This window comes from Borreliella yangtzensis, from assembly GCF_014201775.1.
GTDB classification, from domain to species: Bacteria; Spirochaetota; Spirochaetia; order Borreliales; family Borreliaceae; genus Borreliella; species Borreliella yangtzensis.
Genome location: NZ_JACHFG010000001.1, coordinates 57,672 through 115,342, shown reverse-complemented (window position 1 = coordinate 115,342; position 57,671 = coordinate 57,672). Strand labels below are relative to the sequence as shown.

The following is a 57,671-nucleotide window of genomic DNA, read 5'->3' as shown; positions in this document are numbered from 1 at the left end:
ACCAACATTTTCTCCCATTTTTATGAACGGAGGGAATTTGTCCCTATCAAGTCCATATTTTTTTATCTCCAAATCATCCCAAATAAAAGGAATATACTCTATACTGGGAAAACTTGTAAAAAGCTTATCTGTAAGCAAATAAATAAAATACTCAAAACAAGAAACAAAATAGCTTATTTTAGAATATGTTCCTCTTTCAACCGTACTAAGCACATAGGGCAAAAATACAGACTTACTCCTAAAATCGGACTTAATTTTAAGAGAATTCCAATGTAACACTTCTAAAGGGATTAAATTTGAATTTAAAGCAATTAAACATGGTGAAATACCACTAATAGAAATACAATCTATTTTGCTAGCCTGAAAATTGGATACGGCTTTTTTAAAAGCAAAAAGCCAGATATTAAAGTCAAAATTTTCGAAATCGATATCAAAATAATCTGAATAACTAATGTCAATATAACTTAAAACTCCATTTTCAGAACTAACTAATGCTGCCTTTAAAACACTAGTGCCAATATCAATACTAAGGGCATTCATAAATTAACCTTTGGTAATCAATTTTTGAATATCATCCCTTCTATCAAGAATTTTTTGTAAACCAACTTTATTATAAATTGCAAAGATTGCATCCGCAAAAAGATGCGCAACGTTGGCTTCATGATACCAAGGCTTATTTATTAATTCATCATTATGATAAACAGCATTCGTTCCAATTATTTTATAAAAATATCCTTCCTCATAAGCTTTGTCAAAATATTTGATAGCATCTCCATTAAAAAATGGCAAACTAATCCCACATATAATCTTTTTAGCGCCCATGCTTTTAAGCAATTTCATTGCCTTAATAAGAGTACCCCCAGTAGCTAACATATCATCGCTCATAAAAACATTCTTACCTTCAACATCTCCTAAAAGTTTGGTTACAGAAACATTTGAATCAGAAACATCATTTGAAACTCTTGAATAATCCCTTTCCTTATAAAGCAAAGCAAGAGGACTCTTAAGACTTGATGCAAAAAATTTATTCCTACTTACAGCACCTGTATCGGGTGAAACAATAACTAAATTAGAATCTCTAATGTTGTCAATCAAATCCCTAAGAGACCTAAAGATTTCGTAAGAAACATTTAAATTTTCAAAATAAACTTTCCTAAATACATTCTCAATGGCCTTTGAGTGAATGTCTAAAGTTAAAATATGTCTAATTCCCAATTCTTCTAAAAATCTTCCAATAAGACTTGCCGTCAAACATTCTCTTGAATGTTTTTTATCTTGCCTTGAATAAGGATAAGAGGGAATAATAACACTAACAGAATTGGCTTTAGCCTGCATACAAGCATCTATTGTTGTCATTAAATTCATTATATGATCATTAACTGTCATAATTATTTTTTCACTACTATTTATTTCAACTTCGTAAGTATTAGCAACATCTTGAACAATAAAAATATCCTTATTTCTAATTGTTTTTAAAATTTCAGTTTTAAATTCGCCATTAGCGAATTTAACAAATTTCACAGGAATTTCTAAAGGCTCTTTACTTTCAAGAGTAGATAAACTAAAACCTTCTAAAAAAGGAGATAAAACTTTTTCAATCTTAAAAATTTCTTCCTTTAAGGATTTAGAATCTTTACATATACTATTTACAATATCATTTTCAAAATTTACAAATATTCTTTCAAGCTCTTTTATTATTTTACTGGCAAGAACTCTACCCCCAGGACAAGCAATAATTCCTATTGATTTTTTTTTAAGTAAATTCACCTAACTCCTCGTTTTTTAAGAATATCTTAACAATCTTAATTTGATAATTAACATAACTCATATGCACAAAACAACTAAAAATTTTTAAAACAAGGTCATTAAAATATTTTAGCTTTATTAATAAAAAGAAAAATCAAAAATATTACGTAAACTATACAATCCCAAATTCAAATCCTATTCCAAACTTAAAATCAGAAAATTTAACATTTTGAATATTCCAAACATAGTAGCCTTCAAGAATTAAAAAAGAGAATGAAAGTCTAGCTCCAATATCCCAGCCCATTGTTCCCAATTCTGCTAAAACAGAATCTCCAGCAGAAGTAGCTATATTGATCTTAGGCCCGGTGAAAAATGCTAAAGTTAAAACAAAAAAATCTAATTTTGTATAAAATCTTGGTGTTATTGCCATAATAAACGAGAAATTTTCATTTGCAGTTCCATCTGAACGCTTTATCACTTTAAGAAGATTCATATCAAACAAAAGCTCAAGTCCAACAGAAACAAAATCATCAAATTTAGCACCAAATTGAGCATAAGTTCCATATTTTATTCCAGCTTTAGCAATATTAGCCAAATCGGAAAAATTTCGGACTATATCTTCTTTTTCTATTGGGGACACATTTGAAGGCAAATTTTGCTTAAGCTTCGCATTAATCTCTAAAGCCTCATTATAAAAACTTGAAAAGGGACTAACAGGAAAAGCAACTCCACCACCAAAATTGAATTCAAAATGAGTATCTGTAAAACCATTAACCACAAAAATCCCAAATAAACACAAAATTAAAAATTTAAGCCTAATCATATACAAAATCTCCTACAAAAATTTATGAAAAATAAAACAGGGTTTATTATTGCACACCTTATTATATAATAATTTTCATAAAGTAAAGAAGTAAAAAGTAAACAAAAAATTAAAAAATTAATTCTTAACAACAGAAGAAACTATTTCTTCTGCACCACTTGGTATAGGATGATTTAGCTCTTTGTATTTTAAAATATATTTTTTTGCATTTTTTTTATCGTTCTTTAAATGATAAATGTAAAAAATATTAAATAAAGCCTCTTTATTTGCAGGCGCAAATTCTAGAGTTTTTAAATAAAAAATCAAAGCATTATCTAAATCATTTTTCTTAAAAAGTAAATATCCCTTCAAATTAATTAACAAAATATTTTCTGGATCCTCTTTTATAATGGAATTAAGTTTTAACTCAGCTTCTACATATTTTTTCAAATTAATGTAAGCTAAAATAAAATTGTAACTTGAATCATCACCAGAATTAATATTAAATTTAATAGATTTTTCATATAGCAAAACAGAAGTCTCATCATTACCAAGCTCTTCATTTAATTTTGCAAGCTTATAATATTCATCCGATATATTTTGATACTCTTTAAAGATAGAACTGCAAGACAAAATAAAAACAATAATAAACAACAATTTATACATAAAAATTTACTTGAATCCTTGATATTATTCAAATCATTCAAAGCAGCAAAACAGCGCTAAATCTAATAATAAAATATATAAACTTTAACACTATTAAATTTTAAAATTAAACAAAACATATTGATGATAATAGAATAAAACTTATAACTCCAAAAGCTAACCATAAATAAGCCCTCCTGTTTAAAAACAAAAGGGCTTTTATACTATTATCTAAAAAACAAATTAAAGCTTTTCTTGATCATACTTGTTAAATATATTTTCCGTTAAATATTTACCAACTGATCTTTTATCCTCAATAAGTTTAGATATTACACTAAAATGTCTCGGTTCAATCTTAAAATATTTATAAGCCCTTCCATCCTTAAAAAATACAGAAAGCTCAGACACAGAAGAATCATAACCTACTTGTGATATTTTGCTTAATTCATTAGATATTGTTAAAGTTTCCAACTCAAATTCCTCCAAAATAATTATCTTAGGAGTATAATAATAAAGTAAGAGTTAATTCACTAAATAAAAAATTTTAATCAATAAAATCAAAATCTACTAAATGATATATTCCCTAATATAAGGATATACATTAATACAATTTTAATCAAGCAAACCGCAAACATGTTCTTAAATAATTGAAACTTTAAAATGTTTAATAACATAAAATGATATAAGATAGATTTTTAAAAAAAAATTTTGTAAAATTACTAAGATAGTTAATCTTTTACGCACATATCATCAGGAGGGATAATGTCTAATGGACTACAATAAATTACGAAACATCGGTATTAGCGCTCACATCGATTCAGGAAAAACTACTCTTACAGAACGAATTCTTTTTTATTGCAATAAAATTCATGCAATTCATGAAGTAAAGGGCAAAGATGGAGTTGGCGCAACAATGGATTCAATGGAACTTGAAAGAGAAAGAGGAATCACAATAGCGTCAGCTGCAACTCACGTTGAATGGAAAGATTTTCCAATAAATATTATTGATACACCGGGCCATGTAGATTTTACAATTGAAGTTGAAAGATCTCTTAGGGTGCTTGACGGAGCAATATTAGTTCTTGATTCTGTTGCAGGAGTTCAATCCCAATCAATAACCGTTGATCGTCAACTTAAAAGATACAGCGTACCTCGCCTTGCATTTGTAAATAAATGCGATAAAACTGGAGCAAATCCCTACAATGTAAAAGATCAACTAAGATCAAAACTTGACTTAAATTCCGTTTTAATGCAAATCCCAATTGGATTAGAAGACAAACATATTGGAGTTGTAGATCTTGTATTAATGAAAGCTTACTATTTTGAAGGAAAAGATGGAACAGAAATAATAGAAAAAGAAATACCCTCAGATCTCTTAGAAGAATCAAAAAATAAACGAGAAACAATGCTTGATGCTCTTGCCGACTTTAACGATGAACTTATGGAATTGCACATGGAAGGAAAAGATATCCCCATTGAAATAATATACAATGCAATTAGAACGGGAACATTGGCTTTAAAATTATGCCCTGTATTTATGGGATCTGCCTATAAAAACAAGGGGGTACAATTGCTCTTAGATGCTGTAACCAGATTTTTACCGTCCCCCCATGATATAAAAAACACCGCTCTTGACCTTAACAATAATGAAAAAGAAGTCGATCTTAAAATTAACAACGATCTACCAACTGTTGCTCTTGCATTTAAACTTGAAGACGGGCAATACGGTCAACTAACCTATGTCAGAATCTATCAAGGGACTTTAAAAAAAGGACAAGAACTTATCAATTCACGAACTTCCAAAAAATTCAAAGTCGGAAGACTTATCAGAATGCATGCTAATAATACAGAAGATATTGAATTTGGAGGAAGTGGTGACATTGTTGCTTTATTTGGAATAGAATGTGCATCAGGAGATACATTTTGTGATCCATCAATCAGCTATTCAATGACATCAATGTTTATTCCAGATCCAGTAATTTCTCTTTCTGTAAAACCAAAAGACAAAAAATCTGCTGACAATATGGCTAAAGCCCTTGGAAGATTTACAAAAGAAGATCCAACATTTAAAACTTATGTTGACATTGAATCAAATGAAACAATAATTCAAGGCATGGGAGAACTACACTTAGAGGTTTACATTGAAAGAATGAAAAGAGAATTCAAAGCAGAAGTTGAAACCGGAATGCCACAAGTAGCCTATAGAGAAACAATTACAGGAAAAGCTGAATTCAACTATACTCATAAAAAGCAATCTGGGGGAGCTGGTCAGTTTGGACGAGTTGCCGGGTTTATGGAACCCCTTAATAAAGAAGGAGAAACATACGAATTTGTTAATCTGATAAAAGGAGGAGTAATCCCAACAGAATATATCCCATCATGTGACAAAGGATTCCAAAAGGCAATGGAAAAAGGGACATTAATTGGTTTTCCGATAGTTGATATAAAAATCACAATCAATGATGGTCAATATCACATTGTTGACTCATCTGATATTGCGTTCCAATTAGCAGCAATTGGTGCTTTTAGAGAGGCTTACGCAAAAGCAAAGCCCACGATCCTTGAACCAATAATGAAAGTTACCCTTGAAGGGCCTACTGAATTCCAGGGAAATATGTTTGGACTTTTAAACCAAAGAAGAGGAATAATAACAGGTTCACTAGAAGATGGAAGTTTTTCAAAAGTTGAAGCTGAGGTGCCTTTAAGCGAAATGTTTGGATTTTCAACAGTCCTTAGATCCTCTACCCAAGGAAAAGCAGAATTCTCAATGGAATTCTTAAAGTATGGAAAAGTTCCAAGTGCTATATTTGATGACCTTCGAAAGAAATTTAACGATCAAAACAAATCTTAATAATAAACATTAATAATAAGGAGGCTTTATTATGATCGATTTATTACAAGAAAAACAAGAGATATTAATAAAAAACAAGTTTTTAGCCAAAGTTTTTGGGCTTATGTCAATTGGACTTTTAATTTCAGCAATATTTGCATATGCAACCTCAGAAAATCAAACAATCAAAGCAATAATATTCTCAAATCCAATGTCATTTATGGCCATAATACTTATACAATTTGGACTTGTATATGCAATAAGCGGCGCTCTTAATAAAATATCAAGCAATACCGCAACAGCTCTTTTTTTACTCTACTCAGCACTAACAGGAGTAACATTGTCTTCCATATTTATGATTTATACACAAGGATCAATAGTATTCACATTTGGAATTACTGCTGGAACATTTCTTGGAATGTCTATTTACGGATACACCACAACAACAGATCTAACAAAAATGGGAAGCTATATGATAATGGGATTGTGGGGAATCATTATCGCATCTCTTGTTAATATGTTTTTTAGAAGTTCAGGCCTTAATTTCCTTATATCTATTTTGGGCGTAATCATATTCACAGGACTTACAGCTTATGATGTTCAAAATATTGCTAAAATGGATAAAATGCTTCAAGACGATACTGAAGTAAAAAATAGAATGGCAGTTGTAGCGTCACTTAAACTTTATTTAGATTTTATAAATTTATTCTTATATCTTTTAAGATTTTTGGGCCAAAGAAGAAACGATTAAAATAATAATAATAATAAATTTTTATAAAAATTCAATCAAAAATGAATGCTTTAACTTATAAGCATTCATTTTTAGGGGTTTTAATGAGCATAGATAGCTTAGAATTCGAAGAAAATAGCACTCAAAATGTAATAAAAAAAAATTTTGAATTTGAAGGTTATATTGAAAGTAATAAGCCAATAATAATAGAAGGAAAGCTTAAAGGCTTAATAAATTCATCAAACTCAATCTATCTAAGGGAAAAAGCTAATGTTGAAGCTGAAATAAAATGCCAACATTTACTAAATCATGGAAAAATAAGAGGAAATATTGAAGCTTTAGAAACAATTAAAATATACAAAACCGGCAAATTAATAGGAAACATTAAAACCAAAGAACTTTTTATTGATTCTGGAGCAATATTTAAAGGGAATTGCGAAATGGAGGATTTTGAAGAATGAAATTTTTTTTTCTATTACAAATAACTTTAATTCTGCTATCCAATTTAAGCTTATTATTCGGACAATCACAACCTAAAGAAAAAGAAGACTCTTTCCTTCTTTATAAAGAAGGAAAGTTTAAAGAAGCTATTTTAAACACGCTAGAAGAAATTCGGCTAAATCCTAACAACTTAGATGCTAGAACAATCTTGATATGGTGCTTAATAGCTATAGGAGAATACAAAAGAGCAGAAAAAGAAGCGGTTATAGGTCTTGGAATTAAAAAATATGACATAAGAATTATTCAAGCGCTAGGAGAAGCTTATTTTTTCCAAAAAAACTATGAAAACGCATTAAAATACTTTCAAGAATATATTAGTCTTGATTCTAAAGGAGCAAGAATAATAAAAGTTTATAATTTGATTGCGGATTCTTTTTATGAACTAAAAAGATATAATGAAGCAGATTTTGCATACGAAAATGCATTGCGATTTGCTCCTAATAACCAAAACCTATTAATAAAATTAGCAAGATCAAGAATACATGCAAAAAATAAAATATTAGCAAAAGAGGCACTAATTAAACTTCTTACAATCTATCCCAATAATTCAGAAGCAAAAAATTTACTAGAAGAATTAAAAAAAAGCAACAATACGCCTTGACATTCAATTTATAAAAAATTATTCTTATTGTTAGTAAATTAATAAACCGGGCTGCTAGCTCAAGTGGTAGAGCATCGGACTCTTAATCCGCTGGTTACAGGTTCAAGTCCTGTGCAGCTCAAATTGTTAAGTGCCTTTTTGGTATAAATTGTCAATTTTATGCCAATTTAACTTGACATTATTGGAAATTAAATATATCATTACTTTTAATGGTCATAAAATGACTTTTGGGCTCATAGCTCAGGTGGTAGAGCAGCGCCCTTTTAAGGCGTTTGTCGTAGGTTCGAGTCCTACTGAGCTCACTTTTGTCCTCTTCGTCTATCGGTTAGGACTCCAGGTTTTCATCCTGGCAAGAGGGGTTCGATTCCCCTAGAGGATGTCTCATTAAAGAAAAATTATATTCAACACTCTTGCTTTTAAAGTTTATTAGAAAACAAGAGTGCTGTTTCAAATGGAATAAACTATTCGGGTATTAATAATATTTCCGCCCTTTCGTCAAGATTAATTTTCTTAAAAAATTTATTTATAAAATCTTTACTTAAATTTGTCTCTACAAATTTAACGCCAAAATTATTCTTGAATACACCATACCAAGATACTGATGCCAATATATTTGAAATCCAATAACCATTCTTCTCTGAATTTATTTTTGTATTTTTAATATAATTTTTCTTAACATAAGAAAAATCTTTATCATTAAAATCTATCTTTTGCCTTTCAATCATATAGCTATTAATAGAATTTAAAACATTATCCAGCTCCTTAGGCTCAGTAGTAAAAAATATAGACAAAATGCCATCAGAATCTGTATTTTTTCTTAAATTAGAATCAAAAGAGGCCTGAATTGCATAAACACTAGACATTTTTTCTCTAATATTTTTTATAAGACCATCTGTTAAAAGATCTGCTAAAGCATTTAAATTTAATGAAGCCTCTACTGAATAATTAAATTTAAAAGGATAAACTACATACGCAAAGCTAGTTGAATTTTTTCCTTTTTTTACAACTATTTTATTAAAAGTTTTACTGTAAGAATAATCTAAATCTTTGTACTCGCTTATTTTTTTAAAATCAAGATTACCTAAATATTTCTTTGAATAAGCTTTTATTGTCTGAATATCTGAGTCTCCAACAAAGACAAACTTAAAATTATTTGCATAAGTAAACCTTTTCTTATAAAAAGATAAAATATTTTCTTTTGTAAAATATTTTAAATCACTATCTTTTGTATCTTTAAATCTAGGATCATTATTGTTTAAAAATTTACTAATAGCTTTTTTAAAATGATAATTAGAACTATTTTCATTACTTTTTATTAATGCTTTTATATTATTAATAGTATTTTGCAAAAAAACATCATCTATTTTGGGTTCCTTAAAAGTAAAATATATAAGCTCAAAAAGAGTTTCAAGATCTTTTTTATCCGAACTTCCGGTAATATATGATTCTTGTGCTCCAACAGCAACCCTTAAAGAAACAGCTTTATCTGATAAATATTTTTCAACCTGTAATGCAGAATAATCACCATACCCTGAACCAGATACAACTCCAGGAGCAAAAGATAAAATAGGAATAAGTCTTAAATCCTCATTTAGTAAGCCGCCCCAAGAAGTGGCACTAAAATCAATTACACCCTTTTTTTGATCATTATATTTAAAATAAACTTCAACCCCATTTTCAAGAACAAATGATGAAATTTTATTTTCAAACTCATTTTCTTTAATAATATTTTTATTATCTAAAGACTTCTTAAAAAATTTACCTTCAATTGAAGAATTTTCATAAAGCTTAAATTCTCTTTTTAAAGCTATTTTTTGAAGATTATCAATATCTTCAAAAGCCAAAGTAGGATGTACTTTCCCATAGTAAGAATAAAAAATTGCACAATTTTTCACATCGAACTCTTTTTCTACAAGGTTATTTATTGTCTTTAAATCAAGTTTTTCCAAATGTTGAACAGAAAGATCGCAATATTCACTCATATCGTATTTATTAGAACCATCAATAGCAATATCTATTAAATCTTGAAAAATAGTCGATGAATTTCTTTTATTCATATTCTTTTTTCTTAATTCTAAAGATTTTAAAAATTGAGATCTAATTTTTTCAAACTCACCCTGGGTAAATCCGAATCTTCTTATTCTCTCAAGCTCATAAAAAAAGTCCTCTATTCCTTCATTTAAATAATCTGAATTAAAGTTTAAGGCAATTGATCTTGCAACAATAGTATTATTGTCTGATTTAAATGAAAAAAAATCGTTATTTGAAACATTTTTAAAATGTTTTACTCCAGCAGTCTTTAATTCAGAAAATCTATTTTCAAAAAGAGATGCTAATAAAGACCTTTTAAGATCATTTAAAACGTCATTTTTGGTCTTAGCAGGGTTAACAATCTCTTTTTTAAAGAACATTAAACCAGGTTCTCCTACTTCCAAATCTTCTAAAAGTAAAAATTTATCTTTAAATTCTATATCTAAACTTATTTTTACCTCTTTAATTTTATCGATTGGATTTTCCCAAGAAATAAATTGTTTCTTTATTTTATCTTCAATTTCTATAGGATTAATATCTCCTACCACAATAACACTTGCAAGTTCTGGCCTATACCACTTTCGATAAAATTTTTTAAAATCTTTCGGCTGAAACGACAAAATCTGCTCTTCAAGTCCAATAGGATCCCTAAATTCATAAATACTTCCACTTGCCAAAAACTTATACATTTTTTCATAAATTCTTCTAGGATAAGTTTCACTAAGCTTTTTTTCCTCAATAATAATATTGCGTTCAAGATCTATTTCTTCTTTCATGAAACTAATTTGAGAAGCCCAGTTTCTCAAAATATTCATAGATTCATCAATTTCATCCTTATTATTACCATCTGACAAATCAAGCCTATAATAAGTGAAATCAAAACTAGTAGCAGCATTAATATCAGCACCAAATTGCATTCCAAATTTTTTAAGAACATCAATAATAGAATTCCCTGGATAATCTTTTGTACCATTAAAAGCCATATGTTCAAGATAATGAGCTATGCCCCTCTCATTATCTTCTTCATTAAGAGAGCCTACATTAAATACAATTCCCATATTAACAGAATTCTTTGGAGTTTGATTTTTATAAATATAATACCTTAGTCCATTAACAAGCTTTCCCTTTACCAAATTTTCATCTAACTTTAACTCATTAGAAACACAAGAAAAAAAAAATAGGAAAATACTTGTAAATTTACAATAATTTCTAATTCTTTGATAATTCATTTTTACTCCTTCTTATTGAATTTATTTTTTTAAAATAAATTTTATTCAATGCTTTTAAAATAGATGAAAATCCAAAATCATTCCAATCTTTTAAACTCTTTAGTTTAGAAACTGGAAATAGTTCATAAAACAAAAATAACAACTCTTCTTTGCTTAATTTTGGAATATCATTTAAGTAAACGTTTTTATTAAAATCTTCAAGATAAACAAAAGGATTTGAGCGCTTATCTAGAAGAAATTTATTTAAATTAGGCTTTAAAATGCTTTTATTATAAATTTCAATAGTAGTATATTCGCTTGGCATGCCATCATAAAAATAGTTATTCAAAAAAGAATCTAAAATAATAAATTTATTATTATTAACACCCACATTTCTTCCGTCTAAAGTCTTTAAAAGCCCATCTTTGCTAATATGAACTAAAGTATTTAAATCCTTAGTAGCTTTAAAGATAAGCCTTGCATTGTTATAAGCCTTAGATTGTCTTAAGTGCTTAATATTACTATCTAATACTAATTCTTTGTCATTTTCTAATAATGAATTTATATTTTTTTCTTTTAACGCCTTATAAGCTAGCTCAATATACTCTAAAGTACAACTATTTGCCAAAGTAAGTTGCTCTCTTTTTAGCAAATTAATAAGAAACATCAATTCTTCCTTTTCAAGACTACAGTAAAAATCAAAATCATTTAAATCAATACCAAAACTAAAAGTAACAACAAATATTAAATAAAAAATTGCAATATTTTTTTTCAACCTAACTTCCCCCCTTTAACTAACTACATCAACCAGCTCTAAAAAAACAGGGCAATGATCACTTCCCATCACTTTATCTAAAATCAAAGATTTTTTAACATTTCTCTTAAAAAATTCATTAACAACAAAATAATCAATTCTCCAACCCATATTTTTCTCCCTAGCTCTTGTTCTATAGTTCCACCAAGTATAATAACCAGGCTCCTTATTAAATATCCTAAATGTATCTACATATCCCTTGTTTAAAAAACTATCTAGCCAAGTCGTTTCTTCAATATAATATCCGGGAGAATCTCTACTAGAATCAGGACTTATAAGGTCAATCTCAGTATGAGCAATATTAAAATCACCACAAATTACTACATTTTTTCCGCCATTTACAAGAGAATCTATCAGATTCTCAACATAAGATAAAAAATCAAGTTTATAAACAAGCCTTCTTCTTAAAGCTTGAGAATTAGGAAAATAACCATTAATCAATACAAAATCATCATAGTAGGCTATTATACCTCTACCTTCATTGTCAAAAATTTCTTTTCCAAGAAAATTTACAGCAACAGGCTCAACTTTAGAGTAAATACAAACACCACTATAACCTTTAATCTTTGACTTTGAAAAATAAGAATAATAATTTTCAAGAATTAAATCCCTTGGCAACTGTTCTCTTAAAGCCTTAGTTTCTTGAATACATAAAATATCTGGGGCATATTCTTTTACAAACTCAAGAAAACCTTTCTTTAAAACAGCCCTAATTCCATTTACATTCCATGAAATTAATTTCATAAATCCTCACTAAACTTAAATCAAATATAAATCTTTAATCCATCATAAGCTAAATAGATATTGTCTTTTTCTAAATACTCAAATTCTTCATGCATTATATCGTGTGCAATATGTGTAAAGTAAGAAATCTTGGGATTGATTTTTTTAACCTCACAAACAGCCTCTGAAAAATTTAGATGAGCGGGATGAGATTTAATCCTCATAGCATCTATTATAAGTAGATCTAAATTTTTTAAATAATCATAGGAAGCTTCAGGAATAAATTTAACATCAGTAAGATACGCTAAATTGCCTACCCTATAACCTAAACTAATTATCTCTCCATGAATCAAAGGAATTGGTATTATCTTTAAACCTTTAAAAAAAATGGGCTCAAAATCTCTAATCACATTAGGAATAACGTCTGCCTTTCCACTTACAGAAGGTTTGGATGAAAAATTATGCGAAAAAGCATTCATTATATGAACCATAGTAGTATCTCTAGCATAAATGTTTAAAGGAGTATTTCGTGTATAAAACTTAATATCATCAAAACCCATAATATGATCATAATGTTCATGGGTATAAAGCACTAAATCAAGCTTATCTATTTTTTCTCTTAAAAGTTGTTGCCTAATATCAGGACCTGTATCTATCAACAATTTGATGCCAGAAGATAAACTAAGAAAAAAAGAACTTCTCAATCTTTTATTTTTGCTAAAATTTGAAGCACAGACTCTACAGCTACAATTTAACATAGGAACACCACTTGAAGCCCCAGTTCCTAAAAAGGTTCCGACCATATGTTACTACCTTTCGCCTGTAAACATAATTTATTTTAGCACAACATTTTATATTAAACAAAACTAAACTCTTTTAATCAAACCTTCCCTACCCCCCTTTGAAATTTGAAATTAAATTAACACTATTTAATAAGCAATTCTGTAAACTATTTTGGAAAAAGCACTTTTATGCTTATAATTATTTAAGGAAAAATTATTTTTATGGATACGCAAATTTATGAACTCATTTTCTTAACCAGTTTTAGCATATTTTTAATAGTAAATCTATTTAATTTTAAAAAAGAATTTACTTATGAAGACTATTTCATAATATTACCAGGTACATTTTTTGTAATAACTTTATACCTTACAGAAATCAAACCATTAATGTTATACATTGGCAGTATATTCTTAATCTTTATGATAATCACCTTCTTTAAAAACATCAAAACAATAGTAAATAGAAGAAGGCGTAGTAGTAACAGCAACCTTGCAAAAAAATCTAAAGGAATATTTTTTCCAATTTTACTAAAAACAACACTTGTAATACCTGCTATTTTAACTGTTATTATTGCAACCATTTTTTCATACTTAGCACTGTTTGTAAATTATCCCAAAGATGAAAACAATAGCTACCAAATTGGATTCATAAGAATTAAAGATCACAAAAATGATTTAAACTTATCGATTTGGTATCCTATAAGCTCAACATTGGGTTTAAAAAAACAAAACCCATTTCTTTTGTATGAATTTAATCCTTTTTTCATAAACGAAATGAATTATTTACCAAAGAAGGATAATGTATATAAACAAGCTTTTATTAGCGATAACCAAAAACTATATGATTCTATTTTACTTATACTTCCTTATTATTCTCACGATTCAATGTTTAAATCCCTAATCAGCAAGCTTGTTAAAAAAGGAAAAATTGTTTATTTATATTCACCAAAATATAAACATATGAAAAGCTACGATTTTATTAAAAATAGCCATAAAAGTATATTTAGCTATGTAATCAACAAAAGCATTAGCTATTTAATTGAACCTGCTAATATCTTTAATGAAAAAGCTGATATCGCATCTACCGAAAATGATATTCAAAACATTATTGAACTCGCAAAATCAAGTCAAAATTTAAAATTTTTAAATTCAAAAATGAACCTGAATAAACTAACATTAATTACACTGGGAAATCAAGCAAATATTGCTAATTTTATCCTTGAAAAAAACACAAATATAACAAAATATATTAATATAGGGGGCAAACCACAAAAAATAAGAAACTTAAAAAACTTACAATTAATTTTCAAAGAAAACGAACAGGAACTTCCTACAAAAGCTACCAATATAAATTCTATAAAGCCAATAGGCATAAGTAATATTGCAGAAATTTCTGATCTTATTTTTAGCAGAAACTATTTAAAAAGTTTTAATTTCTTGAAAAACAAAAAATCAATGCTATCAAAATTCAATTATATAGTTACTGAAATTAACAAATTTATTGAAGAGGGGAATTAATGGTAATAAAAAAATTTTTGCTATTTGTAATGATCAATATCTTTTTAATAAATAAAGCTCATAGTAATGAAGAGATAATCGAAATAAGCATTGAAGTAGAAAAAGAAAAATATATTCCCTTTTTAATAAGTAGAGGAAAAACTCAACTTGAAGACCTTGTAAAATATACTCTAGAAATAAATCCAGACCTTGACAAAAACTATGTAAATACCATTGCTAAAACTTACATAGATGAATCTTTGATTGAAGGAATTAATTACGACATTGCGTATGCTCAAATGCTACTAGAAACAGGAGCTCTAAAATTTAATGGAATAGTTTCAAAAGAGCAACACAATTTTTCAGGAATAGGTGCTACTAACAATCTTACAAAAGGAAATTCTTTTTCTAATATTACAGAAGGAATTAAAGCTCATATTCAACACTTGAAAGCTTATGCATCAAAACAAAATATCAACTCAAATGTGGTTGATCCCAGATTTTACCTTGTTAAAAGAGGATCTGCCCCAACAATATATGATTTGACTGGGAAATGGGCAAAAGACAAATTTTACGATAAAAAACTTAAAAAAATATTATTAGAACTACTAAAATATAACAATGCAAATAAAAGCTAAAAACTCACTATATGATTTTCTAGAAGAAATATATTTAAAATACAATAAAAAAAAATTTATACATCCTGATCCTTTAGAGTTTTTATACAGGTACAAAAAAAAAGAAGACATTGAACTTGTGGGTCTAATTAGTTCTTCATTGTCACTTGGAAGGGTAGAAAAAATTTTAGAAGCCATAGAAAGGATACTCAAACCACTTGGCAAATCTCCTTCTGAGAACCTTAAGCTAGTAAATAAAAAAGACTTAAAAGAAATCTTTAAAGGATTTGTTTATAGATTTTTTAAAGAAGAAGACATTGCAAGCCTACTATATACCCTAAAAATAATAAAAGAACAGCATCATACAATTGAAAATCTTCTTTACAGTATTTATTATAAAAATCAAAATTTTATACTTAGTATAGATGAATTAATAAAGCATATGGAAAAAATAAATGGAAAAGAATTTGGAATGCTCCTTCCCAAACCTTCAAAGGGAAGTCCTTGTAAAAGACTTTTTTTATTTTTAAGATGGATGATACGCAAAGATGAAGTCGATTTAGGCATTTGGAACAAATTTAATCCTAATAACCTTATAGTACCAATGGACACCCATATGACAAGCATTGCCTCAAAACTATTTAAAATAAAAGAAATAAAAAACATAAATCTTAAAAAAGCAATAAAAATTACGGACTATTTTTCAAAAGAAAATAACGAGGATCCTGTAAAATACGATTTCTCTTTAACCCGATTTGGAATAAATAGAGATTTTAACAAAGAAAAATTACTAAAAAATATTGATAAACTATAAAATTTTATTTACAAAAGATTTAAAATAATAAATACTTAAAACCATTAAAACAAAACCACCAATTTTTCATAAAATAAAAAGGAGAATCTATGAACAATCTTAAAGAAAAAATAAATACTTATAGCAAAATAATTTTAGGGTCTTGGCAATTTGGAGGGGGATATTTTAAACAGGTTAAAAAAGAAACGGCCAAAAAAATATTAAAAAAAGCATATGATCACGGAATTAGAAATATTGATACTGCAAAAGCTTATGGAAATGGAATTTCAGAAAAAATAATTGGTGAAATAATAGCAGAAAATCCAACAATAAGAGAAAATATTTTAATTGCAAGTAAATGCTACCCAATGGAAATTTCAGAATATACAAAGAACTTTAATGAAAGTCTTAAAAATTTAAAAACTGATTATATAGATATTTACTATATACACTGGCCTAAAACCGATTTTGATCTAAGACCAATCGCATCATTTCTTGAAGAAATGAGAGCAAAAGAAAAAATAAAATACGTAGGTGTAAGTAATTTTGAAATATCGCACATGGAAAGCGTAAAAAAAGTTTGCAAAATTGATGTAAACCAAATAGGATACAACCCCTTATTTAGAAATAAAGAAAAAGATGTAATCCCTTACTGTGAAGACAATAATATTGCAACCATATCATATTCAACAATTGCTCAAGGACTTTTATCTAAAGCTAATATAAAAGACAAAAATAAATTTAATGATAATATAACAAAAAAATTGATACTTTTTAAAAAAGAAATTTGGCCTTATACTTTAAAAACAATAAATGAACTTGCAAAGATAGCAAAGAAAAACAACTTAACAATTTTAGAATTAACATATTCATGGCTCAAAAAAACAAAATTAAATGGATTTATAGTGGGCTTCAGCAAGGAAAGTTATGTAGAATCAAACTTAAATTCATTTAAAGCAGAAATTAATGAAGAAGCATACAAAGAGACTACATCAATCTTAGATAATTTTAATCATCAAACACAAAATTTTCCAAACTTATTTAACAAAAAGATTTAAAACTTTATAAAAATAAATATTTCAATTAATACACTTAAAGACAATAGAATTTCCTAAAATTCTAATACCTTCTACGGTTAAATGGATATTAAAAATAAAACTTATATCAATTAATGGCAGAAGTAGGCTTGCATTGCCTCCAGTAATTATCAAATTAAATTCTTTTTTATAAATCTTTTTAATATCATGATAAACACCTTCTATTAAATACTTATATTGATAAAACAAACCACTATTTACGCTCCCAGACGTAGTTCTCTCTAAAAGATTACTTGGGGTGCTTATGGGAAATTTCCTCAAAAGATATGCTTTATCTAATAAAGAATTTAAATTTATCAAAGGACCCGAATTAATAAGACCGCCAAGTATTCCATCATGCCTACTAACAGCAAAAATAGTACAAGCCGTACCAAGATCTACTACTAAAGCATTCTCTAATGAATAATTTTCAATGGCTGCGATAAGATTAGCAAAAACATCTGAACCTAACAAAAATTTACCACTTTTGTAAGGATTAAATGTTAATTTATAATCCAAATCAAAACTAATAAACAGGGGCTTTACCTTAAAAAAAGAAAAAATGACATTTCCAAATATTCCATTAAGAACAGGGACAACGCTGCTTATAAAAACTTGATTTACATTAAAATCAAGTTTTTCTTCAAAAAACCTATAAGCCTCATCATACCCTAACATAAGATTTGTCTTCATTTTAATAAATAAATTAACTTTATTGTTTTTAAATAAGGCAAAAGCAATACTAGTATTTCCAATATCAATTACCAACTCTGCTAATATAGGATCATTCATAAATATTTATTCTTTTTGGAATTTTGTCAAATCTTAATAAAAGATTAAGGATCTTCTTTTTCTTAGGTGTTGCTTTAATAACCAAAATTTTACTCAAAGGATAATACTTCCAACCATCAGAATATATGTAAAACTTATAATCTGTAAACCAATCAATTTCTCTAAATCTTACTAAAGTTGGATTTAAAATATTTCCAAAAAATATATAATTTGAATAATTAATCTCCTGATCAAAATTAATTATAACTTTAGCGTCAGTAATTTCACTGTCTAAAACCTTAGACGCAGCATATATCCATCTTATAGACCCATGGTCAGAAATAAAGATAAATTGGGGAATATATTTATTATCAATAATATCAGAATAATAATTTTCATAAGGAATTTCTTTAACATAATCACTAATTAAAGAATAATAAATAATATTATTTGAAAGCTTTAATATTAAATTATCTTTTAAATAAGATGCTATTCTTTTAAGAATCCCAGAAATCTTTAATGTATACTCAATAACATCAGATGAATTAATACTATTATTTAAAATATAAACTTTTCCTTTATCTGTGACACCAAATATTGTGAATACAAATCTATAAAGTTCCTTTTTAAAACTTGAATAAACAGAATCATCATTGCTAATCTTAAGAAATGTAAGATAATTAAAAAGAATATTGTAAGTTTGATTAAAATCAAACTTAGAACTTAATATTTTTTTAGGATCTCTGAGAATCCTTAACGCATCATTCAATTTGGAAATGTTTTCTGATAAAAAAATTTTTTCTAAAAGACGAGGATCCTCCTTTAAATAAACCACAAGTCTATCTTTCTCAAGAGAGTCAATAAAAGTTTTATTTCTTGATAAATAAGAAAAAAATTTATCAATTTGATCTGAATTAGCATAATAATTTAAACTTAAATAAGTCAGTTTATGTTCATTTTTAACCAATAAAGAATCTAATTTTAAAAATATTGATTCGTGCTCTCCTCTAACTAAAGATTCTGCTAAAAAACAAACCATTAGATTTTCATCAAAGCCATAAGCTCCGTATTTAAACCACCCTCCCTTTGAAACATTAAAATTAACAGGATTATTCCAAGAATCATAAGCACTTTGTCTAAAATTATTTAAAGTGTCATTAAAAATTTTACTATCCACTTCTTTAATTTTTGAATGCATAACAGAATGATCCAATATATTGCTATGATTGCCCTCTATAATGAAATTTGGAACATTTTTCTTTGAAGAATCGATATAAATAACATTACCAATTCTAAATGTTGATTGAGGAGAAATTAAAATATCTTTTTTTCTTATTTTTACATTTTCTCCTAAAAAAACTTTATATTCCAAATTTTCTCCTTGTCTTATTGAAATAGTGGGCTTATCTAATAAAACTGTATAATGATCTTCAACCTCGTAGCTTAACAAAAAGCTTTTTGAAAGATTTGATTCAATACTAAAATTATTTTCTGAGTCAAATAAAAATCCTAAAAAAATATTATTCTCGAAATAAACATAAATACCCATGTCTTGCACTTTATAAGAAATGGGCAAAAGATTTAACCCGGTTTCTAAAACAATAAGTGGGTTAAGCTTGGACAAAAGTATCCTAAGTCCTCTAACATTAATAACAATATCATTTAAAATATATTCACTATTTTCAACCTTGTTATTTACTTCTAATTTTACATCTTTTAAAAAAAATATATTTACATTCAAATTCCTAAATTGCAAAAAGATAACAACAAATAATATTAAAACACCAAGTAATAAATTAAAAACTCCTACCCTTAAAAACCCCTTCATATGATGATTCTAATCGTAAAAAATTAAAATATCAATATTGATTGCATAAAAACAAAAAAAATAATAAACTGTATAAGTTAGCTAGTTGTGTAGGAGCAAAGTATATGAAAATTCCTAAAAATTATATTCCAGGAACAAATCCTTATAAGTCTCTACCTAAAAAACCCGTTATTGAAAACAAGAAAAAAATTACCAAAAAACAAGAACTAATTAATTCAGAAATTATGAAATCACAAGAGCGTATTTTAAAATTATATATGAGACGCCTGCAAAAAAAAGATCAAATAACTCTTCAAAATTTTATTCTAGAAGGACATAAGGTTGGTTCTAAAATTTTCAACAATTTGCCCAAAATATTAAAGGAAATAATAGCTATAATGAATATAGAATCTTTAAAAGTGCTAAAAAAATATACAAAAAATCCAATTAAAATGCTTTACATAAAATTTTCAAGCTGGACCTTAAATAAGCTAATCAAAACACTAGGCATTGAATCTAATAACAATAAAACTGCAAAACATAAATAACCATTTTCAAATTCTTTTTAAAGATCTTACTTATTAAATTTTTTATTCGCGGTTTTTCTTACAACATCTATTGTTGATTTGTTATCAGAATAAATAAAAAAATCTTTCAAGGACCATCTCTTATGATTATTAGACTCTAAAATGTACATTGAATCTAGGATATCTAATGTCATCTTATTGCCACAATAAAATTCGCCAACCATACCCAATTTATCCCCAATAGCTAAACACGCCGCAATATCCCAAAGTCCCACAAAAGAAAAATAGGCCTTATAAGAACCTGTAAAAAGCTTAGCAAAAGAATAAACACAAGAGCCATTAATATGGATATGAGAGGAAACATTGAGATTAAACGACCTTATAATAGACTTTGAAACTGCAAGCAAACTGTGGGTGTTATAACATTCAGAATTAGTAAAAATAAACTTATTAAAATCTTTTTTTAAAGGATAACTACCAATGTTTTTTTTAGCATAAAATACACTATCTTTAAAAGTAATAAAAAACTCTCCGCTTAAAGGGAGAGAAATAGCTCCTTCAATAATTTTTCCACCATTAGCATACGCTAGTGATATTCCATATGAAGGAAGACCTGCTGCAAAAGAAGAAGTTCCATCAATCGGATCAATAATAAAAGTACACTTTGACATTAACGCATCTTTGATATACTCTTCTCCATAAGTATATATTGTCTCTTCTCCAAGAATAAAACTGCCAGGCTTTTTGATTTCTTTAGATAAAAATTGCTCAATCTGTTTATCAACCTGAGTCACAATAGATCCATCAGATTTAAAACTTAAACTTAACTTATCACAACCACTTAATGCAAGCTTAGTTGACTCATTTAATAAAAATATAATTTTTTCGAAATCCCAATCCATTTTTATCTCGATTCTTTTATTAAGAATAAATTCCAAAATTGAAAAAAATCATATCTAAAAGCATAACTTTTGCAAAATTCGCTATTTTTTAATAAATCATCTATAAAACAAAATGTTATAAATTAGAATCTTTTTCTACTAAAGATAGTATAAAAATCATAAATATCTATCCCCTAAAATTTTTTTATTCTCAATCTTATAGACTCAATTAAATAGCAAAAACTGAGAAAATCTATTAAACACAAACTCTTTTTCTCAGCCATATATATCTTACAATTTCAAAAGTAATATCTTTTGATTCAAGTCTAAAATCCCATCAAAATTAAAACCAATGGAATGAAGTAGGGGCTTAAAGAAAATTTCATTTTTCTAGCTTTCATATTCAAAATCCCACACAATAATGTAATACGCATATCACTTTTAAACTCAATAAATAACTATTGAAATAATTTAATACTTCAAAAAGGATTGTATTATTACCAACTGCCATAACATAAAAATTAAAAAATTAATTAATAATTTAAATATATCAAGCAAAAATCTACTCCTATACTACAATCAAATATATATACTAAATAGATTTCAAATTAATAACTTATTATTATATTGCTCTTAAGATACTTTGTGTTCTAAAATAACAGCTTTAAATAACTTTGTTATTAACCTTTAACTTGCTTCTTTTTAATAAAATTTTTAATCTTAAAATCTAATATTTAAGAATATAGACTCTTTAAAAACTAATCAAATTTCTCTTAAACGAGACCCTAACAATACTCATTGTCCTCTATTTTTAATACAACAATAATAAATATCTTTTCTAAAAGAAAATTCTTTTTAAAAAACTTGAGCAAACTCAAAGCTAAATTAATTTCACTTTTAACAACTCAAACTAAAACAATTAGATCCATAAAAACATTTTAAAGACCTTTCAAACACATTAAATAATATTAAATCTCAAATTTTTCCCTTAAAAAATACTATTAATAAAATTTAAACAATTAAAACCTACTATAACTATAATTTCAAACCCTATTATTTAAAATAGGAATCGAAAGTTCAAAACCAAAGGTCTTTTTAGAAACTTTAACTATAGGAGCTCCTTGTCTTCTTTTGTATTCATTTTTAAAATAAAGATTTAAAACTTTATCAACTGTACCTTTTTCAAAATGAAGATAAATTGAATCTACGGATTCATTGTCAATCAAATATCTATTTAAAATATCATCAAGAACTTCATATTTTGGAAGATAATCACTATCTTTTTGGTCAAACTTTAACTCAGCTGAAGGCTCCTTTAAAATAATATTAATGGGAATAATACATTCACCGAACTTTGCATTAATATATTTTGCAAGATTATAAACTTCCGTCTTAAAAAGATCTCCAATCAAAGCTAATCCCCCACAAGTATCCCCATATAGGGTACAATAACCAACTGCGATTTCACTTTTATTGCCAGTATTTAAAAGCAAAGAATTTTGAGAATTACTATAAGACATTAATAAAAGTCCCCTTAATCGAGCTTGTAAATTTTCTCCAGTAACGCCTTTAACATCAAAATAACCTTCAAAAAATTTACTACTTACCTCAAACAAATCTTTTATTGGCATTTCAAGCAACTTAAAACCTAATTTTTTAGAAAGCTCTTTAGCATCAGAAATAGAATCTACTGATGAAAATTTACTAGGCATAGAAATTCCAACCACATTCTCAGCGCCCAAAGCAAAACATGCAAGACACGCAACAAGTGCAGAATCAATACCCCCAGATAACCCCAAATGCACTTTAGAAAATCCCGCAAAATAAATATATTCTCTTAAAACAAGAGATATTGCTAAAATAATTTTTTCAAAAAGTCCATTACATGTATCAAATTTTAAATCTTGAAATGAATCATTAGATATAAAATCAAATTCAAATCCTTTAGCTTGTTTTATCTTTCCAAAACTATTAATAAAAAAACTACATCCATCATAAACTGCAGAATCTTCAACTCCATAAAAATTCGAATAAACAACATCCAAATTATTCTCAACAGCAATTCTTTCAAAGAATTTTAACCTAAGATTATTTTTTTCCCTAGTGAAATAAGACTTGGATGGTACTATTAAATACCGAACCTTCTTTAAATTTTCGCCAAATTGGGGACTTAATTCTCCAAATAACAAATCATCCTCAAAATTTAATACAGCAAATACATTATTCTTATAAATAAAAAACTCGGGTAAATTGTATTTTGATACAGTTAAAATAACTTCATGATTGCTGATGACAGAAATAATATCTACAAATTTATCACTCTCATAAACACTATGACCAAAAACAACTAAAATACTATCATTAACCTGTTTTTTCATAAATTCAATAAATTTACATATATTTTGAGAATATTTAAAACTCTCAAACAACTCAGCATGCTTAGTATTGCCTAAAAACATAGAAGGAAAGACTAAAACGTCTGTACCTTTTAGTAAAGCCTCATCATAATTAATTTTAAAATCAACAATACATTTATCAAAATCTAAAACTCTGTATTTCGTTTGAGCAATGCTTATTTTCATAGGTAAATAATAAGCAATAACACATTAAATTACAATAAAAAAATTTAATAGCTTCGCAAAACCAATACCTATCCATATTTCAACAACATTCTAAAATAATAAGTATTTATAAATGCACTAAAAACACACAAAATCAAAAAATACTCTGATAAATAAAAAAATTAAAATTTTTTATTTTGACAAAAAAATACACACGAACATTTTTGCCAAATAACAATATGTATCAATACAACACTATTGCTGAAAGCTTAAGAAAAATATATAGCTTGCAAATGATCAAAATGAATCAATTTCAGTAAATTTTAAGAAAGAAAAAAATTTGTAAAATCTTTTTTTTAAAGATAAAATGCTTTATCAAAGGAGGAAAAATGGAAAAAAAAGAAACTAAAACCGAAACCGAAAAACCTAACAAACAAGATAACAAAAATACAAAATCTCAAAAAAAAGAAAACTTAAATCTGGTAAATTCTGATAAAAAAATTACCGAGCTTGAAAATGAAATCTCCAATCTTAAAGATTTGTATTTAAGAAAACAAGCAGAATTTGAAAACTTCAGAAAAAGATTAGAAAAAGAAAAAGATAATTTTGTTAAATTTGCAAATGAAACCATAATGAAAGATGTCGTTAATTTTCTTGATAACCTAGAACTAGCTATTAACTCTTCAAAAAAATCTAAAGATTTTGACAACCTATTAACAGGAATAAGTATGATTGAAAATGAAATACTATCAATCTTTGATAAAAAATATAATTTAAAAAAATTTGGGGAAAATGGTGAAAATTTTGACCCAAGTCGTCATGAAGCAATAAGTATTGAAGAGCAAGAAGGTATTAAAAATCCAGAAATAGTAGAAGTATACCAAAAAGGTTATTGCTACAACGATAGAATATTAAGAACAGCAAAAGTTAAAGTTGCTCAAAGTAAAAATTAATTAGAAAAAAGGAGGTTTATAATATGGGCAAAATAATAGGTATTGATCTAGGAACAACAAACTCATGCGTAGCTATAATGGAGCATGGAAAACCAGTTGTAATACAAAATTCAGAAGGAGGTAGAACTACCCCATCTATTGTTGCATACACAAATAAAGGCGAAAGACTTGTGGGACAAGTCGCAAAAAACCAAATGGTTACAAACCCTGAAAACACAATTTATTCTATTAAAAGATTTATGGGAAGAAGATTTGAAGAGGTTGCAAGTGAAATAAAAATGGTTCCTTACAAAATAGAAAAAGGACAAAATGGCGACGCTCGAGTAAACATTTCCAATATAAAAAAGCAAATGTCACCGCCTGAAATCTCAGCAGCAACTCTTACAAAAATGAAAGAAACAGCAGAAGCTTACTTGGGTGAAAAAGTTACAGAAGCTGTAATTACAGTTCCTGCTTACTTTAACGACGCTCAAAGACAGGCTACAAAAGATGCTGGTAAAATAGCGGGGCTTGAAGTAAAAAGAATTGTTAACGAACCAACTGCCGCTGCTCTTGCTTATGGAATTGAAAAAAAACACGAAGAAATTGTTGCTGTTTACGATCTTGGTGGAGGAACATTTGACATTTCAATATTGGAACTTGGAGATGGTGTTTTTGAAGTAAAATCAACCAATGGAGACACACACCTTGGGGGTGATAATTTTGACGATGAGATAATAAAGCATTTAATTTCAGAGTTCAAAAAAGAAAGCGCTATTGATTTGGCAAACGACAAAATGGCTCTCCAAAGACTCAAAGAGGCAGCTGAAAAAGCCAAAATAGAACTTTCAGGTGCACAAGAAGCTTCAATAAATCTTCCATTTATTACAGCAGATGCAAACGGTCCAAAACACTTGCAACATACTCTAACAAGAGCAAAATTTGAACAAATGGTAGACCATTTAGTTCAAAAAACAAAAGAACCATGCCTTAAAGCTATTCAAGATGCTGGACTTAAAGCTTCTGACATCAATGAAGTAATACTTGTAGGCGGATCAACAAGAATTCCTGCTATTCAAAAAATTGTAAAAGATATATTTGGACAAGAACCTAACAAAGGGGTAAATCCAGATGAAGCTGTAGCAATTGGAGCTGCTATTCAGGGTGGTATTTTAACCGGAGAAACTAAAGACATGGTACTCCTTGACGTTACTCCACTCTCACTAGGAATAGAAACGCTAGGCGGTGTGATGACTAAACTTATTGAACGAAACACTACAATTCCTACCAAAAAAAGTCAAGTATTCTCAACAGCTGCTGACAATCAAACCTCTGTTGATATTAAAGTCCTTCAAGGTGAACGTGAAATGGCAGCACAAAATAGAATACTTGGTAATTTCATACTTGATGGAATACCAGCAGCGCCAAGAGGAGTGCCTCAAATTGAAGTTAGCTTTGACATTGACGCTAATGGGATAGTTCACGTGTCTGCAAAAGATATGGGAACAGGAAAAGAACAAAAAATTAGAATTGAATCATCATCAGGACTTTCTGAATCAGAAATAGATCGCATGGTAAAAGATGCAGAAGCTCATGCGGAAGAAGATAAAAAATTAAAAGAAAATATTGAAGCAAAAAATACAGCTAATTCTTTAATTTATCAAACAGAAAAATCATTAAAAGAATATTCTGAAAAAATTTCAAGCGAAGATAAAGAAGCTATTGAAAATAAAATAAAAGAATTAAAAGAAAGTCTTGAAAAAGAAGACATTTCACTTATAAAATCTAGAACAGAAGAACTTCAAAAGGCTTCTTATAAGATAGCTGAAATGATGTATAAAGATTCTTCCCAGCAAAATGCAAGCAGCCAACAAGAAAATAGTACCCAAAGCAATACAAGCGAAGAGGGTAAAGAAGCTGATTACGAAGTTGTTGACGAGGATAAAAAATAGTGAAAAAAGATTATTATGAAATTTTGGGGCTCTCAAAAGGAGCCTCAAAAGATGAAATAAAAAAAGCTTATAGAAAAATAGCAATCAAATATCACCCCGACAGAAATCAAGGAAATGAAGAGGCCGCTTCTATTTTTAAAGAAGCTACTCAAGCTTATGAAATTTTAATAGATGACAATAAGAAAGCCAAATACGATAGATTTGGACATTCCGCTTTTGAAGGGGGAGGATTTGAAGGATTTTCAGGTGGCTTTAGTGGGTTCTCAGACATCTTTGAAGATTTTGGCGATATTTTTGATTCATTTTTCACTGGCAACAAAGGACAAGAAAAAAATAGAAAACATGCAAAAGGTGAAGATGTAGGATATAACATAGAAATATCTCTCGAAGATGCATACTTTGGTTACAAAAATAATATAAATATAACAAGACAAATACTTTGCCATTCTTGTTTCGGGAAAAAATCTGAAAAAGGTTCAAGCCCTTCAATATGCAACATGTGTAACGGCAGCGGAAGAGTAGTACAAGGGGGAGGATTTTTCAGAGTTACAACAACATGTTCTAAATGCTACGGTGAGGGAAAAATAATATCAACCCCTTGTAAATCTTGTAAAGGAAAAGGAAGCCTTACAAAGCAAGAAACTATTCAATTAAACATTCCTTCAGGGATTGATAATAACCAACAAATAAAAATGAAAGGCAAGGGAAATGTTAATCCAAATAACCAAGAATATGGTGATCTTTATGTAAAAATATTGATAAGATCTCATAAAATATTTAAAAGAAATGGTAAAGATCTCTACGCAATGCTTCCAATAAGCTTTACTCAAGCAGCCCTTGGGAAAGAAGTAAGAATAAAAACAATCGCTTCAAAAGATATTAAAATACAAATTCCAAAAGGAATAGAAAATGAAGAACAGATTCTAATTAAAAACGCAGGAATGCCAATTCTTCAAACCGAAAAGTTCGGAAACTTAATATTAATCACTAAAATAAAAACACCTAAAAATTTAAATTCTAATGCTATCAAACTTTTTGAAAGCTTGAGCAAAGAATTAAAAGATGGTGATGAAATAGATTTACTCAAAGTATAATATGTATATAACTCATGCCAATTCAATAATTGAAAGCATAAAAAATAATAAAGGATTTGAACTTTATATATCAAAAAAAAGTTCAAAAACTAAAGAAATTGAAAAACTGGCTAGAGTACAAAATATAAAAATAAGAAGAATAAATACAAATGAACTTAACAAAATTCTTAAAAATAAAGACCACAGGGGATTTGCATTAAAATTAAAACTTGAAAAAAATAAAAATGTAAAAACACAAGCCAAAGACTTTGAAAACTTCCTAGAAACATTAAAAAAAAATGAAAATGCTTTCATTTTACTTTTAGATGAAATAGAAGACCCCCAAAACTTCGGAGCAATCCTTAGAACAGCAGAACAGTTTAGTATAGATCTTGTAATTACTACTCAAAAACGCAGCGCAAAAGACAATTCAACAGTTTTACGAACTAGCTCTGGTGCAAGTCAATATGTAAAAAAATTAACAGTGGCAAACATAAACAACACAATAAATTTTTTAAAAAAAAATGGTTTTTGGATATACACTAGTGATATTAAAGGGCAGGATATAACCAAAATTAAAATAAACGACAGAAAAATTGCACTTATTTTGGGTAATGAAGGAAGGGGTGTACACAAGTTAATAAAAGAAAATTCTGATTTTTTAATAAGGATTCCAACTAGCGGCAAAATAGACTCACTTAATGTTTCTGTGTCCACAGGCATTTTAATCTTTGAAATCAAAAGACAATTAAATCTATTTTAATACAGTATTAAATAAATTATAAATAAAAACTATTTTAAAAAATTTCCCAACTCAACAGACGCAATAAATCCTTCAGCAGCAGCAGTAATGGCTTGAGCATAAAGTTTATTGCTAACATCTCCACATGAAAAAACGCCATCTACACTTGTTTTAACAACATCTTTAGTTACAATAAACCCCTCTTCATCTAAATCTAAAAATCCCTTCAAAAATTCTGTATTTGGTTTATAGCCAACAGCCATAAATACAGCATTCGCTTCTAATTCATAAACAACATCATCTTTTTTATTAAAAATTTTAACCGAAGAAACAGAAGATTTACCATCTACTTCTATGGCTTCTGAATTATACAAAATTTCAACATTAGACAATTTTGCAACACTATCTCTTAACATAGCAATAGCTCTAAGATAATCTTTTCTTACAATAATATAAACCTTATCGGCTAATTTACTTAAATAAATTGATTCTGAAAGGGCAGTATTGCCCCCACCAATTACTGCAACCCTTTTCCCTTTGAAAAGGTGCCCATCGCAAATAGCACAAACCGAAATACCCTTATTCCAAAATAAATCCGAATTTTTAAGAGTTTCAAGTTTTTTGGGTTTTGATCCGGAAGCAATAATAACAGCTTTACTTTTATAAACATAATTTTCTGTATAAAGGTAAAAAATACCATTATCCCTTTTTATATACAAAACAGTTTCAATAAAAGTTTTAGCCCCAAGATTTACTGCTTGCTCTCTCATATTTAACATCAAATCTCTGCCACTTATTCCATTTTTAAAGCCAGGATAATTATAAACTTCTGTGGTTGTAGTAAGCTGTCCCCCAGGTTCAGGGCCCTCCAAAATAGCAACCTTATAATTGCTCATAACAGAATAAATCCCAGCTGTTAATCCAGCCGGTCCAGATCCTATAATTATTACATCTTCAATAAATTCTGCCTCTTTTTGAGATGAATTTTCCTTTTTAGTCAAATTTACATCAATGGTTTCAAATTTTAACATATCTAAACTTCAAGTATCTCTTAAAAATTTTACTACAAATCTTAAAATTACTGAAATTAATATTCAATACCTAAGATTGACTCATAAGTTTATCGATATTAACCTCAAACACAGAGCATGGAATAAAAATGCCAAAATTATTTAAAACATAAGGTGAAATTTCACCAAAACTACCCACATTAAAACCTTTAATCAAAATATCTGCTCCCCTGCCATTAATATAAATAGTGGCTTTTGATTCTCTTAAATTAATCTCAATATTTAAATAATAAAAAAAAGTTGCAACAATTGAATTAATCTCATTAAAAGAAATTTCTTTACCAGACATCAAAAAAGCTAAATTGGTAAAAGTGCTTGTTCCCTCAATAGTATCCAAATTCTTTAAAGCCACCTTACCAACTTCAAAAATTTTATGTGGATAAGGGAAATTAGAACTAATACTTTCTGATTTTAACAAATTAGGAATTATTGATGCTCTAATATATTCATAATTCTCTGTCATTGGATTAGACACTTTTAAAAAATTTAGATCATTAGCATTCATTCTATCAACAAAATCTTTCTTAGAGCCCATATAATTATAAATCATCTCTTGAAATCCCATACCTACCATTAAATTTCTAACATTTCTTGAAAACTCTTCCAAAGAACTAAGCCTTCCCACTGTAAAGGCCTTGGGAAGCTCTGGATGAAAGCTTGCAAGACCTTCCCCTATCATTACATCTTCAATTATATCAACCTCATGAAGAAAGTCGTTTCTATAAAAAGGTGGAATAACATAATTTTTTAAATCTCTAGAATAAGAACTTACTCCCATTTTTTTTAAATTCAGGCAAATACGTTCTAATGTCAAATTGCTTCCAAGCAGTCTATTAACATTTTTTACATTAAACTCTACTTCTTCTTGAAAATAATAAGGACATACTAATTCTTTAAAACCTAAACCAAAAGGCTCTCTAAATACAGTTTTTACAGGCAAAATTTCAAAACCCATATCATAAAAATCACAAGCTACTACAGATAACGCCAATAAAGTTGCTTCAAAATCAATACCTGTAACCTCTACAAATAAATCAGTATCGCCAACCTTTAAAGATCCAATATCGTTAGAATTAATTATTGGGGGATAAGAAACTACATTGTTATTATTATCTAATAATAACGGATATTTATCAAAATTTTTAATAATATGAGAATATTCCAATCCTTTGGGATGCTTTTCATTTATTTCTAAAAGAGAAAGTTCACAATCCATTCCCAAAGGAACAAACTTGTGACTAGGAGATGAAGCAACATAACTTATTGGAAATTCAATAAAATTAGAATTATACAGTCCCATTGCAACTCTTCTTCTTTTTTGTCCATAATTTTGACAAAGTTTTTCTTGAAATTGAATTAGTGTTTCAAGCATTTTATCATCAATAATCAATCCTTTTGCTAAAAATCCAAAAATAAACGGTCTAATTTTAAACATTTTATTATCAACTAAAATTTCACCATAACACTTTTTGAAATCTCCTTTTTTTGAAAAAAAATCATAATAAGGAATTTCTCCAAAAAAATACGTTTTTATTTGACGAGCAAGTCCTATATAAGACCACAAATCTGGTCTATTTGTATCATTAAATTCTATTTTGATTTTTCCCGAACTTTCATCAAATCCATCAAACTCTGCTTTAAATGGTTCAAGTAATTCTGAAATTTCTAAATTTGTAAAATTTTTTCCTATTTTATCTAAAAAAAGATTTTTGTAAATTTCTACCTTTGGCATCTCATCTTTCCTCGCCTTAAAATAACATCACCAATATCATAAGTAAAAAGATCTCTTATATCATTTAAACCCAAGTGCATTAAAGCCATTCTATCTATTCCAATCCCCCAAGCAATAACAGGAAGATCAATGCCCAAAGGCTTTGTAACTTCTGGCCTAAAAATTCCACTTCCTCCAAGTTCAAACCAACCAAGAACAGGATGTTTTACATGCATTTCAATCGACGGCTCAGTAAAGGGAAAATATGCGGGAACATATTTAACTTCTGTAGCACCTGCAAGCTCTTTGGCAAAAATTTCAAGAAGACCCAGCAAAGTTTTAATGTTAGCACTATTTTCAATAACAATACCCTCAGTTTGATAAAAATCAACTCCGTGAGTTGCATCTACTTGATCATACCTAAAACATCTAATAACTCCGAAATATCTGCCTGGGTTTTTGGCATTAATTAATTGTTTTGCAGAAAGAACGGTACCCTGAGTTCTTAAAACTAATCTCTTAGAAAGATCTTCACTAAAACTATACCTCCAACCTCTTGAACCTGTTGTATATCCTGTTTCATGAGCTAGTTTTACATTATAAAAATAAGGTTCGGGTAAAGATTTTTGCATACTAGGATCTGAAATATAATAAACATCCTTAATGTCACGAGAAGGATGAAATTGGGGCATAAAAAGAGCATCGTTGTTGAAAAATTCTGTTTCTACTAAAGGGCCGTCAAACTCCTCAAAACCAAGCCCTACTAATTTGTCTTTAATTTTAGAAATATAATCTAAATAAGAATTAAAGCGCCCAATAAAAGCTTTAGCTGGTGGAATATAAATATTGTAAGCTCTAAATTTTTTATTTTCATATGTTTTATTTTTTAAAATTTCGGGAGTAAGCTTAGTAAGCTCATCTCCTGTCAATTCGCTTTTCATTAGAAAATTTTTCACTTCCAAACCAAAACTAGATAATCTAAACTTTAAATCAAGTCTTTCTATTATTTTAAAAAATACAGAATCTGCTCCTTTTTTCTTAGAAAAATTTGATATCAATAAAAGCTCTTCGGTTGTCAAACTTTCTCTAATAAGATCGCTATTTTTTGCTCTTTCTAATAATACACGTATTTTTTGATAATTAGCCTCTATGCCATTTAAACAATTTATAATAATCTGTTTATTTGAATCAATAGAAAGAATGCCTTCCTTTAATAAATTGCCAAATGCTTTTCTTACCTCTTTAACATCAAGATCAAGCTCTAAAGCTAAATTTGAAGCCAATACTGCCTTTCTAGATACCAGATTTATTATTTTTTCATCAATAAATCCATCTCTTAAAACACTAAGCCCTCTTTCTGTTGCTTTATAAAATACATTTAATTTTCTATAAATTTCCTCAATAATCCTTTTAGAATTTAACCATTCAATTGTTTTATTTGCTTGACCCTCATTAAATCCCAACTTTTCAATAATAATTGAAGCAGAAATATTTTCCCCTTTTTCATTATTCAAAATTACTTTTATCTCAAGAGGATGTAATGTTTTTATTAAATTTAAATCTGACTTCATAAATATAACCCTTAATCACCTTTGTTACTTATACCAAGCTCTAAAATAAGCTCAACTTCCCCAATAGATAATTTAGTAGCTCTAGAAATTTCTTCAGCGCTCCATCCTTGCCTCATTAATTTTATTACAGAATCTCTAACAGTTTCATTATTAAGACCAACATTATCTTGATATTTAGAATCTGTTTTGACCAGAATGCCAAGAGTTTTTATTCTCTCTTCTGCTGCAATATTCAAATTTTCTAACCTTGTCTCAGATTTCACTACCTTCTCTCTCATAGTTAAAGTATTTTTCAACCTATTTTCAATATCTAAGAGTATTTCCTTTAAATTTTGAGCATTAATCAAAGCTTCTTCTGATAACCCTTTGTTTAATAAAAGATTTGAAACAGCATTTTCCATGTCCTTGAGATTGTTCTGGAACTTAGCACTCTCTTTACTTAAAGTATTAAATCTTTTTTCTACCTCATTTATTAAATCAAAGTTTTTATCAACAGACTCTATGGTACTTTTTAATATACTCTCCTTATTGCTAATTCTTTCATAATTATCAAGAATAGTTCTCTGCTCGTCAGCTATCTCTTTTATTTTGGCTTTATAAATTTGCATTTCATCATAAGATTCGATTAAGCTCTTATATCTACCATCAAATGTAGCGTAAAATTCAAAAAATCTATTAAAATCATTCTTAATAGCTTTAATAGATTTCTGTTCCAACTTTAACTCATTAAAAGTTTCAATAATACCTAATGTTTCTTTTTGAATACTATAGAACTCTTTGTTAACATTTTCAAAATTATTTTTATATTCATGAGCAACATCTATCTCGCTTTTTAAAGTTTCCCATAATTTTTCTAACTTGTCCTTAAGAGAGTAAGCCTCTAAAAATATCAAATTATTTTTTTCAAGCTCAGCATCTAACTTTTTAAAATTTTCGACTTGAAAATTTATTTTATTATAACTCTCTTCAAATTTTTCTCTCAAATCAGATTTATATTCAACCAAATTGTCTTTAATGTCACTAACAAATTTATTAAACTTAACATCACAATTCAATATTTTAGATTCAAGTTCTAAAATATTGGTATCAACTTCTTTTAATAACTCTTTATGATTTTTCCTGAATTCAACTTCAAATTTATCAATTTGCTCTTGTAAGTCATTCTTTATAGTTTCAATCTCCAGCGTTGAATGTTTTAAACTTTTTTTAAGCTCATCCTCAAATAAACCAAAATCTGATTTTATAGACTTAGAAAAAGAATTATATTCATTCTCAATTGATGCCTCAATATTAGCCCTGTATAAACTAATTCTTTCGGAAAATTCTAAAATACTTTTATGCATTAATTCAATTTGACCTTCAAAACTTTCTTTATCATTAGAAATTACATCAACCATTTCTTGCCTTACTTTATCAAGATTAGAAGACAAGATAGTAAATTCATGCTCTAATTTTTGATTAAGCTCAAAAATTCTATCTTCAAGATTCTTTTGCTGAGTCAAAAATTTCACTTCTGCTTGGACCAAAATGTCTTCGGTTTTCTTATTAACCCTTTCATCTATATTTTCTACTTTAAAATCAACAAATTTTTCAAGATCTAAAACTTTAAGGTTTAATGACTCACCAATATTTTTAAAATCAAGATGTACTGATTGTTCAATTTTCTTAGCCTCGCTTTGCAAATTGCCAAAAATCTCTTCAGCCTTAATCTCAAAATCATCTTTAAAAGATTTTAAATCAAGTTTAACATTAATAATATCATTCTCAAATGATTTAATCCCAAGTTCAGCAAGATTTATTTTCTTCTCTATTGCACCATAAGATTTTTCTTGCCAATTTTTTACATCATCTTTAATATTTAAAAACCAAGAATCAATAATATTTTGCTTATTATTTACAAAATTAATAAATTCGTCTACTTTCCCAGTAATATTGGTTTCAATTAAAGCTATTTCACTCTCAATATCTTTTTTTTTAGAAGAAAATTCTTTAGTAAAATCTAAATAAAAATTTTCTTTATCATTTTTCATTTTTTGTTCAATATCTAAATGGAAATTTTGGATAAGTTCTGTTTTGTTTTCCAAATTTTTAGACAAATTATATTCTAAGCTTTGAATTTTATCATTATATGAAGCAGCAAAGTTTTCCAAAGAATATTTAAGCTCTTCGCCTCTAATTTTTAAATCTTTAAAAAAATCTTCTTCTAACAGCTTAAGATGAGACGAAACATTGTGATAAGACTCTTCTTTTAATCTAATAACATCCTTCTCAATATTATTTAAATTAGATTCGAGATTTTTAAGATTTTTTAATTGAGATTCAAGTTCTAAAATCATCTCTTTATTTGAATGTTTAAATTCTTCACTTAAAGTTGAAATATAAGAATTTGATCTATCTAAAAACTCATCATGCATATCAACATACTGTTTCTCAAGGCTATCATATTGACTTAAAGCTAAATTATCAATAGCTTTGATTTTGTTGTCAATTTTGCTTTCCAAATTCAATTGCTCTTTATTGCACCTCTCTTCAAGTTCAATGTACTTAAGATTAAAATCATTAGCTATTTTATCAATACATCCATTTATCTTATCATTCAAATTTTTCTCTATGCTATCAAAAGTATTCTCAATCGATTGTAAAGAATCAATTTTTTTATGAATTTCATTTTCATACTTTACAATATCATCATCAATTAAAGTGTTTACCTTTTTTATACAAACCTCAAAATGATTTTTTATATTCTCGTCAACATTTGCCTTAATCTCTACAAATTGAGAATTTATAACACTGTAACAATCTTGAATTTTATCTTGTAATTCTTTTTCAAGGTCTAAAATATCTTTCGATCTTCGCTCTATTATCTCAAAATTATGATCCATTTCAGAAATCTTAATTTGCAAATTTTCATCATTATTTGTAAGTGTTTTATAGATTTCATCTCTAATTTTTGAAATAGCTCCCTCACTTTCAATTAAAAAAGTAGAATATCTCTCTTCAAAATTACTCTCAATAAGTTTAAATCTTTCCTTATAAAGATCATTTAAAAATTCAGACTTAGTCTCAATATTATTTTTAAGATCATTTGTTATCTCTCCAAACCTCTCTTTTGCTTGCATAATATCACTATCAATCATTCTTCTATAATCAATTGCTTCCTCTAATTTAGATTTATAATACTGCTCAATCTCTTTGACAAACTCACTAATTTTTGCTTCTCCATCATCTGTTAAATCTTTAACTTTTAATTCAAATTTTTCAACTTGATATTTTGATACATCAAAAGATTCTTTAAGTTTTTGAAGATTTTCATCCATACCTCTACTAAGACTATCTATTCTATCTGTTAATCTTCTGTTTAGATTTTCAATCTCATTCATTATTTCATTTTCAAGTTTACTAGAAATCTTTTCTGAATACCCTCTATAATTAGATATTACCTCATTATATTTTCCATTAATTTCTTTGTTTATATCATTAAACTTTACACTAAGAGAATCAAGAGTAATGTCTATATTAGCCTGAAAAGAAGCAATATCGGTTCTTTTATCCTGCAAAAGACTATCAACCTCTTTAACAAATTCCTCTGAATTATTTAAAACTACAGCAAACTTTTTTGACAAATTTTCCTCAAGGTCTTTAGTTTCTTTATTAAAATGGTTCATTATATCTTGCAAAAGCTCGTCAGAATATATAGAGCCTTGATTTCTAAACTCATCTATTTTCTCAAGATAATAACTCTCAAGACTTTCTATGGAAAATTTAAGATCTTTAATTTTTGTAGTCACCTCAGAATCTATTAAATCCAGATCCACTTTGCCCGAAGACAATAAATTTTCAATTTTAACAGTTATTTCGTTTAATTTGCCCTGCCAATCACTAAGCTTGCTGTCTATTTCATTATTAATTGAATCTTTACTATTTAAAATATCTTTAGAAATTCTATCTAAAAAATCATCAATTTGCTTTTGATTATCTGATTTTATATTAGAGACAATTTGCAGTTTTGATTCAATAAACTCATTAAGATCAGATTTAAAATTATTCAAAATATCTTCTGATTCGATCTTAAAATCTTTTAATTTATAATCACACTCTTCAATTTTACTTATAACAAAATTATTCTTATCATCAAATTTTTTGTTCAAATCCTCAAGCATAAATACACTTTTATTTTTAATTATTTCGGTTTGCCTATTAATAAATTCTTTAATTTCTAATATAGCCCCATCACTTTGTGAATATGACATATCCTTTAATTCTTTATATTTTTCTATAACCAAGCTCTCAATATCACCTGTTTTTAACAAAACATATTCCATCCTATCATTAACATCTTTTTCTAAATTTTCTATTTTTAAAGTAGCAGACGAAAGTAGCTCTTCACTAGAAATCTTAATATCAAGTAATGATTTATTTAAAGCAATAAGCTCATCTTTCCAACTACCATGCATATCAATAGCTTTTTTCTGAATATGCTCTGAAAGATCATTAAAAACATTCTCACTAAGCTCTATTCCTTTGTCTTTTTGAATCTGAATTAAACTTAAAAATTCCTCATTTGTTTTATTTATTTGAGATTCAATGTTTTTTAAATTAGAATCCATTTCACCATGCCACTTTGAATATTGAAGCTTACTTTCCTCTAGCTGACTAACAAAAATATTTACTTCATCGTAATAACGATCCTTAAACTCTAATATATTTTTCCCAATTTCATCTTTAATGTTATTTAAACTAGTGTTAAAATCTTGCTTTAAAATTTCTTGTTTTTTTTCAAAAAAATTCCAAAAAGATCCAATTTCATTTTCTAATTTTTTATTTAAATCTTGAAATTCTTGATAATTATTAACTGCTTCTTGAGAGAGTACATCAAATTTCTCACCATAAATTAAAGAAAACCCATCCATTTCTGATGTCAATTTATCTGTAAAGCCTTTATATTTAGATTCCATTTGATCTTTAAATTTGGAGCTGCTAGAATCCAAAGATTCAAAAAGATCCTTATACTTGGCATTTATATTATCACTTAAATTTGAATAATTATTATTAAGTCTGCCATCAATTTCTTCAAAATTAAAAATCAAATTATCATTAAGCTTAACAAGCTTTTCTTGAATATTAGAATCAACATCTAAAAGTTGAGATTCTAATTGCATTTTAAGTTGATTAATATCACTTTTAAAACCTTCACTAAATACTTCAATATCTTCTCCAAACTTATTTTTAAATTGAAGATACATTCCATTAGAATCATCTTCAAGTCTCTTCATTAAATCAATAGCACCTACCTGAACACTTTCCATTTTAGAATTCAAATCTAACAAACTAAGCTCTACTCTTTCTCTAATATTTTTATCAACTTGACTTATTTTATCTTCATAATCCTCATAAATATTTTTAAGATTCAGCTCAAGTTGAGATCTAAATTTATCAAAAACATTATCAACCTGCTCCTCATACTTTCCCATCTCTATTCGTATTGACTCTTCAAGAGAATTAATCCTTGAATAAACATTGTCCTTGAAAGAAGAACTCATAGAAGAAATTTCATCATCTACCAAAATTAATTTACCCTCAAGTTTATCTTGAATTTCCTTAGAACGATCATCAACGTATGTAAAAATATCCTTAAATTTATTTTGCAATTCTTCATTCAGTCTATTTAAAATAAAATCTTCTTTCTCATTAATTTTATTTTTTACACTCTCCATAATAAGCTCTATAGAATCTTCTATTAACTTGTATTTATTTTCATAAAAACTAAAAGAACTTTCTATCTCTTTGTTATATTTGCTAATATTAAATTCAACTTTTTCAAGAAAATCGTTAAATTCTAAATCTAATTTCTCATTCCCCTTAACTAAAATATCTTTTTTTCTCTCTTCAATATTTGTCAAATCTTTTGAATAAAGATCAATCTCTTTATTCAAATTATCCATTTTTAAAACAAGATCCTTAATATTAATATCAAACTTTTCCCAACTAGCAATTTTAATAGATTCAAGATTTTCTTTATTAGTCTTGTCAAATTTTTCTAACACTGAATTTAAATTTGATTCAACTGAATCAATCTGAGTATTAAATCCTTTTAAAGTTTTTGAAAGTTTATCTACTATTTTCCCATCAACTTGCAATCTTTGTATATTCTCTTGAACCTTAAAGGTCATTTCATCAAGATCCTTAAGCATGGAATCATGATAAGCTATCTTTTTTTCAACCTCTGCAAAATCATTGCTTTTGTTTTTAATCTTTTGCTGAACTTCGTCAATCTTTTTTATTATTTCTATACTAGATCTTTGATAAGCTTCCATATCAACAGCAAGATCATTAATTTCTTTTGTTTTATCTTCAATAAAATCTTCAAGATTAACCTTTGCAAGATCAATGAACTTTTTAATTTTATCTAACGCTCTAGAACGTTTATCATATTGCCTATAGACAAACAAAACTATTGAAACCACAAAAAGGTTAACTAAAATAGTTGCAAAATCTATCATAAAATATTTTACCCATATTCTATATATTCAAACGTATATATTCTCTTAAGTCTTTATAATTATAAAAAATAAAATCTATAATCCTTTTGCAATTTATATTTTTTTTTGAAAAAAAAGCTGCTTTCATTGAAACATTTTTAGCACCCAAAATGTCATATTCATAAGAATTTCCTACATACAAGATACTATTACTACTTAAATTTAAATCCTCAATAATTTTTAAAAAAGGTGTTTTATGTGGTTTTAAATATCCGGTATCTTCTGAAGAATAAAGAATATCCCAAAAACTATCTTGAATTCCCAATAAATTTTTGACACGGCCCAAAATAGGAAAATCTGACATTACACCCAATTTCATTCCCTCAAATTTAAGCCAATAAATTAAATCTTGAACCCCAGGATATGGTTTAAGCTTTTTAAACTTATCGCTAAAATTTTGACTGTAATATATTTTATTTAATAAAAAAGCACACCGTTTCTCATCAAGATTTAAATGCTCCGCAAGCATTTTAACCTGAAGAGAAAATAATTCATCCCTATTTGAAGGCGAGAATTGATTATTTTGTAAAATTCGTATCTTTTTTCTAACCTGTTTAAAAGCTAAAAAAAACTTGACATTAGTAAAAAATTCAAAAAACATTAATTTATTTCTATCCACCTCAGGATACAAAGTGCCATCTAAATCAAATATTACAGCTTTAATCATGGTGTTTGATTATTTGCCTTTATAGGTATAGGTACTATCGATAAATTTTCAGGAGCCTTAACTCTAACTAAATGAATATAAGATTTTGGATATCTTTTTTGAAGAGACTTGATTGAAGTCTCGGCATTAACCTCATTAACAGAAACTCTAAAAATCCTGTTTTCATCAAGAAATGGAAGAAACAAAACAACATGTTTATGAAGCACCATATTTGATAAACTACCAACACCCGTGCTAATAGATCCAAAATAAATATATCCAGGCTCATCTAAGGCCAAACTATATAATAAAAACTCTAAATTTTCAATTTTATAGCCACGATTGTCAATATAATCAAAAAATTTAATATTATTAACATCATTTTCTTTAACTTTAGATAAATTCAAATCTGCATCAATATTACTTATTCTATAGGCAATATTACGAATCCAATCAAGACCAAAAAAAGGATCCTTATTAAACTCCTGACTTTTAGTAAAAACACTACCTCTAACGCCAATATGTTTAAGCTTAAGATCGTTAATTTTTAAAAGTCGTCCCGTCATTGATTTATAAATCGAATCTGCTACCCATTTAACAAATCCTGAACAATTAAATCCCACAGCATCTTTTTGCAATAACCCAGTTTTTATATGTACCATTTTACCAGTCTCATCCATTGCGCCATCAATAACCTCGGCAATAGGGAAAGCTGCAAGAGCTTTCCTTAAACTAATTGCCATATTAAAAATATTTTTATAAATATCAAAATATTCAGGAATAAAATACCTAAAATCAATAACCTTGGAAATATAATTTATTATATTTCCAAGAGAAATTACTGCAATGTCTTCAATCTTAAAAGGCAATCTAACATCTTTATAAATTAAAGTATTTACTAAATAAAAATCAGCACTAGAAGAAAATTTTGCAGACTTTATTCTAATAAATGTATCACCTCTGTTTATAAAAAATATTTTTATCTGCTCAATGCCGTCCTTGCCTACTTTAATTACATAAGACCCTGGAAAAATATAGTCCACATTCTTTTTTTTATTAAAAAAAGAATAATAAACATACCCAGAAGAAACTGCACTTGAAACTTCAATGTAATAATTTTCTGTAATAAAATGTTTTATTGGACTTATTTTTTTTTGCACATAGCTTGAATTAAAATATTTTGAATACTTAGTCCTTATATCAAAATCATAAAAAAAACTCTCAAGCGCAAAAAGATTTAGACTCTTCATTATTAAGAACAAAAATATATATCTCACTTTAAATCTCTTATTTTCTCCCTCAATTCTACTAAAATTGGAATGTTTTTATATCCAATTTTACGTAAATTGTTTACTAAATAATTATAGTAAGAATTTGGGAAATTCTTTACTTTATTTGCAAAAAGAATAAACTTAACAGGATTAGCACTAATCTGTGTAATGTATTTTATTTTATGAGAAATATTTAAATGATAATCTTTGATCCACAAATTCAACATTCTATTTAAATCTGAGGTACTGGTTTTAAATTCAAGCTGATTTTTTAACTTAAAAGCTTCTTTAAAAAGAGAATTCAGGCCTATCTTCTTATGAACAGAAATTCTAAATATAGGAGCAAAATTTAAAATAGGAAAAAAAAATTTCACACGACTCTTTAAGGCTTCAAAATAACCTTTAGATTCTCCCACAAGATCCCACTTACTAAACACAATAATAATTCCTTTCCCCTTTTTAGCAGCATAATGGGCAATCTTCTTATCCTGAGAAGTCAATTCTTCTTTAACATCAATCAATAAAAACACAATATCCACCATGTCGATTACTTTTAATGCCCGATTAACAGAATAATATTCAACAATTCCATTTACTCTTGCCCTTCGCCTTATCCCAGCTGTATCAATAATCTCAAAAACTTTCCCATTTTTAGTGAACTTAGTTTTAATAAAATCTCTAGTAGTACCAGGTTGATCTGAGACAATTGAAATTTCATTTCCAGATAAATAATTAATAAGGGTAGATTTACCTGAATTGGGTTTACCTATAATCCCAACCTTAATATCAACTTCTTCACCCTCAAAATTAGCCTTACCAACTTCTAACTTTAAAAAATCTCTAAGCTTGGTAATACCTCGGCAATGAGCCGCACTAACCAGAAAGTAGCGCTTGAACCCCAAATTATGAAATTCATGAGCTAAAATTTCCTTATCTTTAGTATCTACTTTGTTTAAAACCAAAATTACCTTACTACCATATTTCCTAAGCTTTTCAATAATCTGATAATCTTCAGGTAAAATTTCATTAACATCTAAAACCAATAAAATTAAATCAACTTTTTCTAAAGAGCTTAAAACTTTTTGCACAACAATTTTACTAATCTCATCTCTTAAGATAGTAAACCCACCAGTATCAATTAATTTAAAACTAAAAGACCCAACCTTACAAACCTCTTCAACTAAATCTCTAGTAACACCGTAAGTACCCTCAGTAATACTTCTTTTTGTATCTAAAATTCGATTAAATAAAGCAGATTTCCCAACATTTGGTCTACCAACAATAAGAACCTTTTTATAACTAAGCAAAGAAAAAACACCTCTTTATTTATTCCGATATTTCCATTATAATATCAAATATTAATATTTATGCCAATTGCACATGAGTGTTTATATTGAAAAGAAAAAAAAATTCAAGCTTAACCAAATCAGACATTCTTCTAATTCTAATTGCTATTATTTTAACAATAATTAGTGTACTATTAATAGTCAAAAATTCGCTTATTATGCATATTTTTAAGGAAAAAAATAATGAGGACGGTTTCTTTGAATCAAGCCAAACACAAAGCAATAAGTTAATTGAAGCCCAAAAAAACATCAATAAAAACACAAATGTAAAAATACTAAAAAATGAAAGTTTTTTAATCCAACCACCAGAAATCAAAAAACTTGAAGCAGAATTTAAGCAAACCCAAAGAAATAATAACCCTAAAAACAAAAAATTTATTAAACTTTATTTTATAAAAGTCACCCCAGAAGGATATTTTTTAAGACAAACTATAAAAAGAGCCATATATTACGACAAAAATATTCTTGAAGAAACACTAAAATCTTTAATTAGAGGACCAAATGAATACGAGCTGAAAAATAATTTTTTAAGCTTAATCCCTATAAAAACCAAACTATTAAGTTTAACCCTAAGCGAAGGAATTGCCAAAATAAACTTATCTAAAGAATTTTATGAAAATAGTTTTGGAATTGAAGGAATAATTAATCAAATTGCTCAAATAACTTTAACATGCCTTGAAATTAAAGGCATTATTGGAATAATTTTAACAATAGAAAATAATCCAATAATACTTGAAGAATTAAACTTAAATTTCTCAGGAATATTAAATAAAAAAACTTTGGACAAATATTAAAATTCAATATTTTTAAGCAATTGCATAGAGTTTGCAATATTTAAAACACTTGATTTAGTAACTAAAAACATAAATTCTTGATTACCTTTTTTACCTTTGGTTTTTAACTTCAATATATTTTTAACTTGTAATTTATTTTTATAAAACTTTTCAATTACATTTTGCAAAATTATCTTCAAATACTTTCCATTCACAATGCCATTAAAATTTTTTATATCCAAATTTAAGCTCTTAAATTCAAACTGAGGTTTGATCAAAACTATAATAAAATTATCAGAAAGTTTGTCTATTAAATTTACACATATACTTATTGATGATCTAAAAGAAACATCCACAACAGCAAAATTAGGCACAATTTTAAATTCTGTAATATCAAAAATATTAGTTCTCTCTAAAACTTTAACTCTAGGGTCAATTCTTAATTTATAAGAAAGTTGATTAATGCCTACATCAATTGAATAAACAAAATTGGCACCACACTGTAGTAGGCAATCAGTAAAACCGCCAGTTGAAGAACCAACATCAACACAAATTTTATTTTTAACCTCGATCCTGAAATCCTTTAGAGCTTCTGAAAGCTTGTAACCTCCCCTTGATACAAATATTTGACAAGTATTCTCAACCAAATCTATTTTACTTGTTTTGTTTATTAACCTTTTAGGATTTTTTTCTTTATGGGAATTTACATATATATTGCCAGTTAAAATCAAAACCATTAATTCTTTTCGTGTTTTTTCTGGATACCTTTTACAAAGTATATTTAATAAATTATTTTTGAACTCTTTCAATTTTTAAAGCACGGCCTGTCTTTAAATTAGAAGTAATAATAACTCCTTGTAAAATTGTGTCATCTTCCACAACTTCAGCTCTTAAAGTAGTATATTCAAGCAAGCCTTTAAGAGAAATATCAGGATTGAATCCTATTACAGAATTTAATCCCCCTGTCATTCCAACATCACTAATATAAGCTGTCCCTTTTGACAATATTCTCTCATCTTTAGTCATAACATGAGTATGAGTACCAACCACACCTGTTACAAAACCATTTAAAAAATATCCAAAACTTTCTTTTTCATAATTACTTTCAGCATGAAAATCTACAAAAATGGTTTTCACCTTATTGCTTAGCATATTAACCAATTTTTTTGCATTATCAAAAGGATTCTTAACAATAAAATTCATATTTAAAACCCCTTGAACATTAATCACAGCAACCTTTTCATCTTTAATAGTTACAAAACAATAACCATGCCCATCTAACAAATCTGAAAAATTATTTGGCCTTAAAATATACATTTGCTTATTTAGATAATCATTTATCTTGTAATTAGAGTATACATGATTACCAGTAGTAATAACATTAACACCCGATCTAAAAAGATTATTTGCTATTTCTGGAGTTATTCCAAAGCCATTTGAAGAATTTTCCCCATTAGCAATTACCAAATCTATTCTATATTTATTTTTAATATTTTTAAGATTTAAAAAAACTTTTTTTAATCCACTTTCACCTATTATATCCCCAATTATCAAAGTCTTAATAGTGCTATCTTGCATATTCAATAACTCTGGTTTCTCGAATAATTGTAACTTTAATTTTTCCAGGGTATCTCATTTCAGTTTCTATTTTTTTAGCGATATCTCTTGCAAGTAAAATTGATTTTTCATCATTAACCAAAGCATTGTCAACAATAATTCTAACTTCGCGACCAGCTTGAATAGCATAACATTTTTGAACGCCTTCAAAACTATAAGCAATGTCCTCAAGTCTCTTAAGTCTATTTATATAGTTATTTAAACTTTCACGTCTTGCTCCAGGACGAGATGCCGAGATGGCATCTGCTATTTGAACAACAATAGCCTCAAGGCTCTCAGGTTTAACTTCATTATGATGCGCAGCAATAGCATTAACAACAATTTCGCTCTCTCCACAACTTTGAGCAAGTTCAGCACCAGTAATAGCGTGTCCCTCGCTATTATCAGAAATACTTTCCATACCTTTACCAATATCATGCAAAAGACATGCTCTTTTTACTACAATAGGATCCAATTTCATCTCCTTAGCTAAAATTTCCCCTATTATAGCCGTTTCTTTAGAATGGCTTAAAACATTTTGACCATAACTACTTCTAAAATAAAGCCTTCCTAGCCCCCTAATAAGCCTTTTATCAAGCCCATGTATATTAAGATCAAAAACTACTTTCTCACCTTCTTCTTGAACAATGCTATTTATTTCATTGGTAACATTATAGACAACTTCTTCAATCCTAGCAGGATGAATTCTACCATCTGTAACAAGTCTTTCTAAAGTTCTCTTAGCAAGCTCTTTTCTTATTGGATCAAAGCAGGATATAACAACAGCTTCAGGAGTGTCATCAATAATGATATCGGCCCCTATTAAAGTCTCAAGAGCTCTAATATTGCGTCCCTCTTTACCTATAATCCTGCCTTTCATCTCATCATTAGGCAATTCAACAGAAGCTACTGTAAATTCTGAGCTTACTTCTGTAACAATACGTTGCATAGTAGATACTAAAATATCTTTTGCGACTTTATCTGCTAATAACTGAGCTTCTTGTTCGCTTTTATTGATAATAATCTGAGCATCTCTTTTAGACTCATGTTCAACCTTTTCAATTACAATTTTTCTTGCATCTTCTCTTGTCAGCCCAGAAATATTTTCTAATCTCTTAACAAGATCAGCCTCTTTCTCTCTTATTACTTTTTCTTTTTGTTCAAATTCTTTAATTTTAAAATCAACTCTAGACTGCTGTTTATCAAGAGCAGATATTCTCTTATCTAAGGTTTCTTCTCTTTGTAATAATCTTTTTTCTAGATTAACAATCTCATTTTTACGATCTTTTATATCCCTATCTTGCTGGTTTTTTTCTTTAAGCATTTGAGATTTTGCATTAGCAATAATTTGCCTTCTCTCATTTTCTATCTCTAATTGTGATTCTACCCTTATTTTTGTCAGATTTTTCTCTAAATCTAATAAAGACAACCTACCTAAAAAAACTCTTATTAAAAATCCTAATATAAAGCCAGCAAAAATAGAAGAAAAAATAATATATATCATATCATTTAACTCCTATGCTGTTTAAAAGCAATTTAACTTTAATCTTTAAAACAGTGTGCTAAAATTATTAACTATTCAACTTTTAAAGGCTTTTCAACTAATTCTAGGATAGCCATTTCAGACGCATCTCCATATCTTTTTCCTAATTTAATCATCCTAGTATACCCGCCGCTCCTTTGTCTAAAAACAGGAGAAATTTTGGTAAACAGCTTATTCAAAATATACTTATCATGTATAAATTTTGACAATTCTCGCCTATTATGCACAGTATCAACTTTTGCCTTTGTAATTAATTTTTCAGCAAATCTTTTAACTTCAAACAATTTTGCCTTAGTAGAAGAAATTTTTTCATGTTTAAAAAAAGAAATTACCATGTTTTTTAAAAGCGCTCTCCTATGACTAGATTTCCTACTTAACCTATTAAAACCCAATTTTGTTTTCATGAAACAACCTAAACTCTCCTTTTATTCAGATATTTTAACATTCTTATTCAATACGGATAAAGCATCTTCTTTAGACATTCCTAAAAACAATCGATAAGAACCAAGTTTTTCGATTATCTCTTCTAAACTTTTTTTCCCAAAATTTCTTGCCTTAGAAAGCTCTTCCGCATTTTTACCAATAAGCTCCCCTAAAGTTCTAACATTTTCTTTGGCTAAACAATTTAAAGATCTGACTGACAAATCCAATTTCTCAATATTCATATCAAGCAAATTATAACTTTCTGATTTTGATTTTTCAAAAGATGTACTAACATTGTCTTCAAAATCTACAAGAGGAAACAAAAACTCTCTTACTATTGATGCAGCCTTTTTTATAGCATCTTTGGCAGAAATCACCCCTGTAGTCCAAATTTCCATTACAAGCTTGTCATAATCTGACCTTTGACCAACCCTAGTATCTTCTACAGAATACGAAACTTTCTCTATAGGCGAAAATATAGAATCTAAAGCAATAACATTAACTTCCTCTAGATACTTAGAATTTTGCTCAGAAGACACATAGCCCCTACCATAATTAATTTGAAATTCAAAATCTAAATTCGCATCATGTGACAAAGTAGCTATAACTAAATCTTTATTAAAAACTTCCACCCCATCTCTTTCAAAATGAGAAGCTTTCAAAACGCTAGTATCCTTACCACTAACACTAAAGCTTATTGTCTTTCTTTGATCTCCTTCTACAAGTTTCAAATGAATATTTTTAATATTAGCAATGACCTCAAGAGTGTCTTCAGAAACTCCAGGAATCAAATCAAATTCACTTGAAACAATCTTTGACGAAGAATCTTTATTGTTAGACTGAACTCTCATAGCAGTAATCGCATACCCTTCAATAGAAGAAAGTAATACACGCCTTAAAGTATTGCCTATAGTAACCCCAAAACCTCTTTCAAAAGGATATATCGTAAATTTACCATAAGACCCATCATCTTGGCTTTTTAAAAATTCAATTTTTTCAGGTATAGTGAAATCTTTTAAAAATTTTTCCATAGGCATTAATAACTCCTTTTAGCTAAACTCGTCTGGTTTTTTTCGGTCTGCAACCATTATGAGGAATAGGGGTAATATCTGAAATTGATTTTACAGTCATCCCAGTCGAACCAATAGCTCTTATTGCAGATTCTCTGCCAATACCTGGCCCCTTTATATACACATGAACATAATTAATTCCAAAATCTCTTACCTTATTTAAAGCAGATTCTGCTGTTATTTGGGCAGCATATGGAGTAGACTTTTTTGCTCCTTTAAAACCCATCCCGCCAGCACTTGCCCAAGCCAAAGCATTTCCCTTTATGTCAGATACAGTAACTATAGTATTATTAAAAGTAGCTTGTATATAAACATTTCCTTCTCCGATATTTCTTTTAATTTTTTTTTTGCTATTAGTTGATAATTTTGCGCTCAACTTGCCCTCCAAATCTTAAAAACTATTTTATTTGCTAGCTATTTTCTTATTAGCTACAGTCTTTCTTTTTCCTTTTCTAGTTCTTGCATTAGTTTTAGTTCTCTGTCCTCTCAAAGGCAACCCTTTTCTATGTCTAACACCCCTATAACATGCTATATCCATAAGTCTTTTAATAGACATGGCAATCTCACTTCTAAGTTTTCCTTCTACAACATAATCACTCTCAATCACCTTCCTAAGTCGATTAACCTCATCATTATCCAAATCTTTAGCAATTTTACTTGGAGAAATATTTGACCTATTGCAAACTTCCAAAGCCCTTGTCCTACCTATACCATAAATAGAAGTAAGCGCTATTTTTAATTGTTTATTACTTGGTAAATCTATTCCAGATATTCTAGCCATCTCATTTCCTCTAATTTTTACTTTTGTCTTTGCTTATGCTTTAAATTATCACAAATAATTCTTAATATACCTTTTCTTTTAATGACTTTACATTTTTCACAAATTGGCTTTACACTTGCCCTAACTTTCATAGTCAAACACTCCTAAATTTTTTGCAAAAATGCATAATTCTTTTTATTTCTATGAGAAAATCCTTGAGTTTTCAAATAAGCATCAATATGAATTAATGTATCAAGCGCAACTCCTACCATAATAAGCAAAGAAGATCCTCCCATTATCTTAGAAACATCATGCGGAAATCTAAAAATATTTTGCACTAAAAATGGAATAATTGCAATAATTGACAAAAAAATAGATCCCGAAAATAAAGTTTTATTCATAATCTCATTTAAATATTTTTCCATCTCATCAGACTTTATCCCAGGAATAACTCCTCCATTCTTACGAATATTATTACTTATCTCTTTAGGACTTAACTGAATTTTAGAATAAAAATATGTAAATCCGATTATCAAAACTACATTCAAAAAAGTATAATAAAACCCGTTAGGCCTTAAATAAGATAAAACTTGTCTAGCTATAGAAGAGGTTTCTGCAAAACCACTTAAAATTTGCAATGGCAAAGTAATTAAAACAGAGGCAAAAATAACAGGTAAAACACCTGATGGATTTAGCTTGATTGGTAAATAAGAACTGACCGTACTATTAGAATTTGCCCTAGCATAATGAATAACAATTCGCATTTGAGCTTTATATTCATATATAATTAAGATAACAACTAAAATAAATATGCTTATGACAAGTATCACAAATACAGGATTAACATTTTGAGAAGGATCCTGCATACTTTGAAATAAGTTGAACAAAGCTGCTTGCAGTCTAACCACTATACCGGAAAAAATTATCAAAGATGTTCCATTGCCCACACCTCTTTGATTAATTTGCTCTCCAAACCACAAAAGAATAAATGTTCCTGTAGTAACTGTTAAAATAGCAATAAATATATACCTATAAAAGGGAATAGTAACGGCACCCGGAATACCCTTAGCATAAAGACTTGTTGCATATCCTTGAACTACAGCTGCAACTATTGTTAAATATTTTGTATATTTTTTAGTCTTTTGTCTCCCGCCATCACCTTCTTGCATTTTTTTCAAAGAAGGAAAAGAATAAACAAGAAGCTGGACAATAATGGATGCTGAAATATAGGGCCCTATACTAAGCATAAAGATAGAAAAATTACTAAAAGCTCCGCCTGAAAAAAAATCAAAATAATTCGCAATTGAAAAATCTGATTGCGACTTGAAATAACTTTTAAGCGCTACAGAATCTATTCCTGGTATCGGCAAGTACGAACCAACTCTAAAAAGAAAAAGAATAAATAAAGTAAACAAGAACTTATTTCTTAAATCCTTAACAGTAAATAAATTTAAAAGCAATTCTTTCATTTTTGTTCCACTTTAAACTAATTTAATAGTACCACCAATTTTCATTACAAGGCTTTCAGCCGATTTAGAAATTTTAGAAATCTCTAAAGAAACTTTTTTTGTAAGATTGCCATTAGACAAAATTTTAATTTTTTTATTTTTTTTTCTTATAAGCTTATTTTCAAGCAAGGTATCATAGTTGACCACTTGTCCATCCTCAAATTTTTTATCTATATCCCCAAGATTGACAATTGTATATTCTAATTTATAATCATTATTAGAGAAACCTTTCCTCGGCAATCTTCTATAAAGAGGAGTCTGACCACCTTCAAATCCAAGTCTTGGCGAGGTATTTCTTGCTTTCTGGCCCTTTTGACCTCTCCCAGAAGTTTTACCAAGTCCTGAACCTGGTCCTCTGCCAACAATTTTACGTCGCTTACTAGCTCCCTTAGGCTTTAATAAGTTAAACATTGCTTACCTCGCTTAATAAAATCATATTAATAGTCTCATTAAGCATGCCTTTAATAGATTCATTTAAAAAATGTACTTTTTTATCCCCTATTTTATTTAAACCTAATGCTTTTAAAACTTTAACCTTTTTATTTAATTTTCCAATAAGACTTCTTACAAGAAAAACTTGCACATTAATATTGTTTTTAGAAATAATTTTCCTATTCTTTTCCATTCTTTTAATAAAACATTTATTTTTAGCCCTGGATCTTGAAGCGTTAAACCTAGCTTTCTTTAGTTGTAATCTTAATTTCCTTTTAATCATATATTAACCCCATAAAGTTTTAAAAGTTTTTCCCCGCATCTCTGCCACTTTTTCAGCATTTAAAACTAAATCAAATGCCTTAAAAGTTGCCTTTACTACATTCATAGAATTATTAGAACCAAGAGATTTACTTAAAATATCATGCACTCCTAAAGCCTCCATTACAGCACGAACAGGACCCCCTGCAATAACACCAGTACCATGAGTAGCTGGCTTGATTAAAACTTTAGCTTTTTTAAAACAACCAATAACCTCATGTGGTAACGTTCCTTTTCTAATAGGAACAAATCTTAAATTTTTTCTAGCACTTGTTAAACTTTTTTTTATTGCATCACTAGCATCATTAGCTTTGCCAAAGCCCCAACCAACATGTCCTTCTCCATCTCCAATAACCATGAATGCAGAAAAAGAGAATCTTCTTCCACCCTTAACAACTTTAGTAACTCTATTGAGTGATATTAATTTTTCTATCTGCTTCCTCTGAGCCTGAAAATCTACCATAAATACACTCCCTTAAATATTAATACCAAACTCCCTCAAAGAAGTTGCAAAACTTGCAATAAGTCCGTGGTATTTATAACCATTTCTGTCAAAAATAAGATTATTTATATTTTTTTCCTTAAGCCTTTTAGCAAGAACTTCTCCAAGTTTTTTAACATCATTAATATTCTTGCTTAAATTAAGACCTTTTTCAATAGTAGAAATACTTGCAACAGTATGCCCCTTACTATCATCTATAACTTGCGCATAAAAATACCTATTAGATTTAAATATAGTAATTCGTGGCCTATTAACTACTCCACGCCCTATTTTACTCTTTATTCTTTTTTTACGCCTAAGCTTTCTCTGTTCTGATTCTTTTATTTTTTTCATAACTATTAACCTAAAATTTATTTTTTTACACCAGATTTTCCAACTTTTCTTCTAATAACTTCATTATCATACTTAATACCCTTTCCTTTATATGGCTCTGGCTTTTTTAAACTTCTAATTTCAGCAGCAACCTGACCAACCTTAAACTTGTCTATTCCTTCAACAGAAATTTTAGTATTACCATCAAGTTTTACACTAATACCATCTGGAATGACATATTCAAACTGAGTTGAATAACCAAGGCTTAAAAAAAGGCTGTTGCCTTGTTGCTCTGCCCTATACCCTATGCCATTTATAGTAAGAGACTTAGAAAATCCTTCGGTTACCCCTTTTACCATATTAAAAATCAAACTTCTATAAAGACCGTGGTAAGCTTTTGCTTTTTTATCATTAAAAATTCGATTAACAATAATACTACTATTCTCGACTTTAACTTTAATACTGTCTTTTATATCTTGAACTAATCTTCCCCTAACGCCTTCAACTATTACCAAATTATCTTTAATATCAATCTTAACAGTATCTGGAATTTTTATTGGAAGTCTTCCAATGCGTGACATATATCCCCCTATTAAATTACCAAACTGAGCAAATCAATTCACCACCGATTTTTTTATCTTTAGCTTCCTTACCGGTAATAACACCTTGAGAAGAAGATATAATTAATATTCCATATCCATTTTTTATTCTTGGCATCTTTTTATATGAAGAATAAATTTTTCTACCGGGAGTGGAAATGGCATCTATTTTATTTATAACAGAATTTCTTTTGTTATCATACTTTAACAAAACCCTAATAAAAGCAATTCCTTCTTTTGATAAAAAACTAAAATCCTTAATATAACCCTCTTTTTTAAGAATGTTTAATATTGATTTATTCATATTAGACATCTTTAAATCTACAGATCCATGCTTAACTCTACTTGCATTTCTCAATTTAGTTAGCATGTCCCCTACTGAATGAGTAATCGACATAAACTCCCCTTACCAACTTGCTTTTGAAACGCCAGGAATTAATCCTTCAGACGCATATTTTCTAAAACATATTCGACACATACAAAAATCTCTCAAATATCCTCTTGGACGACCACATAACTTACATCTATTATTCTGCCTTGTTTTATACTTAGGCTTTCTTAAAGCCCTAATAATCATTGATTTTTTAGCCATATACCCTATAAATCCCTTTAATTACTAAACGGCATTCCAAATTTCAAAAGCAAAGCTTTGCTTTCTTTATCATTTGAAGCTGTTGTCACAATTGTAATATTCAAACCAGATATTCTCTCTATTCTATCATAGTCTATCTCAGAAAATATTATTTGCTCCGTTATCCCAAAAGAATAATTTCCATTGCCATCAAAAGCATCACCATTAATTCCCCTAAAATCCTTAACTCTTGGCAATGCCAAATGAATAAGCTTATATAAAAATTCATACATCACATTGCCTCTAAGTGTAACTTTAGCACCTATCTCTTGCCCTTGTCTAATTTTAAATCCGGCTATTGCTTTTTTTGCTTTTGTCTTCACAGCTTTCTGACCAGTAATTTGGGCAAGCTCTAAAACCACAGAATCTAATAACTTCTTATTCTTAACAGCCTCACCAACACCTACAGAAATTACTATTTTTTCAAGCTTGGGAACCTGCATTATTGATTTATATTCAAATTCCTTAACAAGCTCTTTTATAACATTGTCTTTATAATATTTCTTCAATTCAGGAACATAATTCATAAACGCTATATCCTCTGTCCATTTTTTTTTAAAAATCTTATTTTTTCATTATTTTCAAATCTAATACCTAATCTTGAAGAAGTTCCTTTGATAAATATCATAACATTTGAAATATCTATAGCGGCCTCCTTATCTATTATTTTACCTTTTTCTTGAGGCGTCCTAGCTTTAATAACTTTTTTAACCATATTACAAGATTCAACAATAACTTTATTTTTTTTTCTATTTATACTAACAATCTTACCTATTCTCCCTTTATCTTTTCCAGAAAGAATTTTTACGCTATCACCTATCTTCAACTTTGTCTTCACAAAACCCCCTTTTGCTATACCACCTCTGAAGCCAATGATATTACCTTCATGAAATTAGCATCTCTAAGTTCTCTTGCAACAGGCCCAAATACCCTTTTACCCCTAGGGTTTAAATTGGCATCAAGTATCACGCAAGCATTATCATCAAACCTAACATAAGTTCCATTTTTACGTCTTACTTCTTTAGAAGTTCTGACAATTACAGCTTTATACACATCTCCTTTTTTAACAGAAGAATTAGGAATTGCTTGCTTTACTACAATAGTTATTATATCTCCAATTTTGGCATAACGCCTTTTACTACCACCAAGCACTTTAATACATTGGGCTACCTTACCACCAGTATTATCAGCAATTGTTAAATAAGTTTGCATCTGAATCATAATCAACCTCCTATAGAAAAATCAAAACTATTTTAATTTTTCTAAAACCTCAACAAGAGCCCATCTTTTATCTTTACTAATAGGTCGAGCCTCAATAATTTTTACCGTATCACCAACCTTTGAAACTTCTTTGTCATCATGCGCTTTTACTTTCTTGCTAACCTTTAAATATTTATGATAAATTGGATGCATCTTTCTTTGAATAATTTCTACTACTATAGTCTTAGACATCTTGTCACTAACAACTTTACCAATTAATTCTCTTTTATTTTCTCTTGCCATATATATTTTTAAACCTTTCTAATACCTAATTCATATTCACAAATCATTGTATTAAGCCTCGCAATATCACGCCTAATCTCTCTTTTCTTTAAAGGATTTTCAACATGACCAACAACAGATTTAAATCTTAAATCTAAATATTCTTTCTTTAATTCTAGCCTTTTAGCTTTCATGTCCTCAAGAGTAAAATTCTTAAAATTTTTCAACATAATTACCTCAAATCTCGCCTTACAACAAACATGGTTTTTACTGGAAGCTTAGAACTTGCAAGCGCCATAGCCTCTTGAGCAAGTTCCTCCACAACTCCAGCCATTTCAAACATAACAGTGCCAAGCTTAACAGGGGCATTCCAATGATCAACACCCCCCTTGCCCTTACCCATTCTAGTTTCAGCTGGTTTTTTAGTATAAGGGATATCAGGAAATATCCTTATCCACACTCTTCCGCCTCTTTTTATTTTACGAGTCATTGCAATACGAGCAGCTTCAATTTGTCGAGCAGTAACAAAATTTGTCTCCAAAGAAACAAGTCCATATTCGCCAAAAGAAATTTTATTACCCTTTTGAGCCTCTCCAGATAATCTTCCTCTCTGCTTTTTCCTATATTTAACCTTTTTTGGACTTAACATCTAATCATCCTCCAATATTCTGATCGTTAGAATCGACTCTTTCTTCAGAAAAAGGCAAACTAAGTTTATTTAAAAGATTTGCTTCGTCTTTAGATACTCCATCTTTTTTATTTAAACCTCTAGTTTGCTTTTCATTAGACTTTTCTTTATTATTTAAAATTTTATCAAAATTTTTAACGGTCTCGCTTCTTTCCCTAAAAGGCTTTTTATTTATTACCTGACCAGCATCAGAATTGGTTTGTCTCCCCAAAACCTCACCTTTAAATAACCAAACCTTAACTCCAATAATGCCATAAGTAGTTTGAGCTTCAGAAAACCCGTAATCTATATTAGCTCTAAGAGTATGTAAAGGAACCCGACCTTCCTTAACTTCAAAACTTCTCGCAATCTCAGCCCCACCAAGTCTACCAGCAATCTTAATTTTTAACCCTTGAGCACCCTTTAACATAGAAGTAGAAAGAGATGATTTTAGAACTTTCCTATAAGACACTCTATTTTCTACTTGTTTTGCAATCCCATTGGCAATAATTTGAGCATCAAGCTCCGGTCTTTTAACCTCTTTGATTTTAATACTAATCTTTTTAGAAATTTTTTTAGTTAACAATTGGCCAATCTTTTCAAGATTAGAACCTTTAAGCCCTATCACAGAACCGGGCCTTGGAGTAACAATTACTACCGTTACTTTTTGAGGATTATTTCTAATTATTTCTATATCAGAAATATCAAACTTAATCCCTTTAAGAAACTTCATGATTTCTAATCTTATTAAAAAGTCTTCATGAAGAATCGTAGAATACAACTTTTTATCAAAATACCACTTTGATTTCCAATCCTTATTAATTTTTACCCTTAAGCTATATGGATGTACTTTTTGACCCATGCTTTATCCTTTAATATCCTTTTTTTCATCAACCTCAACAAAAATATGACAACTTCTATTAACAAGCCTATCAGCCCTGCCTCTAGCTCTAGGCCAAATCTTCTTACGACGACGTCCATCATCAACCATGACTATTTTAATAAATATCATGTCTTCGGAAAGATTTTTGTTGTGATACATTGCATTTGATGCTGCTGATTTAACAACTTTTTCTAAAAGCTTAGCTCCTTTATTAGGCATAGAACAAAGCGCTGCAATAGCTTTAACATAAGATTCCCCTCGTATATTGTCGGCTATTGGCCTAACTTTTTTTGGAGAAGAGGGTAAATTTTTGCCCTTTGCTGTATATCTTCTATTTATCAACATAAATACTTTACTTCCTTCCCTTTTTGTCTGACTTAGCATGTCCTCTAAAAATCCTTGTAGGTGAAAACTCGCCAAGCTTATGCCCTACAAGATCCTCAGTAATATAAACAGGTATAAAAGTCTTTCCATTGTAAACAGATATAGTAAGACTTACCATTTCAGGAATTATTGTTGAAGATCTAGAGTAAGTTTTAATAACAACTCTCTTCTCACTTCCAAAAGATGATAAAACTTTTTGATAAAGACTCTTTTCTATAAAAGGTCCCTTTTTAATAGATCTTGCCACTGCACTCTCCTACTTATTTCTTCTTTTAATAATAAATTTATCTGAATATCTCTTCTTCTTGCGAGTCTTATAGCCCTTAGTAGGCTGTCCCCAAGGAGACACGGGATGGCGACCACCAGAAGTTTTTCCTTCACCACCTCCATGCGGATGGTCAACAGGATTCATAGCAACACCTCTAACCTTGGGCCTTCTACCAAGCCACCTACTTTTACCAGCTTTCCCTATCGAAACATTGACATAATCTTCATTTCCAACCTCACCAATCGTTGCAATACATTTTTTAAAAATTAACCTCATTTCACCAGATGATAATTTTACAGTGACATAATTTCCGTCGGAAGCAAGTATCATAGCATACCCACCAGCACTTCTTACAAGTTGCCCACCTTTTCCTACATTAAGCTCAATATTGTGGATGGTTCTCCCAATAGGAATATTTTCAAGGGGCAAAGCATTACCAATCTTTATTGGGGCATTCGGACCACTTTCCAAAACATCTCCAACCTTAATGCCTTTCGGAGAAAGAATATACCTTTTTTCTCCGTCTTTATAAACAAGCAAAGCTATATTAGCACTTCTATTTGGATCATATTCAATAGAAGCAACTCGAGCAGGAATACTAAATCTATCTCTTCTATTAAAATCAATCAACCTATACTTTCTCTTATGCCCACCACCCCTTCTTCTAATAGTAATCCTACCAGAAGAATCTCTGCCTGATTTAAATTTTCTACCTTTTGTT

General features: G+C 28.5%; 60 protein-coding genes and 2 tRNA genes (2 of these 62 cut by a window edge). 16 read left to right on the top strand and 46 right to left on the bottom strand.

The genetic code is table 11. The features are described 5' to 3' along the window. The 5 genes from HNP68_RS00625 to HNP68_RS00605 form a co-directional block, all read right to left on the bottom strand. Window positions 1–540, bottom strand: partial view of an FGGY-family carbohydrate kinase gene (locus tag HNP68_RS00625; RefSeq protein ID WP_183219379.1) — the 5' end (the start) only. Its footprint begins 825 nt before the window's first position; 540 of the gene's 1,365 nt are visible here — the first part of the coding sequence; it begins with the start codon at window positions 538–540; the stop codon falls past the left edge of the window. A 3-nt stretch (window positions 541–543) separates the two neighbouring features. Next, window positions 544–1,767, bottom strand: a complete 1,224-nt coding sequence (locus HNP68_RS00620; RefSeq protein WP_183219377.1) for a ribose-phosphate pyrophosphokinase — start codon at window positions 1,765–1,767, stop codon at window positions 544–546. Between the two features lie 151 nt (window positions 1,768–1,918). Further along, the gene (locus HNP68_RS00615; protein WP_183219375.1) at window positions 1,919–2,569 is read right to left on the bottom strand and encodes a hypothetical protein; all 651 of its coding nucleotides are present in this window, start codon (window positions 2,567–2,569) and stop codon (window positions 1,919–1,921) included. 117 nt (window positions 2,570–2,686) lie between these two features. Further along, the gene (locus HNP68_RS00610) at window positions 2,687–3,214 is read right to left on the bottom strand and encodes a tetratricopeptide repeat protein (protein ID WP_183219373.1); all 528 of its coding nucleotides are present in this window, start codon (window positions 3,212–3,214) and stop codon (window positions 2,687–2,689) included. A gap of 222 nt (window positions 3,215–3,436) precedes the next feature. Continuing rightward, window positions 3,437–3,664, bottom strand: coding sequence for a KTSC domain-containing protein (locus tag HNP68_RS00605; RefSeq protein WP_004789464.1), 228 nt, complete (start codon window positions 3,662–3,664; stop codon window positions 3,437–3,439). Window positions 3,665–3,962: 298 nt separating this feature from the next. Between HNP68_RS00605 and fusA the strand changes: the two genes are divergently transcribed. The 6 genes from fusA to HNP68_RS00575 all read left to right on the top strand — a co-directional run bounded on the left by fusA (window position 3,963) and on the right by HNP68_RS00575 (window position 8,157). Then, on the top strand, window positions 3,963–6,044 hold the full coding sequence (fusA, locus tag HNP68_RS00600) for an elongation factor G (protein WP_183219371.1): 2,082 nt from the start codon (window positions 3,963–3,965) through the stop codon (window positions 6,042–6,044). Between the two features lie 31 nt (window positions 6,045–6,075). After that, the gene (locus HNP68_RS00595; protein WP_183219369.1) at window positions 6,076–6,774 is read left to right on the top strand and encodes a Bax inhibitor-1/YccA family protein; all 699 of its coding nucleotides are present in this window, start codon (window positions 6,076–6,078) and stop codon (window positions 6,772–6,774) included. A gap of 41 nt (window positions 6,775–6,815) precedes the next feature. Beyond that, window positions 6,816–7,214, top strand: a complete 399-nt coding sequence (locus tag HNP68_RS00590) for a bactofilin family protein (protein ID WP_183219367.1) — start codon at window positions 6,816–6,818, stop codon at window positions 7,212–7,214. Further along, window positions 7,211–7,855: a tetratricopeptide repeat protein gene (locus tag HNP68_RS00585; RefSeq protein ID WP_183219366.1), complete on the top strand. Its 645-nt coding sequence runs from the start codon at window positions 7,211–7,213 to the stop codon at window positions 7,853–7,855. Before HNP68_RS00590 ends, HNP68_RS00585 begins: the two co-directional genes overlap by 4 nt. 48 nt (window positions 7,856–7,903) lie before the next feature. Continuing rightward, window positions 7,904–7,976 (top strand) — tRNA-Lys (locus tag HNP68_RS00580). 108 nt (window positions 7,977–8,084) lie between these two features. Beyond that, window positions 8,085–8,157: transfer RNA gene (locus HNP68_RS00575), tRNA-Lys, on the top strand. Window positions 8,158–8,316: 159 nt separating this feature from the next. On the opposite strand, the gene HNP68_RS00570 is transcribed toward HNP68_RS00575, so the two are convergent. From HNP68_RS00570 to HNP68_RS00555, 4 genes are read right to left on the bottom strand one after another with little or no spacing between them, the layout of a single operon-like run. After that, the gene (locus HNP68_RS00570) at window positions 8,317–11,115 is read right to left on the bottom strand and encodes a M16 family metallopeptidase (RefSeq protein WP_183219364.1); all 2,799 of its coding nucleotides are present in this window, start codon (window positions 11,113–11,115) and stop codon (window positions 8,317–8,319) included. Further along, on the bottom strand, window positions 11,096–11,869 hold the full coding sequence (locus HNP68_RS00565; RefSeq protein ID WP_183219362.1) for a hypothetical protein: 774 nt from the start codon (window positions 11,867–11,869) through the stop codon (window positions 11,096–11,098). The genes HNP68_RS00570 and HNP68_RS00565 overlap by 20 nt, the downstream gene beginning before the upstream one ends. Window positions 11,870–11,884: 15 nt before the next feature. Beyond that, window positions 11,885–12,652 carry an exodeoxyribonuclease III gene (gene xth / locus HNP68_RS00560; protein WP_183219360.1) on the bottom strand — a complete coding sequence of 256 codons (768 nt, stop codon included), beginning with the start codon at window positions 12,650–12,652 and terminating at the stop codon, window positions 11,885–11,887. 20 nt (window positions 12,653–12,672) lie between these two features. Then, window positions 12,673–13,434, bottom strand: coding sequence for an MBL fold metallo-hydrolase (locus tag HNP68_RS00555; protein WP_183219358.1), 762 nt, complete (start codon window positions 13,432–13,434; stop codon window positions 12,673–12,675). Window positions 13,435–13,635: 201 nt separating this feature from the next. Between HNP68_RS00555 and HNP68_RS00550 the strand changes: the two genes are divergently transcribed. The 4 genes from HNP68_RS00550 (at window position 13,636) to HNP68_RS00535 (ending at window position 17,378) form a co-directional block, all read left to right on the top strand. After that, complete coding sequence (locus HNP68_RS00550) at window positions 13,636–14,931, top strand: hypothetical protein (protein WP_183219356.1); 1,296 nt, start codon at window positions 13,636–13,638, stop codon at window positions 14,929–14,931. Beyond that, window positions 14,931–15,548 (top strand): glucosaminidase domain-containing protein, encoded by a 618-nt coding sequence (locus HNP68_RS00545; protein ID WP_183219354.1) that lies wholly within the window; start codon window positions 14,931–14,933, stop codon window positions 15,546–15,548. The genes HNP68_RS00550 and HNP68_RS00545 overlap by 1 nt, the downstream gene beginning before the upstream one ends. After that, window positions 15,532–16,341: a TIGR02757 family protein gene (locus HNP68_RS00540; RefSeq protein WP_183219352.1), complete on the top strand. Its 810-nt coding sequence runs from the start codon at window positions 15,532–15,534 to the stop codon at window positions 16,339–16,341. The genes HNP68_RS00545 and HNP68_RS00540 overlap by 17 nt, the downstream gene beginning before the upstream one ends. Before the next feature lie 89 nt (window positions 16,342–16,430). Further along, window positions 16,431–17,378, top strand: coding sequence for an aldo/keto reductase (locus HNP68_RS00535; protein WP_183219350.1), 948 nt, complete (start codon window positions 16,431–16,433; stop codon window positions 17,376–17,378). 21 nt (window positions 17,379–17,399) lie between these two features. Here HNP68_RS00535 and HNP68_RS00530 read toward each other — a convergent pair whose 3' ends face one another. After that, on the bottom strand, window positions 17,400–18,188 hold the full coding sequence (locus tag HNP68_RS00530; RefSeq protein ID WP_183219348.1) for a type III pantothenate kinase: 789 nt from the start codon (window positions 18,186–18,188) through the stop codon (window positions 17,400–17,402). Further along, entirely contained in the window at window positions 18,181–19,995 is a 1,815-nt protein-coding gene (locus tag HNP68_RS00525) for a hypothetical protein (protein WP_183219346.1), read from the bottom strand. The genes HNP68_RS00530 and HNP68_RS00525 overlap by 8 nt, the downstream gene beginning before the upstream one ends. 104 nt (window positions 19,996–20,099) lie before the next feature. Between HNP68_RS00525 and HNP68_RS00520 the strand changes: the two genes are divergently transcribed. After that, window positions 20,100–20,522 (top strand): hypothetical protein, encoded by a 423-nt coding sequence (locus tag HNP68_RS00520; RefSeq protein WP_183219344.1) that lies wholly within the window; start codon window positions 20,100–20,102, stop codon window positions 20,520–20,522. 26 nt (window positions 20,523–20,548) lie between these two features. Here the strand turns inward: HNP68_RS00520 and HNP68_RS00515 are convergent, their stop codons facing one another. Both HNP68_RS00515 and nadE read right to left on the bottom strand, forming a co-directional pair. Further along, complete coding sequence (locus HNP68_RS00515) at window positions 20,549–21,403, bottom strand: inositol monophosphatase family protein (RefSeq protein ID WP_183219342.1); 855 nt, start codon at window positions 21,401–21,403, stop codon at window positions 20,549–20,551. 1,022 nt (window positions 21,404–22,425) lie between these two features. Next, window positions 22,426–23,964: an NAD(+) synthase gene (gene nadE / locus HNP68_RS00510; protein WP_183219340.1), complete on the bottom strand. Its 1,539-nt coding sequence runs from the start codon at window positions 23,962–23,964 to the stop codon at window positions 22,426–22,428. 368 nt (window positions 23,965–24,332) lie between these two features. Between nadE and grpE the strand changes: the two genes are divergently transcribed. Genes grpE through rlmB form a run of 4 tightly spaced genes read left to right on the top strand, consistent with a single transcriptional unit; the run spans window position 24,333 to window position 28,663 of the window. Then, entirely contained in the window at window positions 24,333–24,896 is a 564-nt protein-coding gene (grpE, locus tag HNP68_RS00505; RefSeq protein WP_183219338.1) for a nucleotide exchange factor GrpE, read from the top strand. 23 nt (window positions 24,897–24,919) lie between these two features. Next, a complete protein-coding gene (gene dnaK / locus HNP68_RS00500) occupies window positions 24,920–26,827 on the top strand; it encodes a molecular chaperone DnaK (protein WP_183219336.1) in 1,908 nt (635 codons plus the stop codon). Next, a complete protein-coding gene (gene dnaJ / locus HNP68_RS00495; protein WP_183219333.1) occupies window positions 26,827–27,921 on the top strand; it encodes a molecular chaperone DnaJ in 1,095 nt (364 codons plus the stop codon). Before dnaK ends, dnaJ begins: the two co-directional genes overlap by 1 nt. A 1-nt stretch (window position 27,922) precedes the next feature. Beyond that, the gene (rlmB, locus tag HNP68_RS00490; RefSeq protein WP_183219331.1) at window positions 27,923–28,663 is read left to right on the top strand and encodes a 23S rRNA (guanosine(2251)-2'-O)-methyltransferase RlmB; all 741 of its coding nucleotides are present in this window, start codon (window positions 27,923–27,925) and stop codon (window positions 28,661–28,663) included. 29 nt (window positions 28,664–28,692) lie between these two features. Here the strand turns inward: rlmB and trxB are convergent, their stop codons facing one another. The 7 genes from trxB to der all read right to left on the bottom strand — a co-directional run bounded on the left by trxB (window position 28,693) and on the right by der (window position 42,757). Next, entirely contained in the window at window positions 28,693–29,673 is a 981-nt protein-coding gene (trxB, locus tag HNP68_RS00485; RefSeq protein ID WP_183219330.1) for a thioredoxin-disulfide reductase, read from the bottom strand. 70 nt (window positions 29,674–29,743) lie between these two features. Then, window positions 29,744–31,444 carry a phenylalanine--tRNA ligase subunit beta gene (gene pheT / locus HNP68_RS00480; RefSeq protein ID WP_183219328.1) on the bottom strand — a complete coding sequence of 567 codons (1,701 nt, stop codon included), beginning with the start codon at window positions 31,442–31,444 and terminating at the stop codon, window positions 29,744–29,746. Further along, the gene (gene pheS, locus HNP68_RS00475; RefSeq protein ID WP_183219326.1) at window positions 31,432–32,994 is read right to left on the bottom strand and encodes a phenylalanine--tRNA ligase subunit alpha; all 1,563 of its coding nucleotides are present in this window, start codon (window positions 32,992–32,994) and stop codon (window positions 31,432–31,434) included. Before pheS ends, pheT begins: the two co-directional genes overlap by 13 nt. A gap of 11 nt (window positions 32,995–33,005) precedes the next feature. Then, window positions 33,006–39,494 carry a SpiroCoCo family coiled-coil protein gene (locus HNP68_RS00470; protein ID WP_183219324.1) on the bottom strand — a complete coding sequence of 2,163 codons (6,489 nt, stop codon included), beginning with the start codon at window positions 39,492–39,494 and terminating at the stop codon, window positions 33,006–33,008. Between the two features lie 19 nt (window positions 39,495–39,513). Further along, window positions 39,514–40,200, bottom strand: a complete 687-nt coding sequence (locus HNP68_RS00465) for an HAD family hydrolase (protein WP_183219322.1) — start codon at window positions 40,198–40,200, stop codon at window positions 39,514–39,516. Then, a complete protein-coding gene (locus HNP68_RS00460; RefSeq protein ID WP_183219320.1) occupies window positions 40,197–41,456 on the bottom strand; it encodes a hypothetical protein in 1,260 nt (419 codons plus the stop codon). The genes HNP68_RS00465 and HNP68_RS00460 overlap by 4 nt, the downstream gene beginning before the upstream one ends. Then, a complete protein-coding gene (gene der, locus HNP68_RS00455; protein ID WP_183219318.1) occupies window positions 41,453–42,757 on the bottom strand; it encodes a ribosome biogenesis GTPase Der in 1,305 nt (434 codons plus the stop codon). Before der ends, HNP68_RS00460 begins: the two co-directional genes overlap by 4 nt. Window positions 42,758–42,843: 86 nt before the next feature. Here der and HNP68_RS00450 point away from each other — a divergent pair, with 86 nt between their 5' ends. Next, window positions 42,844–43,590: a GerMN domain-containing protein gene (locus tag HNP68_RS00450; protein ID WP_183219316.1), complete on the top strand. Its 747-nt coding sequence runs from the start codon at window positions 42,844–42,846 to the stop codon at window positions 43,588–43,590. Here HNP68_RS00450 and HNP68_RS00445 read toward each other — a convergent pair. From HNP68_RS00445 to rplB, 26 genes are all read right to left on the bottom strand, one after another. Further along, window positions 43,587–44,378: a TlyA family RNA methyltransferase gene (locus HNP68_RS00445; protein WP_183219314.1), complete on the bottom strand. Its 792-nt coding sequence runs from the start codon at window positions 44,376–44,378 to the stop codon at window positions 43,587–43,589. The two genes, HNP68_RS00450 and HNP68_RS00445, sit on opposite strands and share 4 nt — an antisense overlap. Continuing rightward, complete coding sequence (locus HNP68_RS00440; protein ID WP_183219312.1) at window positions 44,359–45,147, bottom strand: TIGR00282 family metallophosphoesterase; 789 nt, start codon at window positions 45,145–45,147, stop codon at window positions 44,359–44,361. The genes HNP68_RS00445 and HNP68_RS00440 overlap by 20 nt, the downstream gene beginning before the upstream one ends. Next, window positions 45,137–46,669, bottom strand: a complete 1,533-nt coding sequence (gene rny, locus HNP68_RS00435; protein WP_183219310.1) for a ribonuclease Y — start codon at window positions 46,667–46,669, stop codon at window positions 45,137–45,139. The genes HNP68_RS00440 and rny overlap by 11 nt, the downstream gene beginning before the upstream one ends. Before the next feature lie 71 nt (window positions 46,670–46,740). Continuing rightward, on the bottom strand, window positions 46,741–47,112 hold the full coding sequence (rplQ, locus tag HNP68_RS00430) for a 50S ribosomal protein L17 (RefSeq protein WP_183219308.1): 372 nt from the start codon (window positions 47,110–47,112) through the stop codon (window positions 46,741–46,743). A 21-nt stretch (window positions 47,113–47,133) separates the two neighbouring features. Then, a complete protein-coding gene (locus HNP68_RS00425) occupies window positions 47,134–48,168 on the bottom strand; it encodes a DNA-directed RNA polymerase subunit alpha (RefSeq protein ID WP_183219306.1) in 1,035 nt (344 codons plus the stop codon). Between the two features lie 16 nt (window positions 48,169–48,184). Next, the gene (gene rpsK, locus HNP68_RS00420) at window positions 48,185–48,577 is read right to left on the bottom strand and encodes a 30S ribosomal protein S11 (RefSeq protein ID WP_006068548.1); all 393 of its coding nucleotides are present in this window, start codon (window positions 48,575–48,577) and stop codon (window positions 48,185–48,187) included. Between the two features lie 27 nt (window positions 48,578–48,604). Continuing rightward, on the bottom strand, window positions 48,605–48,982 hold the full coding sequence (rpsM, locus tag HNP68_RS00415) for a 30S ribosomal protein S13 (RefSeq protein WP_183219304.1): 378 nt from the start codon (window positions 48,980–48,982) through the stop codon (window positions 48,605–48,607). Window positions 48,983–48,999: 17 nt separating this feature from the next. Continuing rightward, a complete protein-coding gene (rpmJ, locus tag HNP68_RS00410) occupies window positions 49,000–49,113 on the bottom strand; it encodes a 50S ribosomal protein L36 (protein WP_151060144.1) in 114 nt (37 codons plus the stop codon). A 12-nt stretch (window positions 49,114–49,125) separates the two neighbouring features. After that, on the bottom strand, window positions 49,126–50,430 hold the full coding sequence (gene secY, locus HNP68_RS00405) for a preprotein translocase subunit SecY (protein ID WP_183219301.1): 1,305 nt from the start codon (window positions 50,428–50,430) through the stop codon (window positions 49,126–49,128). Window positions 50,431–50,442: 12 nt separating this feature from the next. Further along, window positions 50,443–50,880, bottom strand: coding sequence for a 50S ribosomal protein L15 (gene rplO / locus HNP68_RS00400; RefSeq protein WP_183219300.1), 438 nt, complete (start codon window positions 50,878–50,880; stop codon window positions 50,443–50,445). Continuing rightward, complete coding sequence (gene rpmD, locus HNP68_RS00395; RefSeq protein WP_183219299.1) at window positions 50,873–51,184, bottom strand: 50S ribosomal protein L30; 312 nt, start codon at window positions 51,182–51,184, stop codon at window positions 50,873–50,875. Before rpmD ends, rplO begins: the two co-directional genes overlap by 8 nt. A gap of 3 nt (window positions 51,185–51,187) precedes the next feature. Further along, a complete protein-coding gene (rpsE, locus tag HNP68_RS00390; RefSeq protein ID WP_183219298.1) occupies window positions 51,188–51,685 on the bottom strand; it encodes a 30S ribosomal protein S5 in 498 nt (165 codons plus the stop codon). 12 nt (window positions 51,686–51,697) lie between these two features. After that, entirely contained in the window at window positions 51,698–52,057 is a 360-nt protein-coding gene (rplR, locus tag HNP68_RS00385; protein WP_183219297.1) for a 50S ribosomal protein L18, read from the bottom strand. Between the two features lie 17 nt (window positions 52,058–52,074). Beyond that, window positions 52,075–52,617, bottom strand: coding sequence for a 50S ribosomal protein L6 (rplF, locus tag HNP68_RS00380; RefSeq protein ID WP_183219296.1), 543 nt, complete (start codon window positions 52,615–52,617; stop codon window positions 52,075–52,077). Window positions 52,618–52,633: 16 nt separating this feature from the next. Further along, complete coding sequence (gene rpsH / locus HNP68_RS00375) at window positions 52,634–53,032, bottom strand: 30S ribosomal protein S8 (RefSeq protein ID WP_183219295.1); 399 nt, start codon at window positions 53,030–53,032, stop codon at window positions 52,634–52,636. Between the two features lie 9 nt (window positions 53,033–53,041). Beyond that, a complete protein-coding gene (locus HNP68_RS00370; protein WP_006068779.1) occupies window positions 53,042–53,227 on the bottom strand; it encodes a type Z 30S ribosomal protein S14 in 186 nt (61 codons plus the stop codon). A 17-nt stretch (window positions 53,228–53,244) separates the two neighbouring features. Next, window positions 53,245–53,793, bottom strand: a complete 549-nt coding sequence (gene rplE, locus HNP68_RS00365; RefSeq protein WP_183219293.1) for a 50S ribosomal protein L5 — start codon at window positions 53,791–53,793, stop codon at window positions 53,245–53,247. A 5-nt stretch (window positions 53,794–53,798) separates the two neighbouring features. Beyond that, entirely contained in the window at window positions 53,799–54,104 is a 306-nt protein-coding gene (gene rplX, locus HNP68_RS00360) for a 50S ribosomal protein L24 (protein ID WP_183219291.1), read from the bottom strand. A gap of 14 nt (window positions 54,105–54,118) precedes the next feature. Further along, window positions 54,119–54,487 carry a 50S ribosomal protein L14 gene (gene rplN, locus HNP68_RS00355; RefSeq protein WP_183219289.1) on the bottom strand — a complete coding sequence of 123 codons (369 nt, stop codon included), beginning with the start codon at window positions 54,485–54,487 and terminating at the stop codon, window positions 54,119–54,121. Window positions 54,488–54,514: 27 nt separating this feature from the next. Then, entirely contained in the window at window positions 54,515–54,769 is a 255-nt protein-coding gene (rpsQ, locus tag HNP68_RS00350; protein WP_183219287.1) for a 30S ribosomal protein S17, read from the bottom strand. An 8-nt stretch (window positions 54,770–54,777) separates the two neighbouring features. Continuing rightward, entirely contained in the window at window positions 54,778–54,978 is a 201-nt protein-coding gene (rpmC, locus tag HNP68_RS00345) for a 50S ribosomal protein L29 (protein WP_002557077.1), read from the bottom strand. A 2-nt stretch (window positions 54,979–54,980) separates the two neighbouring features. Continuing rightward, window positions 54,981–55,397, bottom strand: a complete 417-nt coding sequence (gene rplP / locus HNP68_RS00340; RefSeq protein WP_183219285.1) for a 50S ribosomal protein L16 — start codon at window positions 55,395–55,397, stop codon at window positions 54,981–54,983. Between the two features lie 4 nt (window positions 55,398–55,401). Further along, a complete protein-coding gene (rpsC, locus tag HNP68_RS00335) occupies window positions 55,402–56,277 on the bottom strand; it encodes a 30S ribosomal protein S3 (RefSeq protein ID WP_183219283.1) in 876 nt (291 codons plus the stop codon). Window positions 56,278–56,280: 3 nt separating this feature from the next. After that, a complete protein-coding gene (gene rplV, locus HNP68_RS00330) occupies window positions 56,281–56,643 on the bottom strand; it encodes a 50S ribosomal protein L22 (protein ID WP_183219281.1) in 363 nt (120 codons plus the stop codon). Window positions 56,644–56,650: 7 nt separating this feature from the next. After that, on the bottom strand, window positions 56,651–56,929 hold the full coding sequence (rpsS, locus tag HNP68_RS00325; RefSeq protein WP_183219279.1) for a 30S ribosomal protein S19: 279 nt from the start codon (window positions 56,927–56,929) through the stop codon (window positions 56,651–56,653). 9 nt (window positions 56,930–56,938) lie between these two features. Next, window positions 56,939–57,671 carry the 3' portion of a 50S ribosomal protein L2 gene (gene rplB, locus HNP68_RS00320; RefSeq protein ID WP_183219277.1) on the bottom strand. The gene runs 101 nt beyond the window's last position, so only the last 733 of its 834 coding nucleotides appear in the window; the start codon falls outside the window, past its right edge — the gene reads right to left on this strand; its stop codon occupies window positions 56,939–56,941.

What these genes read in the sequence shown, in the direction of transcription:
- HNP68_RS00615 (WP_183219375.1), bottom strand. Translation starts at nt 2,569, where the DNA reads ATGATTAGGCTTAAATTTTTAATTTTGTGTTTATTTGGGATTTTTGTG.
- HNP68_RS00610 (WP_183219373.1), bottom strand. Translation starts at nt 3,214, where the DNA reads ATGTATAAATTGTTGTTTATTATTGTTTTTATTTTGTCTTGCAGTTCT.
- fusA (WP_183219371.1), top strand. Translation starts at nt 3,963, where the DNA reads ATGGACTACAATAAATTACGAAACATCGGTATTAGCGCTCACATCGAT.
- HNP68_RS00595 (WP_183219369.1), top strand. Translation starts at nt 6,076, where the DNA reads ATGATCGATTTATTACAAGAAAAACAAGAGATATTAATAAAAAACAAG.
- HNP68_RS00590 (WP_183219367.1), top strand. Translation starts at nt 6,816, where the DNA reads ATGAATGCTTTAACTTATAAGCATTCATTTTTAGGGGTTTTAATGAGC.
- HNP68_RS00585 (WP_183219366.1), top strand. Translation starts at nt 7,211, where the DNA reads ATGAAATTTTTTTTTCTATTACAAATAACTTTAATTCTGCTATCCAAT.
- HNP68_RS00570 (WP_183219364.1), bottom strand. Translation starts at nt 11,115, where the DNA reads ATGAATTATCAAAGAATTAGAAATTATTGTAAATTTACAAGTATTTTC.
- xth (WP_183219360.1), bottom strand. Translation starts at nt 12,652, where the DNA reads ATGAAATTAATTTCATGGAATGTAAATGGAATTAGGGCTGTTTTAAAG.
- HNP68_RS00555 (WP_183219358.1), bottom strand. Translation starts at nt 13,434, where the DNA reads ATGGTCGGAACCTTTTTAGGAACTGGGGCTTCAAGTGGTGTTCCTATG.
- HNP68_RS00550 (WP_183219356.1), top strand. Translation starts at nt 13,636, where the DNA reads ATGGATACGCAAATTTATGAACTCATTTTCTTAACCAGTTTTAGCATA.
- HNP68_RS00545 (WP_183219354.1), top strand. Translation starts at nt 14,931, where the DNA reads ATGGTAATAAAAAAATTTTTGCTATTTGTAATGATCAATATCTTTTTA.
- HNP68_RS00540 (WP_183219352.1), top strand. Translation starts at nt 15,532, where the DNA reads ATGCAAATAAAAGCTAAAAACTCACTATATGATTTTCTAGAAGAAATA.
- HNP68_RS00535 (WP_183219350.1), top strand. Translation starts at nt 16,431, where the DNA reads ATGAACAATCTTAAAGAAAAAATAAATACTTATAGCAAAATAATTTTA.
- HNP68_RS00530 (WP_183219348.1), bottom strand. Translation starts at nt 18,188, where the DNA reads ATGAATGATCCTATATTAGCAGAGTTGGTAATTGATATTGGAAATACT.
- HNP68_RS00525 (WP_183219346.1), bottom strand. Translation starts at nt 19,995, where the DNA reads ATGAAGGGGTTTTTAAGGGTAGGAGTTTTTAATTTATTACTTGGTGTT.
- HNP68_RS00520 (WP_183219344.1), top strand. Translation starts at nt 20,100, where the DNA reads ATGAAAATTCCTAAAAATTATATTCCAGGAACAAATCCTTATAAGTCT.
- HNP68_RS00515 (WP_183219342.1), bottom strand. Translation starts at nt 21,403, where the DNA reads ATGGATTGGGATTTCGAAAAAATTATATTTTTATTAAATGAGTCAACT.
- nadE (WP_183219340.1), bottom strand. Translation starts at nt 23,964, where the DNA reads ATGAAAATAAGCATTGCTCAAACGAAATACAGAGTTTTAGATTTTGAT.
- grpE (WP_183219338.1), top strand. Translation starts at nt 24,333, where the DNA reads ATGGAAAAAAAAGAAACTAAAACCGAAACCGAAAAACCTAACAAACAA.
- dnaK (WP_183219336.1), top strand. Translation starts at nt 24,920, where the DNA reads ATGGGCAAAATAATAGGTATTGATCTAGGAACAACAAACTCATGCGTA.
- rlmB (WP_183219331.1), top strand. Translation starts at nt 27,923, where the DNA reads ATGTATATAACTCATGCCAATTCAATAATTGAAAGCATAAAAAATAAT.
- trxB (WP_183219330.1), bottom strand. Translation starts at nt 29,673, where the DNA reads ATGTTAAAATTTGAAACCATTGATGTAAATTTGACTAAAAAGGAAAAT.
- pheT (WP_183219328.1), bottom strand. Translation starts at nt 31,444, where the DNA reads ATGCCAAAGGTAGAAATTTACAAAAATCTTTTTTTAGATAAAATAGGA.
- pheS (WP_183219326.1), bottom strand. Translation starts at nt 32,994, where the DNA reads ATGAAGTCAGATTTAAATTTAATAAAAACATTACATCCTCTTGAGATA.
- HNP68_RS00470 (WP_183219324.1), bottom strand. Translation starts at nt 39,494, where the DNA reads ATGATAGATTTTGCAACTATTTTAGTTAACCTTTTTGTGGTTTCAATA.
- HNP68_RS00465 (WP_183219322.1), bottom strand. Translation starts at nt 40,200, where the DNA reads ATGATTAAAGCTGTAATATTTGATTTAGATGGCACTTTGTATCCTGAG.
- HNP68_RS00440 (WP_183219312.1), bottom strand. Translation starts at nt 45,147, where the DNA reads ATGCAAGATAGCACTATTAAGACTTTGATAATTGGGGATATAATAGGT.
- rny (WP_183219310.1), bottom strand. Translation starts at nt 46,669, where the DNA reads ATGATATATATTATTTTTTCTTCTATTTTTGCTGGCTTTATATTAGGA.
- rplQ (WP_183219308.1), bottom strand. Translation starts at nt 47,112, where the DNA reads ATGAAAACAAAATTGGGTTTTAATAGGTTAAGTAGGAAATCTAGTCAT.
- HNP68_RS00425 (WP_183219306.1), bottom strand. Translation starts at nt 48,168, where the DNA reads ATGCCTATGGAAAAATTTTTAAAAGATTTCACTATACCTGAAAAAATT.
- rpsM (WP_183219304.1), bottom strand. Translation starts at nt 48,982, where the DNA reads ATGGCTAGAATATCTGGAATAGATTTACCAAGTAATAAACAATTAAAA.
- rpmJ (WP_151060144.1), bottom strand. Translation starts at nt 49,113, where the DNA reads ATGAAAGTTAGGGCAAGTGTAAAGCCAATTTGTGAAAAATGTAAAGTC.
- secY (WP_183219301.1), bottom strand. Translation starts at nt 50,430, where the DNA reads ATGAAAGAATTGCTTTTAAATTTATTTACTGTTAAGGATTTAAGAAAT.
- rplO (WP_183219300.1), bottom strand. Translation starts at nt 50,880, where the DNA reads ATGTTTAACTTATTAAAGCCTAAGGGAGCTAGTAAGCGACGTAAAATT.
- rpmD (WP_183219299.1), bottom strand. Translation starts at nt 51,184, where the DNA reads ATGATTAAAAGGAAATTAAGATTACAACTAAAGAAAGCTAGGTTTAAC.
- rpsE (WP_183219298.1), bottom strand. Translation starts at nt 51,685, where the DNA reads ATGGTAGATTTTCAGGCTCAGAGGAAGCAGATAGAAAAATTAATATCA.
- rplR (WP_183219297.1), bottom strand. Translation starts at nt 52,057, where the DNA reads ATGAAAAAAATAAAAGAATCAGAACAGAGAAAGCTTAGGCGTAAAAAA.
- rplF (WP_183219296.1), bottom strand. Translation starts at nt 52,617, where the DNA reads ATGTCACGCATTGGAAGACTTCCAATAAAAATTCCAGATACTGTTAAG.
- rpsH (WP_183219295.1), bottom strand. Translation starts at nt 53,032, where the DNA reads ATGTCGATTACTCATTCAGTAGGGGACATGCTAACTAAATTGAGAAAT.
- HNP68_RS00370 (WP_006068779.1), bottom strand. Translation starts at nt 53,227, where the DNA reads ATGGCTAAAAAATCAATGATTATTAGGGCTTTAAGAAAGCCTAAGTAT.
- rplE (WP_183219293.1), bottom strand. Translation starts at nt 53,793, where the DNA reads ATGAATTATGTTCCTGAATTGAAGAAATATTATAAAGACAATGTTATA.
- rplN (WP_183219289.1), bottom strand. Translation starts at nt 54,487, where the DNA reads ATGATTCAGATGCAAACTTATTTAACAATTGCTGATAATACTGGTGGT.
- rpsQ (WP_183219287.1), bottom strand. Translation starts at nt 54,769, where the DNA reads ATGGCAAGAGAAAATAAAAGAGAATTAATTGGTAAAGTTGTTAGTGAC.
- rpmC (WP_002557077.1), bottom strand. Translation starts at nt 54,978, where the DNA reads ATGTTGAAAAATTTTAAGAATTTTACTCTTGAGGACATGAAAGCTAAA.
- rplP (WP_183219285.1), bottom strand. Translation starts at nt 55,397, where the DNA reads ATGTTAAGTCCAAAAAAGGTTAAATATAGGAAAAAGCAGAGAGGAAGA.
- rpsC (WP_183219283.1), bottom strand. Translation starts at nt 56,277, where the DNA reads ATGGGTCAAAAAGTACATCCATATAGCTTAAGGGTAAAAATTAATAAG.
- rplV (WP_183219281.1), bottom strand. Translation starts at nt 56,643, where the DNA reads ATGTTGATAAATAGAAGATATACAGCAAAGGGCAAAAATTTACCCTCT.